Here is a 56,006-nt window from a genome sequence, read left to right on the forward strand (position 1 = left end):
ACGTCGACCGGCGCGCCGCCTGCGAGGTCGAGGATTATTGGGAGCCGCTGGTGACGCGCGGCCGGCGCGAACTGGTGCTCGACCCCGACGCCTTCTACATCCTCGCCTCCAAGGAGGCCGTGCATGTGCCGCCCGGCCATGCGGCAGAAATGGTGCCGTTCGATCCGCTGGTCGGCGAGTTCCGGGTGCATTACGCCGGCTTCTTCGATCCCGGCTTTGGCCATGACGCCGCCGGCGGCACCGGCGCCCGCGCCGTTTTGGAAGTGCGCTCGCGCGAGGTGCCGTTCATCCTGGAAGACGGCCAGATCGTCGGCCGCTTGGTCTATGAGCGCATGCTGGAGCGCCCGACGATGCTCTATGGCGAGGGCCTCGGCTCCAACTACCAGGCGCAGGGCCTGAAGCTCTCCAAGCATTTCAAGCCGTGGACGCGGGAGTGAGGCGGCCGGCTTGAGCCGTCATCCCGGACAGCCGGAGGTCGATCCGGGATTGCTGCCCGGAAAGGCAACGAACGCGCGATCCCGGCTCTTGCTACGCTCGGCCGGGATGACGGCTCGTTCGCCGCGGACCTCCGTCCTCCCGAGAGAGGGGGGCTCGTCAGGCGTTACGCCCCCCTCACCCCACCGGCGGGTCTTTGCCTTCGACGAACGCACGTAGCAGATGATGCGCGATGGCCATGCGCGGCGGCGCGATCAGGCCGTCCGGATGCGTGCGGGTGAGGAGAAGACGCGCCTCGTCGCGGGAAAACCAGCGCGCGCCCTCCAGCTCGTTCGGGTCGAGGGTGATGGCGCGCGAGGTGGCCAGCGCGTGAAAGCCGATCATCACCGACATCGGGAACGGCCAGGGCTGCGAGCACAGATAGCGCACCGCGCCGGTGGCGACGCCCGCCTCCTCCATGGTCTCGCGCCGGACGGCATCCTCGAAGGTTTCGCCCGGCTCGACGAAGCCGGCGAGGCACGACCACATGCCCGGCGCGAAGCGGGCGGAACGGCCGAGCAGGCAGTCGTCGCCGTCGACGGTGAGCATGATGACGACGGGGTCGGTACGCGGAAAATGCTGCGCGCCGCAGTGCGGGCATTCGCGCCGCCAGCCGGCCTCGGCCATGGCGAGCGTGCCGCCGCAATTGGAGCAGAAGGACCGCCGCGCATGCCAGGCGAGCATCGCCTTGGCGGTGGCGAGCTGGCCGATCTCTTCCGCGCTCACCAGTTCGCGCACGGCGATGGCGCGCAGGTCGATGACGAGGAGGTCGGGCCGTGCATCCGGCCGCTCGGTGATCACCCCCAGCGCAGCGACGGGAAGCGGCAGCACGAGATGCGGCACGTCGCCGTTGAGCCCCAGCAGGCACGCCTCGCCCGCGCGTCCGCCGAGCGCGACGGCTTCCTCGAGCGGAAACAGCGCCCCGCAGGAATCCGAGCCGTCTTCCAGTCCCGCGACAACGCCTCGCTTGCGGCGCAAAACGATGCTCTCCCCGGCGATCAGGCAGGCCTGCGCCCGCGGATCGCGCAGGAAATACTCCATCTCGCCGCGCCGCAGGCTGGCGCGGTCGAGGCGCGAGCCGGTGTAGCCGAGATGCGGCCACAACCCCAGCGTGGCGTCGGTCGATGCGTCGCTCATGCCGTGCCCAGCGCCTCGCGCAGCCGCGCCACCAGCAGCATCGCCTGTGGCGCCGCATAGGTCCTGCGCTCGCCCACCCCCCACACGGGGCCGGGCCAGGCGGCGTCGCCGGCAAAGCGGGCGATGACGTGGATGTGGAGCTGGCGCACCATGTTGCCGAGCGCGGCGACGTTCAGCTTGTCGCATCCGGTCAACGTCTTCAGTGCCCGGCTCGCCGTGTCGATCTCGGCGGTCAGCCTCGCGCGCGCCTCGCCGTCGAGGTCGATCAGCTCGGCCAGGCCCGGCCGGCGCGGCACCAGTATCAGCCAGGGAAAGCGGGAATCGTCCATCAGCCGCACGCTGGCGAGCGGCAGGTCGAGCACCGGGAAGGTGTCGGCTTCGAGACGTGGATCGAGCAGGAAGGCAGAGGCGTCGCTCATCGTCGCGGTCGGGCTCCCCATGCCCGGCCGAGCTGCGGGCGCACCCTAGCTATAGCCCCGCCGCGCGCCTCCCGCCATCGCCTCCGCCACGATGTGCGGTCGGGGCGGATTCTCGTCGGCGGCATTTGTCCGCTCCCGCGCTTTGCCGTAGTGATGGCATCGGTGCGAGGGTGGCCAAGTGCCGCCCCACGCCGATGCGACGCGTGTCCGAAGCGAAGTGCCATGACCCTGAACATCCCCGCCGACACCGTGCGCCGCACCGCCATGCCGGTGCTGGTCGCGCTCAGCGCGGCGCATCTGCTCAACGACATGATGCAGTCGCTGATCCCGGCGATCTACCCGATCATCAAGACCGCCTATGCGCTGGATTTCGGCCAGATCGGCGTCATCACGCTGACCTTCCAGATTTCCGCCTCGCTGCTGCAGCCGCTGATCGGCCTTTATACCGACCGCCACCCCCTGCCCTATTCCACCGTCGCCGGGATGGGCTTCACGCTGGTCGGGCTCATAGGCCTCGCCTATGCCGGCAGCTATCCGCTGCTGCTGCTGGCGGCCGCCTGCGTCGGCATCGGCTCGTCGATCTTCCACCCCGAGGCGACCCGCATGGCCCGCAAGGCGTCGGGCGGGCGGCACGGTTTCGCACAGGGGCTGTTCCAGGTCGGCGGGCAGACCGGCGGCGCCATCGGCCCGCTGCTCGCCGCCTTCATCATCGTGCCGAACGGCCAGACCAGCCTCGCCTGGTTCTGCGCCGCCGCGCTGCTCGCCATGCCGCTGCTGGCCTGGACCGCCAGCCACCAGGCGCTCGCCGTGCCAGCCCGCCGGCCGGGCCATCAGGGCGAGGCGGAGGTGCCGCACAAGGCATTCCGCGAGGTCGCCTTCCCGCTGGCGATCCTCATCCTGCTGCTGTGCTCGAAGACCGCCTATACGGCGAGCTTCACCTCCTTCTACACCTTCTACCTGATCGAGCGTTTCGACGTGTCGGTGCAGACCTCGCAGCTCATGCTGTTCCTGTTCCTCGCCTCCTCGGCGGCGGGCGTGCTGTTCGGCGGCATGCTGGGCGACCGCATCGGCCGCAACAAGATCATCTGGTTCTCGATCCTCGGCGCGCTGCCCTTCACCGTGATGCTGCCTTATGCCGGCCTGCTCTGGACCGGCGTGCTGACGATCATCATCAACCTCATCATGTCGAGCGCCTTCGCCGCCATCCTCGTCTACGCGATCGAGCTGATGCCGCACCGCATCGGCCTCATCGGCGGCTTCTTCTACGGGCTGGTGTTCGGTCTCGGCGGGCTGGCGGCGGCGGCGCTGGGCCTGTTCGCCGACCGCCACGGCATCGACGCGGTGTATCAGGTCTGCGCCTTCCTGCCGGCCTTCGGCCTGCTCGCCTGGTTTCTGCCAAGCCTGCGCGGCGCGCGGGTGTCGTGACGGCGCCGTCCGGATCGCCGCCTAAGGGATTGTCCTCTTGAACACGACGGCACGGCGCGGCCTGATGGCGGCATCGCCGTCCGTTGAGGGGAGGCGCCAGAGGAACCGCCCATGACCTCCCGCCTCGTCCGCCTGTTCTCCCTCTCCCTTGCCGGCATCCTGGCGGCGAGCCCTGCCCTCGCCTGCACGAGGCTGGTCTATCTCGGGCCGGACCAGAACATCGTCACCGCCCGGTCGATGGACTGGAAGACCGACATCCTCACCAATCTCTGGATCTTCCCGCGCGGTGTCACGCGCAGCGGCGAGGCAGGGCCGAACTCGGTGTCGTGGACGTCGAAATATGGCAGCGTCATCGCCTCCGGCTTCGACATCTCCACCGCCGACGGGGTGAACGAGGCCGGGCTGGCGGCGAACGTGCTGTGGCTCACCGAAGCCGCCTATCCAGCCTATGACGGCAAGACGCCCGCGCTCTCCATCGCGCTGTGGGCGCAGTACATGCTCGACAATTTCGCCACCGTCGCCGAGGCAGTGGCGGCGCTGGAGAAGCAGCCCTTCGTGGTGCGCACCGCGAACCTGCCGGACGGCGAGACGCTGGCGACGCTGCATCTCTCGCTCTCCGATCCCACCGGCGACAGCGCCGTGGTCGAATATCTCGACGGCAAGCAGGTGATCCACCACGGCCGCCAGTACCAGGTGATGACCAACTCGCCGAGCTTCGACCAGCAGCTTGCCCTTGCGAGCTACTGGAAGGAGATCGGCGGCGCCATGCTGCCCGGCACCAACCGCGCCGCCGACCGCTTCGTACGCGCCTCCTATTACGTCGCAGCGGTGGCGCAGCAGCCCGAGCCGGACAAGGCGGTGGCCGCCGCCATCAGCGTCATCCGCAACGTCTCCGTGCCCTACGGGCTCGCCTCGCCGGACGCACCCTATGTCTCCTCCACGCGCTGGCGCTCGGCGGTGGACCACAAGCGGCGCATCTATTTCTTCGAATCCGCGCTGACGCCGAACACCTTCTGGGTCGACCTCAGACAGATCGACTTCTCGGCCGAGACCGGCAAGGTGAAGAAGCTGGAGCTTGGCCCCAGCCAGGACATCACCTATGACGGCGACGCCACCGTCGATTTCAAGGAAGCAGCGCCGCTGCGCTTCATGGGGGTAGACTAGCGGGTGAGTCGGCCCCGGCTGGCGCCCCGCCCCCTGACGCACGGCCCCTTTCATGAGCGAACTGCGCACCCTCTACCCGCCGATCGAACCTTTCGAGAGCGGGATGCTCGAGGTCGGCAACGGCCACTCCATCTATTGGGAACGCGCCGGCACGAAAGGCGGCAAGCCCGCCGTGTTCCTGCATGGCGGGCCGGGCGGCGGCATTTCACCCGCGCATCGCTCGCTGTTCGATCCCGCCCGCTACGAGGTGATCCTGTTCGACCAGCGCGGCTGCGGGCGCTCGACGCCCCACGCGGAGCTGGAGCACAACACCACCTGGGACCTCGTCGCCGACATAGAGCGGCTGCGCGAGACCTTCGGCTTCGACCGATGGCAGGTATTCGGCGGCTCCTGGGGCTCGACGCTGGCGCTGGCCTATACGCAGACCCATCCCGAGCGGGTGAGCGAGCTCATCCTGCGCGGCGTCTACACGCTGACCAAGGCCGAGCTCGACTGGTACTACCGCTTCGGCGTCAGCGAGATGTTCCCCGACAAATGGGAGCGCTTCCTCGGACCGCTGAAGACCGCGGCCGAGCGCGCCGACCCGATCCGCGCCTATCGCGCCCTGCTCACCGGCGATGATGAGGCTGCAAAGCTGGAGGCGGCCAAGGCCTGGGCGATCTGGGAGGGCGAGACGATCACCCTGCTGCCCGACCCGGCCTTCACAGCGGCGTTCAGCGATGGGCATTTCGCCCTCGCCTTCGCCCGCATCGAGAACCATTATTTCGTCCACAATGCCTGGCTGCGCGAGCGTCAGCTGCTCGACGACGCCCACAAGCTCAAGGGCATTCCCGGTGTCATCGTGCATGGGCGCTACGACATGCCGTGCCCGGCGCGCTATGCCTGGGAGCTGTCGAAGATTTGGACCGACGCCGAGTTTCACCTCGTCGAGGGTGCCGGCCACGCCTATTCCGAGCCCGGCATTCTCGACCACCTCATCCGCGCGACGGACACATTCGCCCGCTAAAGCCGGAGCGATCCGGACAGGGAGCCCGCCATGACCGCTCTTTCCCGCCGCGCTCTTCTCGCCTCCGCCCTGTTGCCGCTCGGCGCGGCGGTGCTGCCGGCACGAGCGCGGGAGATGCCCGATTTCGGCAAGGTGGCGCCGCCCATCTTCGCCGCGCTGGCCAAGGCCAACGACATTCCCGGCCTCGTGGTCGGCATCACCCGCAACGGCCAGCACGAGATCCTCGCCATCGGCACCACCGCGCGCAAGGGCGGAAAGCCGGTGGATGGCGACACGCTGTTCGAGCTCGGCTCGGTCAGCAAGACCTTCAACGTCACCCTCGCCGCGCTGGCGGCCGAACGCGGCCAGCTCGACCTCGACGCCCCTCTGGCCACCGACGCGCCCCGGCTTGAGGGCACCCCCTTCGGCGCCCTCACCCCCCTTGACCTCGCCACCCATGCGACGGGCGGACTGCCGCTGCAGCTTCCCGACGGCATCCGCAACGAGAAGGAACTGGTCGAGTGGCTCGCCGGGTGGAAGCCGGCCGCGCCGCCCGCCACGCGCCGCGCCTATTCCAATGTCAGCATCGGCGTGCTCGGGCTGATCACCGCCAACGCGCTCGGCATGGACTTCCCCCGCGCCGCCCAGGAGGACCTCTTCCCGCGTCTGGGCCTGACGAGCACCTTTATCGACGTGCCGGCCGCCGCCATGGACCGCTATGCCATGGGATACACCAAGGCGAACAAGCCGGCCCGCGTCACTCCGGCGCTGCTGGCGCCGGAGGCCTATGGCGTGAAGTCCACCGCGCTCGACATGCTCGCCTTCCTCGACGCCAATATGGGCGTGGGCAAGCTGGCGCCGGAGATGACCCGAGCCCTCGCGCGCACCCATACCGGCTATTTCGAGACGGCCTCCTATGTGCAGGAGATGGTCTGGGAGCGCTATCCCTGGCCGGTCGGTCTCGACCGGCTGCTCAAGGGCAATTCGCTCGACATGGCGATGAAGCCGCAGGCCATCACCAAGCTCGCCCCGCCCTCGCCGCCGGCGCCGAACGCGTTCATCAACAAGACCGGCTCCACCAACGGCTTCGGCGCCTATGTCGTGATGCTGCCGGCGGCAAAGCTCGGCGTCGTCGTGCTGGCCAACCGCAACTACCCCAATGAGGAGCGGGTGAAGGCGGTCTACGCGCTGGTGGCGGGGCTGCTGGACCGCTAGGCCCCGCCCCGCCGCCTCACGCGCCCTTCGCCGCCCGGCCGGATGAACCGGAGGCCGCTCCGCGCGCCCCAACGTTCGGGCGTGGTCTTCGGGCCGCGCGAAAGGCTGCCGACATTGACAGCCCGTTTCGGCCCGTATCCACTCCCCCCATGAGCGACACGACGACCCGGGGCCCCGCCTCCTATTTTCCGTCCATCGAGAAGACATACGGCCGGCCGATTGCCGAATGGAAGGCGCTGGTGCGCGCGGCGCGCCCCGCCAAACATATGGAACTCGTCGCCCTGCTGAAGGAACAGCATGGCATGGGACACGGCCACGCCAGTGCGGTTATCGCCCATACACTTGCCGAGGACGGCGCCGAGGGTGGCGCCTAGCACGAGCCCGCGCGCGAGGTCGGCCTGCGCGCTGGTGCCCACGCCCTTCTCATCCTCTTGCATCCCCGGCCCATCTGTCCGATATAGTCAGTGGGAGGTTGGCGGTGGACGAGCCACTCGCCAACCGGGTCAGGTCCGGAAGGAAGCAGCCCCAACGAGCCCGGATCGGGTCTCTGTCCAGCCTCCCACCCTTTCCCCCGCATTTCCGCGTGCGCCGCGCTGTTCCGCCGCAAGGCCGCAGGCGAGGCGCCGCACGCGTGCCGGCCATGCCGGCCGCCGCATGGGGCGCGCGCCGTGCTGTTCCGCCCCAGCTTCCCCGGATTTTTCCCCCCGCGCGTCATCGCGGCGTTGCCTCAGCGTCCCCTCGCGATGCTATGAAGGGGGCATGAGCGCGGACACCCCCGACACGCCCGACCTGACGCACACGCCGGACGACGGGCCGGGCTTCGACCTCGGCCCGGCTCCCGGCCTCGGCGCCGTGCCGGCCGCCGCCCCGGCGCCCGACGCGCCCTATCGCGTGCTCGCCCGCAAATACCGGCCGCAGACCTTCGCCGACCTGATCGGCCAGGAGGCGATGGTCCGCACGCTGAAGAACGCCTTCGCCTCCGGCCGCATCGCGCAGGCCTACATCCTCACCGGCGTGCGCGGCGTCGGCAAGACCACCACCGCCCGCATCCTCGCCCGCGCGCTCAATTACGAGCCGGCCGACGGACCAGCCGGCGGCGGCGCGCCGACCCTCGATATGCCCGTTCTGGGCCGCCATTGCCGCGACATCATCGAGAGCCGGCATGTCGACGTGCAGGAGATGGACGCCGCCTCCAACACCGGCATCGGCGACATCCGCGAGATCATCGAGGCGGCGCGCTACAAGCCGGTGCTGGCGCGCTACAAGGTCTTCATCATCGACGAAGTGCACATGCTCTCCACGGCGGCCTTCAACGGGCTGCTGAAGACGCTGGAAGAGCCGCCCGAGCATGTGAAGTTCATCTTCGCCACCACCGAGATCCGCAAGGTGCCGGTCACGGTGCTCTCGCGCACCCAGCGTTTCGACCTGCGCCGGGTCGAGGCCGGCACGCTGGCGCGCCACCTCAGCTCCATCTGCGCGGCCGAAGGCGTGGGCATCGACGCCGAGGCGCTCAGCCTGGTCGCCCGCGCGGCGGAGGGCTCGGTGCGCGACGCGCTGTCCCTGCTCGATCAGGCCATCGCCCATTCCGGCGCGCAGTCGGCGGGCGGGATGGTGCATGGCGAGCAGGTGCGCGCGCTGCTCGGCCTCGCCGACCGCGGCCGCGTCATCGACCTGTTCGAGGCGCTGATGAAGGGCGACATCGGCCAGGCGCTGACCGAATTGCGCGAGCAGTACGATTCCGGCGCCGACCCGGCGGTGGTGATCGCCGACCTCGCCGAGTTCACCCATCTCGTCACCCGCATGAAGATCCTGCCCGAAACGGCGGAGGATGCCGCGCTGGTCGAGGCTGAGCGCACGCGTGGGCGCGATTTCGCCCGCGGCCTGTCCATGCGGGTGCTGGCCCGTGCCTGGCAGATGCTGACCCGCGGCCTCGCCGAGGTGCAGCAGGCGGCCAAGCCGATGCAGGCGGCGGAGATGGTGCTGGTGCGCCTCGCCTATGCCAGCGACCTGCCGACGCCGGACGAGGCGCTGCGGCGCCTGCGCGACGGCGCCCCGGACGCGCCGGCCGGTCGGCCCTCCGGCGGTGGCGGCGGCTCCCCGGGCGGAGCCACGATGTCCGGCGGCACGATGGCGAGCAGCGGTGGAGGCGGCGGCGCCTCGGCGATGGCGGCCACCGCGCCGCGCGCCTTCGCCGCGCCGGCGACCGCCCCGTCTTCCGTCCCTAGCGCGGCCAGCCACCTTTCGGTCGCCGCGCGCAGCGATCCCCGCCCCGCGGCCGCGCCCGCCGCCCAGCCGGAGACGGCGCCGGGCGCGCAGATCGCCAGTTTCGAGGACCTCGTGGCGCTCGCCGCCGCCCGACGCGACCTCAAGCTGAAATTCGCGCTGGAACACCATATCCGCCTCGTCGCCTTCGAGGACGGCAAGATAGAGGTGGCGCTCGCCCCCGGCGGCTCGCCCAACCTGATCCAGGAACTGCAGTCCAAGCTCTCGGAATGGACCGGCCGGCGCTGGCTGGTGGCGCTGTCGCGCGAGGAGGGCGAGCCGACGCTGGCCGAGAAGGTCGCCGCCCAGCGCCATGCGATGATGACCGGCGTGCGCGCCGATCCGCTCGTCGCCGCCGCATTGGCGCGCTTTCCCGGCGCCTCCATCGTCGACGTGCGCACCCTCGCCAGCGACGAGCCGGACGACGCGCTCATGAACGACGCCGAGCTAATGGCCGCCCGCGACGACGGCCCCGGCCCGGACGACGAAATCGAATTCTGATGAGGAGCCCCGAATGAAAGACCTTCTCGGCATCATGTCCAAGGTGAAGGAGATGCAGTCCAAGATGGAGGAGATGCAGGCCGAGCTCGAGACCATCGAGGTCGACGGCGCCGCCGGCGGCGGCATGGTCACGGTGCGCCTCTCCGCCAAGGGCGCACTCAAGGCCATCCGCATCGATCCGAGCCTGCTCAATCCCGACGAGGCGGAGATTCTCGAGGATCTGATCGTCGCCGCCCATGCGGAAGCCCGCGCCAAGGGCGAGCGCCTGGTTCAGGAGAAGACGCAGGCCCTCACCGCCGGCCTGCCGATCCCGCCCGGCCTCAAGCTGTTCTGAGCGGGCGCCGCCCCCCCCCTCTCCTCGCGCGGAGAGGTCCGGGTGGGGGCCTGCCTCCCGCATCCCGCGTTCTTCCCCGTCATCCCGGCCGAGCGCAGCGAGAGCCGGGATAACGGGGGGGCGGGCATGAGAGCCCTCAGCCCTTCCGCGCCGTTTCCACGATCCCCAGCACCGCATCGGCGATCGATTCCGCCTGCGCGATAAGCGGCCCCTCGATCCTGCCATAGAGCGCGAACACCGCCGGCTGCACCACGCAGCCGAGCGCCATCGCCGTGGCGAGCCCGGCACGCTCGGGCGCGACGCCTGCGCCGCGCATCAGCCGCACCACCGCCTCCACCACATTGGCCTGCGGCCCCTCCGGAACATGGGTGAGATACTCATGCTGGTGGATGAGCAGATAGGCGAACAGCGCCGGCTCCGCATCGAATAGCCGGCACGCTAACGCCACCACCGCGCGCAGCTTGGCGGCGAGCTCCGCCTCGCGGTCGTCGACGGCGCAGATCTCGCTCGCCAGCACCGCGTAGCGGCTGAGGAACAGGTCGCGCGCCAGTTCGTCCTTGGAGGCGAAATGGCGGTAGAGCGCGCCCTCGCTCACCCCCACGCCCTGCGCGATGTCGCGCACCGAGGTGCCGGCCACGCCCTTCCGCGCGAAGAGGGCGAGCGCGACCGTCTCGATGCGCGCATGCGTGTCCGCGCCGTCGCGGCCCCGCCGAGCCGCGCCTGCCCGCTGTGCGGTGCGCGGCGGCGTGCTCATGCACTGTCTCCGACCGACGCGCCGCGCGCAGCGATGGCCTCCAGCGCCAGGACCCGCGCCTTGGTGAAGTCGACCTTTCCAGAGCCGAGCAGCGGCAGTTCGTCCATCCGCAGGATCTCGGCGGGGATCATCAGCTCGGTCACGGCATGCTCGCGGCCGTGCGCCTGCAGCGCCGCGCGGGTGAGGTCGGCCGCCGTGGTGAGCAGGATGATGCGCTCGCCGCGTCGCGCGTCGGGCACCGCCACCGCCACATGCTCGGCATCGGGCCGCAGCGCAGCCACCATGGTGTCGATCGCAGCGAGCGAGATCATCTCGCCGGCGATCTTGGCGAAACGCTTCACCCGGCCGCGAATGGCGACGAAGCCCTCCTCGTCGATGGCGACGATGTCGCCGGTGTCGTACCAGCCCATTTCCGGCGCCTCGATGAGCCCCGGCGCCTCGGCGCGCAGATAGCCGAGCATGACGTTCGGCCCGTGCACCTGCAGCCGCCCGCCCTCCTCGATGCCGGCCATCGGCTCCAGCCGGTGGTTGATGCCCGGCAGCATCCGCCCGACCGTGCCGACGCGGTTGAACATCGGCGTGTTCACCGCCAGCACCGGCGCGCATTCGGTCACGCCATAGCCTTCGAGGATGCGGTGGCCGAACTTCTCCATCCACACCCGCCGCGTCTCGGCCTTCACCGGTTCGGCGCCGGCCACCACGAAGCGCAGCGAGCGGAAGTCGTAGGGATTGGCGGTGCGGGCATAACCCATGAGGAAGGTATCGGTGCCGACGATGGCGGTGGCGTTGCTGGCGTAGACCAGCTCCGGGATGATCCGGTAGTGCAGCGGCGAGGGGTAGAGATAGGTCTTCAGCCCCGACACCATGGGCAGCACCAGCCCGCCGGTCAGCCCGAAGGAGTGGAACACCGGCAGCACGTTGAACATGATGTCGGCGGGCGAGAAGTCGATCCGCGCCGCCACCTGCGCGACATTGGTCAGGATGTTGCGGTGGGAGAGCACCACGCCCTTGGGCGTGCCCTCCGAGCCAGAGGTGAACAGCACGAAGGCCGGCTCGTCCGGGTCGGCCGGTGTCGGACCGGGCAAGGGCAGCATGGCCCTGATCTTGTCCGGGGTGGTGACGGAGGCGCGGATGTCCTCGCTCATCAGCACGCGCACATGCTTTTCGAGCGCAGCGACCTCCGCTTCCAGTCGGGCCTTCTCGACGAAGGCGCGCGAGGCGACGACCAGCTTCACCTCTGCCGCCTTGCAGGCGGTGACGAGGTTGGTGGCCCCGGCGGTGTAGTTGAGCATCACCGGCACGCGGCCATGGCGCGAGAGCCCCATCAGCACCACGGCGATGCCGGCGGCGTTGGGCAGCAGCACGCCGACCTTCTCGCCGGGCGCGGTCTCGGCAGCCAGCTTGGCGCCCAGGATCTTCGCGCCGACGAGCAGCTTGCGGTAGGACAGGATCGTGCCGAGCGGGTCCTCCAGCACGATGCGTCCCATGCCGAGCCGTACCGCCGCCTCCTCGACCGCCTGATAGACGGTGAGCCCGGTATGGCTGGTCTCGAAGACGAGGTCGCTCATCACGTCGTAGAGTGCCGCGCCGGCCGCGCGCCGGCGCTTGCGGCCGAGCAGTTCGCGGTCGACCTTGAGCTTGCGCGGCGGCAGGATGGTCACGCGCACCTTGGGGAACAGGCGCTTGCGCGTCTGGTGGCTGTCGAGCCGCGAGAAATAGGTCTGCTCCAGCCCCTCGATGCGCACCGGCACGACGGACGCGTCCGCCTTGTCGGCGATCAGCGCCGAGCCGTCATAGATCTTCATGATCGAGCCGGTGACGGTGATGCGGCCCTCGGGGAAGATCACCAATTGCTCGCCCTGCTGCACCTGGCGGATCAGGTCGCGCGTCGCCATCGGCCGGGTGGGATCGAGCGGGAAGGCCCGCACCAGCTTGAGGAAGGGCTTCACCCACCAGGCCTCGGCGATGGCGCGGTCGACGGCGAACACCGGGTCGTTGTCGAGCAGCGCCATGATCAGCGGCGCATCGAGGAAGCTCACATGGTTGATGGCGATGACCGAGCCAGGCCCCGCCGCCTTCAGATGCTCGGCCCCCGTCACCTCGACGCGGAACAGCACCCGGAACACCAGCTTGATCAGGTCGCGCAGCACCTGCCCCTGGAAGGCACGGCCGGCGAGGAGCGCTGCAAAGAGGCTCGCCACGCCGATCACCCCCAGCAGCGCCGGAGCGCCGAAGCCGGCGAACTGGAGCCCGGCGACGACCACCGCGCCGGCGACCATGAAGGCGGCGTTCAGCACATTGTTGCTGGCGATCACCCGGGCGCGCCGATCCTCGTCGGCCGCCGCCTGGATGAAGGCGAAGGTCGGCACCACGAAGGCGCCGCCCGCGGCGGCAAGGCCGACCAGCCCGATGGCTGCGTGAATGCCGGCGCTCGAGGTCACGAAGGCGTACCAGCCGAGCGGCTGCGCCGATGGCGTCAGCGAGCTGGTCAGCAAGGCAAGGTCGATCGCGAAGACGCCCATCAGCAGCCCGGCGGCGGGCACCAGCGCCAGCAGGATCCGCCCTTCCGACAGCTTGGCCGCCAGCGTCGAGCCGATGGCGACACCGATGGTGAAGAGCACGAGGAACAGCGTCACCACGCTCTCCAGCCCGCCGATATTCTCCTTCACCAGCGTCGGCAGCAGCGAGAGCACCACTGCGCCGACGAGCCAGAACCACGAGACGATCAGCGCACCGCGCCAGATCGGCCGCTCGGCGCGAATGTCGGACAGCAGCGTCATCGTGCTGCGCCAGATGTTACGGTCGATGACGAGGTCCGGCGCCCCCGGCAGGGTGCGCGGGATCGCCCGCGCGGACAGCCACGCGATCACCGCCAGCACGAAGGTGAAGCCGGCCACCGCCCATTCGCCGGTATGGGTGAAGGCCAGCGCCCCGCCCACCGTGCCGCCGAGGATGGCGGCGAAGGTCGCCATCTCGATCAGCGCATTGCCGGAGACCAGTTCGTCCTTGGCCAGATGATCCGGCAGGATGCCGTATTTGACCGGCCCGAACAGCGCGCTCAGCGTGCCCATCAGGAACAGGCCGATGAACAGCACGGGAATGGATTGCATCACGAAGCCGGCGCTGGCGATCAGCACGATCCAGATCTCGGCGAACTTCACCCGCCGGGCGATCAGCGACTTGTCGTAGCGGTCGGCGAGCTGCCCGCCCAGGCTGGAGAACAGGAAGAAGGGCAGGATGAACACGCCGCCGGCCAGCGTCACCAGCGCGCCGCCATTCACATGGGCGATGCCGTAGAGGATCAGCAGCGCCATCGCGTTCTTCACGAAATTGTCGTTGAACGCGGCGAAGAACTGGCACCAGAACAGCGGCGCGAAGCGCCGCGCCGTCATCAGCCGCGTGAACATCGCCGGTCCTCCCTCTTGCGCCCCCGCCGGGCGCCTCTTTGTCAGTGAACGATCACTTACATAAAAGCAGCAGAGCGTCAACCGAGGCTCCGCAAGGTCAGGCGGTCAGAGCAATGTGCCGAGCAGCGCCGCCGTCAGCAAGAGGCCGTCATGCAGGGCGAGCTGCAGGCGCGACGGTGCGCCCCCGGTGTGCAGCATGAGCGTCGTACCGAGGCTGGTCAGCGCCCAGCCGGCGCCGACGGCGAGGAAGGCGAGCGCGATCGCCGTGGCGTCCTGCGCCAGCCCCGTCACGACCGCGGCGCCGACGCCCAGCACCAGCGCGGCGAGGGCGAGCGGCGCGGCGCCGATCCGCCGCGCCAGCGCTCCGCCGGCGAGCGCGGGGGCGTACATCGCCACCACATGCCAGGCGACCACGCCGGAGATCAGCGGTACGCCGACGCCGCAGCCGGCCAGCGACAGCGGCGCCCCCGCCATGGCGGAGGTCATCGCGGCCCAGGCCAGAGCGCCGATCAGGGTGGGCGCCAGCAGGGCCTTCCAGGCCAGCGGCGCAGTCTCCGCCGACACCTGCCGCATCGCCTCGACGGTGAGGTCGGCATGGGAGAAGCGCGCTTCCGGCAGCGACACGGCGAAGGCCAGCGCGCCGAGCTGGGCGATGGCCGCCAGGATCAGCGTGCCGGCGAAGGTGTAGGGCGCGAAGGCCGCCTCCGCCGCCCCCGCGAGCAGCGGCCCGGCGAGCCCCGCCAGTGCGCCGGCGCCGATGAGCCGCGCCAGCGCGGCGCCACGCCCGCCCGCGCCCGTGCCGAAGGCCGCGGCATGGCGGTAGAACATGCCGAATCCCTGCGCTGCGCCGAGCCAGACCGCGCCGAGCACCAGCATGGGGAACAGCGCCAGCATCACGCCATAGGCCGCGACCAGCCCGCCGGCGACGCCGAGGCTGGCGCCGAGGGCGAAGCCCGCCCGCCGGCCGAAGCTGTCGAGCAGGAAGCTCGCCGGCAGGCTGGCCAGCGCCGCGCCAAGCAGGAAGGCGGCGAGCGGCAGGCTGGCGAGCGGGATCGGCCCGTAGCTCGCCTGCGGCGCCAGCATGGCGCCGGCCAGCGGCAGCGCTCCCAAGGTCAGCGCCTGCGCCAGCACCACCAGCGCGAAGCCGCAGGCCAGCCGCCCGGCGCCGAGCGAGCGGCGCAGCGCCCGCGAGGCGTCCTCCGGGCAGGCGCAGCCGAGCCGGCCCGCCCGCGTCGCCTCGATCTCGGCGTTGAGGAACTCGCTCACACTCATCGGCGAACATCCCCGGCGCGCGCCACCCCGACGGGCGCGGCTCGGACGGGCGCGGCCCTGCCATGCACATCACCGTCGCGCAGGTCGTCATCGGCCAGCACGCGCACGGCGGCCCCCTCCATGTCGTCATACTGGCCGGCCTTGAGCGACCACATGAAGGCAACGAGCCCGAGAAGGCCGAGGGTCAGCGCCGCCGGCACGAGATAAAGCAGCACGGTCATGCGGTCTCCTTTCCGGCGCCTGCGGACTCGCCAGCGCCGCCGGCCGCTCCCTGCCGCGCGCGCAACGCGTTGAGGGTGACGATCACCGACGAGCCGGACATGGCCAGCGCCGCCACCAGCGGCGTGACATAGCCGGCGATGGCCAGCGGCACGGCGATGACATTGTAGACCACGGCGATCATCAGGTTCTGCCGCATCAGATGGCGCGCCCTGACGGCGACGCGCAGCGCAATGGCGACCGGCGCCAGCCGCTCGCCGAGGAACACCGCGTCGGCCTGCGCGCGGGTCACGTCCGCCGCCGTGATCGGCGAGAGCGAGACATGGGCGGCGGCCAGCGAGGGCGCGTCGTTCAGCCCGTCGCCGACCATCAGCACGCCGCGCCGATTGGCGCCGAGGCTCTCCAGCACGGCGATCTTGTCGCCCGGCCGCGCCTCGGCCCACCAGTCGGTGACGCCGAGCCGGGCCGCCACCGGCGCCACCGCCGCTCGGCGGTCGCCGGAAAGCAGCACGACGTGGCGTCCCGCATGGCGCAGCTCGTCCACCACGGCGCGCGCGTCGACGCGCAGCGCCTGACGCACCTCCAGCACCGCGCAGCGCTCGCCTAGCCGCACCGCGACCAGCGAGGCGTCGGGCGCCTCGGCCGCGCGGGTGGCGGCCAGCGTCTCGCACGCGCAGAAGACCGGGCTGCCGAGCCGAGCCTTGACGCCGTCGATCTCCGCCTCGACGCCGGCACCGGGCACCTCGCGTGCATCGGCCAGCGGCAGCGCTTCGGGATGGGCGGCGGCGATCGCCCGCGCCAGCGGATGGGTGCTGGCGAGCGCCAGCCGGGCGGCGGCTGCCACCAGCGCCGGCGGCACGCCGGTGTCATCCGCGAGGCTCGGCTCCGGCAAGGTGAGCGTGCCGGTCTTGTCGAACGCCACGGTGTCGATTTCGGCCAGGCGCTCGAAAGTGTCGCCGGAATTGATCAGGATGCCGTGCCGCATCAGCGTGCCGGCCGCCACCACCTGCACCGCCGGGACGGCGAGCGCCAACGCGCAAGGGCAGGTGATGATGAGCACCGCCACCGCGATCAGCACCGCATGGTGCAGCGAGGCCCCGGCGATCAGCCAGCCGATGAGCGAGAGCAGCGCGGTCGTGTGCACCATCGGCGCGTAGAGCCGCGCCGCGCGGTCGGCGAGACGGACATAGCGGCCGCGCGCGGTCGACGCCTTGTCGAGCAGGCGCTCGATCTCGTCGAGGAATGTATCCTCGCCCGCCGCCGTGGTGCGTAGCCGCAGCACACCGTCATGGATGAGGCTGCCGGCATGCACCGTGCCGCCGGCGCAAACCGTGCGCGGCAGCGTCTCGCCCGTCACCAGGCTCTCGTCCACGGACGCGGTGCCGGAGAGAACGAGGCCGTCCACCGGCGCGCGCTCGCCGGCCCGCAGCATCACCTCGTCGCCCGGCCTCACCGCCGCGGCCGGCACGGTGACGAGCCGCCCGTCCGCCTCGATGCGGTTGGCCGAGACCGCCTTCAGAGCCGCGAGATTGCCGGCCTCCTTGCGCGTCTTGCGGCGCATCGCATGGTCGAGATAGCGCCCGCCGAGCAGGAAGAAGAGCAGCATCACCGCCGAATCGAAATAGGCGTGCTCGGCATGGTTCAGCGTTTCGAACACCGAGACGCCGAGCGCCAGCAGCACGCCGAGCGTGATCGGCACGTCCATGTTGAGCGAGCGCGCCTTCAGCGCCCGCAGCGCGCTCTGGAAGAAGGGCTGGCCGGCATAGGCTGCGGCTGGCAGCGCGATCAGCGCCGACAGCCAGTGGAAGAAGTCGCGCGTCTCCGGCGTGATGTCGGTGACGTTGCCCGACCACACCGACACCGACAGCAGCATGATGTTCATCGCCGCGAAGCCGGCGACGGCGAGGCAGCGCAGCAGATGGCGGGAGGTCGCGTTGTCGATCTCCTCCATCCGGTCGGCTTCGAAGGGATAGGCGCGATAGCCGGTCCTCGCCAGCGCCTCCAGCACGGCGGCCGGGCGCGGCTCGGCGCGCGCGTCCCAGCCGACGGTGAGTCGGTGCGTGGTGTAGTTCAGCCGTGCCCGCGCGATCCCCGGCAGGGCCTCGCAGGCGTCCTCGATCTCGTCGATGCAGGCGGCGCAGTCGACGCCCTGGACGGCGAAGGCCATCTCCGGCTGGCCGGCCGGGTCGCGGCGCAGGAACAGCGAGAAGTCCTGGACCGCCTCGCCATCGGCCGCGGCCGGCCCCGCCGCCGCGGAGAAGGGTATGACCTGCGCGCCCATGGGCTGCTTCCCCTCGGCCCGCTAGCGGATGACGACGCGGTTGGTCGAGCGGAACAGCCGCTCGCCCTCGCGGCTGAACTCGATCACCAGTTCCCATTGGCCGGCGGTGACGGCGTCATCCGCCCGCCACTGGCCGGCGCCAACGGCAACAGGTTCGAGCGCCACGTCGAGCCGCCGGTCGGTTGGGTGCTGCAGCGTGGCGGCCAGCGTCACGTCGGCGAGCGGGCGCCCCGCCGCGTCGCGCGCGGAGACGTCGACCCGGCCCGGCCCGACATGGGCGTCGACGCTCCAGTGCCGGGCGTCCTGCGCCGCCGCCGCCTCGCTCTCCTTGCGAAAGGCGAGGCCGGCCTTGTAGGCGCTCTCGGTCTCCACCCCGCCGAAGCTCGTCACCGCCGCACGCACGAGGAAGAAGTTAGCGGTGAAGATCACCCCGAAGAAGGCGACGAAGCAGAGCAGCACCGTCCGGCCGGTGAGCGGCCGGCCGGCGGGAGGCAGGGAGGTCGCGCGCGTCGCCATAGTCATTCTCCGGTTGGGTTCAGGGGCCCTTGAAGTGGTCGGGAGCGGTGCTGGTCTCGCCGCCGGCCACGTCGGTGATGGAGAAGGTCACCGGCAGCGAGGCGCTCGCCGGCAGCTTGGCATGGGTCGAGACGAGGGCGCGCAGCTCATAGGTCTGGTCCGGCCCGACCTCGACCACCGGGTGGCCGCCCTCGACGATGGCGGTGCCGCCGACGACCTCCAGCCGCGCCTCTGGCACGCCGTCCACCGCGATGGCAAAGCGGCGCGGCATCGGTTGCTTGTTGACGATGCGCAGCGTGTAGGCGTTGCGGATCGAGCCGTCCGAGAGTTGTACGAAGAGCGGGTTGCGGTCATGGATGACGGACACTCCCTCCGAGCCGCGCGTCGCCAGCGTTGCCACCATGATGCCGCCGACGATGAGGATCAGCGCGGAATAGAGCACAGTGCGGGCACGCAGGATCCGTGACACCGGCGGCAGGCCCTTGGCCCGGCGCTCGACGTTCATCTCGGTGTCGTAGGCGATGAGACCGGTCGGGCGACCGACCTTCATCATCACCGTGTCGCAAGCGTCGATGCACAGGCCGCACTGCACGCAGGCAAGCTGGCTGCCGATGCGGATGTCCACCCCGGTCGGGCAGGCGGCGACGCATTGCCGGCAGTCCACGCAGTCGCCGGCAGGCAGGCCCTCCAGCCGCATCGCCTCGGTCTTCTTGAGCGAGCCGCGCGGCTCGCCGCGATCGTAGCGATAGGTGACGTTGTAGGCGTACTCGTCGGTCAGCGCCGCCTGGATGCGCGGCCAGGGGCACATATAGGTGCACACCTGCTCGCGCATGTGGCCAGCGAGCACATAGGTGGTAAAGGTCAGGATGCCGATCCAGACATAGGCGATGAGCGGCGCGGTCCCGGTGAAGAGCTGCCAGACCAGCGTCGGCGCGTCGGAGAAGTAGAGCACCCAAGCGCCGCCGGTCCACCAGGCGACCATGAGCCAGAGGAAATGCTTGGCCGCAGCCTCGAAGGCGCGTTGCGTCCGGGAGGCGTTCTTCAGCTTCTCGCGGCGCTGGCGCGGGTCGCCCTCGACCATGCGCTCGATCGCCTGGAACAGGTCGGTCCAGACGGTCTGCGGGCACAGATAGCCGCACCAGACGCGCCCGGCGACGGCGTTCATCAGGAACAGCACCAGCGCGGCGAGGATGAGCAGACCGGTGACGTAATAAATCTCCTGCGGCCAGATCTCGATGAAGAAAAAGTAGAAGCGGCCATTGGCGAGATCGACCAGCACCGCCTGCGAGGGCGCGTTCGGCCCGCGGTCCCAGCGCACGAAGGGCAGCAGGTAGTAAATGCCGAGGGTGATGACCAACAGCGTCCACTTGATGCGCCGGAAAGTGCCGTGCACGGCGATCGGATAGATCTTGCGACGGGCCTCGTAGAGCGGACCATCGTCGTCGTAGCCGTGCTCCTCGAGCTTCTCCATCTTGGTGGCCATATTCATGTCAGTCCCCGAAACCTGCATGGAGGTTTTCTAAACCCGCCCCCGGGGACCGTTCATCCGGGCCTTGCCGGGCGGGGAAATGCTTATGCGGCGGGACGTCGCGGGGTGAATTTCCCCGGACGCCCCGCCGCATGGTCTCGACCGCTCCCCGGTGCCCTCGCTACTTGCCGCCGCCGAGCGAATGCACGTAGACGGTGAGCGCCTTGATCGTCGTCGGGTCGAGGCGGCTCGACCAGGCGGGCATGATGCCGCCGCGCCCGTTGGTGACGGTCGCGATCACGCTGTCGCGGTCCGAACCGTAGAGCCAGATGCCATCGGTGAGGTTCGGCGCGCCGAGCTCGGGATTGCCCTTGCCGTCCGGACCGTGGCAGGTGGCGCAGTTGGCCTCGAACACCTCCTTGCCCTTGGCGAGGTCGCTCTTGGCCTCGGCCGGCGCCGGCAGGTCCGACAGCGAGCGCACATAGTCCGCCACCGCCACGATCTCCGGCTTCTGGAGCATGCCGTCGCGGCCGAAGGCGAGCATGTCGCCGACATGCGCGTCGGGATCGTTGGAACGGATGCCGTGCAGGATGGTCTGCTGAATCTGCTCGAGCGAACCGCCCCACATCCAGTCGTCGTCATTGAGGTTCGGATAGCCCTTGGAGCCGGCGGCGCCGGCGCCGTGGCAGGGCGCGCAATTGTCGCCGAAGGCGGCGCGGCCCTGGGCGCGGGCGAAGGACAGCAGCTCGGGGCTGGCCTCGATCTGTTCCAGCGACGCGGCCTGCAGCTTGTCGGCGAAGGTCGCACGCTGCGCCCGCAGGTCGGCGAGTTGCACCTGCACCGCGTCGCGCGACTTCCAGCCGAGCACGCCATAGGTGTAGCTGGAGACGAGCGGCCAGGCCGGGTAGGCAATCCAGTACAGCACCGCCCAGACGATGCAGCCGTAGAAGGTCCACAGCCACCAGCGCGGCAGCGGATTGTTCAGCTCGCGGATGCCGTCCCACTCGTGGCCGGTCGTCGAGACGCCCGTGACGGCGTCGACCTCGTTCTTGTGATGCTCGGCCATGTTCAATCCTCACGCAACGGCATGCGGGCGGCATCTTCGAACTGCTTCTTGCGCCGCGGCGAGAGCGCATAGGCAAGCACGCAGAGGAAGAGCCCGAAGAAGTAGAGAAGCCCCCAGGTCTGGGCGAATTCGGCGAGGGCGCGATAGGTCTCGTTCATCCCGGCCTCCTCAGCGGATGTTTGCCTTGTCGTCGTAGAGCTTGAAGTCGACCATGGTGCCGAGCGCCTGCAGATAGGCGATCAGCGCATCCGCCTCGGAGAGCAGCTTCGGATTGCCGTCGAAGTCGCGCTGCTGCGCGCCCGGATAGCGTTCCGCCAGCCCGTCGGCATCGGCATTGGGGTCGGCCTGGGCGTGCAGGTCGGCGAGGGCGTCGGCGATCATCGCCTCGCTGTAGGGCACGCCGAGCACGGCGTTGACCTTCAGGTCGTCGGCGATCTGGTCGACCTTGAGCCGGTTCTGCGCCAGGAAGGGATAGCCTGGCATGATCGAGCCGGGCACCACCGAGCGCGGATCGGCAAGGTGCTGGCGCTGCCATTCGTCGGAATACTTGTTGCCGACGCGAGCAAGGTCCGGCCCGGTGCGCTTGGAGCCCCACTGGAACGGCCGGTCGTACATGCTCTCGGCCGCCAGCGAGTAATGGCCGTAGCGCTCGACCTCGTCGCGCAGCGGGCGGATCATCTGCGAGTGGCAGTTGTAGCAGCCCTCGCGCACATAGATGTTGCGCCCGGCCAGCTCCAGCGGCGTCCAGGGACGCACGCCGGAGACCTTCTCGATGGTGCTCTTCAGGTAGAAGAGCGGCACGATCTCGACGAGGCCGCCAATGGCGACCACGAGGAGGATGCCGATCAACAGCCAGATCGAGTTCTTCTCGAGGAAGGCATGCTTGGCCCAGATGGACTTCTTGGTGGCGGCTGCTTCAGCCATGATCTTGGTCCTCACTCAGCCGGCACGAGGGAAGGGTTGCGCACGCTGGTGTCGGCTTCCGCCGTCTCCGGCAGGCGGATCGTCATGATGACGTTGAACGCCATGATCAGACCGCCGATCAGGAACAGGACGCCGCCCACCGCGCGGATGATGTAGAAGGGGTGCATCGCCTCGACCGTCTCGATGAACGAGTATTCGAGGAAGCCGAGCGAGGTGTAGGCGCGCCACATCAGGCCCTGCAGGATGCCCGCCACCCACATCGCCGAGATGTAGAAGACGATACCGATGGTCGAGATCCAGAAGTGCCAGTTGACGAGGCGCAGCGAGTACAGCTCGCGCTTCTGCCAGAGCCACGGCACCAGGCAGTAAATGGCGCCGAAGGAGATGTAGGCGACCCAGCCCAGCGCGCCGGAATGCACATGGCCGATGGTCCAGTCGGTGTAGTGGCTGAGCGAGTTCACCGACTTCACCGACATCAGCGGCCCCTCGAAGGTCGACATGCCGTAGAAGGCGACCGAGACCACCATCATGCGGATGATCGGATCGGTCCGCAGCTTGTCCCACGCGCCCGACAGCGTCATCAGGCCGTTGATCATGCCGCCCCAGGAGGGCATCCACAGGATGATCGAGAAGGTCATGCCCAGCGTCTGCGCCCAGTCCGGCAGCGCCGTGTAGTGCAGGTGATGCGGGCCGGCCCAGATGTAGATGAAGATCAGCGCCCAGAAGTGGATGATCGACAGCCGGTAGGAGTAGACCGGCCGGTCGGCCCGCTTCGGGATGAAGTAGTACATGATGGCGAGGAAGCCGGCGGTCAGGAAGAAGCCGACCGCGTTATGGCCGTACCACCACTGCACCATGGCGTCCTGCACGCCCGCCCACACGATGTAGGACTTGGGCGAGAACACCGACACCGGGATGCTGGCATTGTTGCCGAGATGCAGCATCGCGATGGTGACGATGAAGGCAAGGTAGAACCAGTTCGCCACATAGATGTGCGGCTCCTTGCGGCGCCAGAGCGTGGCGAGGAAGACCAGCAGATAGGCCACCCACACCACGGTCAGCCACAGGTCGGCATACCATTCCGGCTCGGCGTATTCCTTCGACTGGGTGATGCCCAGCAGATAGCCCGTGCCGGCGATGACGATGAAGAAATTGTAGCCGAGCACGACGAACCACGGTGCCAGGTAGCCGGCCAGCCGCGCCCGCGAGGTGCGCTGCACCACATAAAAGGAGGTGCCGATCAGCACGTTGCCGCCGAAGGCGAAGATCACCGCCGAGGTGTGCAGCGGGCGCAGGCGGCCGAAGGCAGTCCAGGGCAGGTCCAGATTGAGCCAGGGGAAGGCGAGCTGGAAGGCGATGATGACGCCGACCAGGAAGCCGGCGATGCCCCAGAACACCGCCGCCAGGGTGGCGAACTTCACCGGGCCGAAATTGTAGTTCGGCTTGCCGTCGATCTCGAGCGACGGCAGGGCGGCGGGCCGATCCATGTAGCGGTTCAGGATGACGAACACGGCCGCCACGCTGGCCAGCGCCGACAGATAGGCGTGGAAGGCATAGGCCGTGTCGTGCGTCTTCGCCGCCACGGTGATGCAGGACAGCGCCAGAATCCCAAAGACGATGGCCAGGCCGCCCTCGCCGAATGTCATCCTCTTCCGTCCGGACTGATCGACGCCCGGCTCGGTGGCGCCCGAACCGCTGATCTCTTGCCCGGCGGAGCTGTTTAGCTGCGTCATGCGACCCTCCACGCTCCGATCGAATTGATCTGGAACGACTCCACAGTGTGGATCGAGCTTTCGCGCCGCGCGCCGCCAACAACCTTGATACAAGTCAAGGCTAAGGGTCTTCACGGACGCGCGAGGCGGCGGCCGAATGCCGCGCCTGTAGCCGGTTCCGGATTTCGACCCCCGTCGCACGCTCGCCGCGCGCTCGCCCTTGCCTACCCCGCTCCGGCCGCCTAGAGACGGACAGTGTCGCGAGCGAGGACATCGCGAGCGAGGGCCGGGACGCAGGACATGATCCGTTTTCTCTTCCGCTTCGTCGGCTTGTGGGTTTTCGCCGGCGCCTTCGTCGCCCTGGTACTGGACGGCGTGCGCTCGATAGCCTCCTCGGAGATCGTCACCACACCGCTGGGCGTCACCTGGCTCGCCACCAGCGCGGACTCGCTGGCGCGCTTCCAGGCCTTCGTCGAGGCCAACCTCTCGGCTGCCGTCTGGGAGAACCTCGTCGTGCCGGTGCTCGGCGCGCCGCTCTTCGCCGTGCTGGGCGTCGCCGGCATCGCGCTGCTGCTCATCGGACGCCGTCCCGGGGCGTGACGCCCAACAAGGCGTGATCGCGCCGCGCCCCGCCGCCTCTCGCAAGCCGGGCCGGCGCTCCCCATATTGGCGGCATCCAATCGAGGGATTCCCCCATGTTCTTCTTCAAGAAGAGTCACGACCTTCCCACGCGGGAGCAGGCGCTGCCCGGGCGCGCGCGCGCGCTCCCGACCGCCGAGCGCCATTTCGTCAATGGAAACCCGCTCAAGGGCCCCTACCCCGAGGGCTATGAGACCGCGATCTTCGGGCTCGGCTGCTTCTGGGGCGCGGAACGCAAGTTCTGGCAGACGCCGGGCGTCTTCGTGACGGCGGTGGGCTACATCAACGGCATCACCCCGAACCCGACCTATGAGGAGACCTGCACCGGCCTCACCGGTCATGCCGAGGCGGTGCTGGTGGTCTTCGACCCCGCGACGGTCAGCTACGAGCAGATGCTGAAGCTGTTCTGGGAGAGCCACGACCCGACGCAGGGCATGCGACAGGGCAATGATGTCGGCACCACCTACCGCTCCGGCATCTATGTCACCTCGCCCGAGCAGCGGGCGCAGGCGCAGGCGAGCCGCGCCGCCTATGACGTGGCCTTGAAGGCCAAGGGGTTCCCGGCCATCACCACCGAGATCGTCGACGCCCCGACCTTCTACTTCGCCGAGGACTACCACCAGCAGTACCTCGCCAAGAATCCGAACGGCTATTGCGGCCTTGGCGGCACGGGCGTCTCGTGCCCCATCGGAACGGGCGTGGCGGCCTGACGACCCCGGGCGCGGCGGGCTCCCTCGCCGCCCCTCCCTCCGGCGCCCCGGCGCGGACGCTCCCAGTCTATCGCTCCCTGTCTATTCTTGGTCGCATCGCTCCGGCGTCTTCCGTCCGGGAAGCGCGCGGCGGTAACGTTCGAGCCTCGTAGCTTGATCGAGGAATTCCCGTGACCGCCCGGTTCCCGAAGAAGATCCATTCCACCCTCGTTGCCCTGATGCTCCCGCTGGTCGCCGGCGCGGCGCAGGCGCAGCAGCCGGCACCGACGCCGCATCTGCCGACGGTGCTACGCGACGCGCGCTATTGCGAGATCGTGCCGATCCACGTCACGCTGGAGGGGCTAAAAGCCTCCGTCTACAACACGCTCGGCTTCGACGACTGCCCAGCTGACAAATGGGACGCCCTCACCCGGCGCGACCTGCTCCGGCAGTTCGACACGCTCGCGGTGGTGATGAACGGCCCGCGTCATTTCCTCATGGACGACATCATCGCCACCGGCGACACGAAGACCGGCGACGTGATCACCCTCGGCGGCCTCGTGATGGCCAAGCGTGCGGAAATCTCGCTCTCGCTGCATCAGGCGATGGGCCCCGCCTATACCGAGCAGACCATCGACCGCGAGACGACCTACCGCTTCGACGCCGGCAAGCCGGTGTTCCAGCTCACCGGACCGGACGGCGCGGTCTATGTGATGCAATCCTACGCCCAGATCGTCGACCCCGCGCTCGCCTATGAGGCGCTGCCCGGATTAGGAGCGAAGCTGAAGCTGCCCGCCGGCTGGAACTATGGCGTGCACACGCCCGACAAGGACCTGCTCCTCGTCGCCACCGGCAAGGCGATCGTGGTTCAGGACAATCTGAAGAACACCTACCAGAAGCTGATGCCGAACTGACCGCGCATCGGGGCGGCAGCAGGCCCGGTTCCCGGCACGCCCGGCCGGGAACCCCTTCCCCCTCGTGCCCCCTTGCCGTCGACGCAGCGGCATGTCACCCATCCCGCATCCGCGAGAGGCGGGGTCAGGTCGGGACGCGCGGCGCATGGAAAAGCTCATTGAACGCTTCATCTTCATCAGCCGCTGGATCATGGCGCCGTTCTATATCGGCCTCGTCATCGCGCTCGTCGTGCTGCTGTTCAAATTCGGCGTGGAGCTCGTCCACTTCATCGCCCATGCTTGGCAGTCGGACGAGAGCGACATCATCCTCGGCATATTGTCGCTGATCGATCTCACCTTCACCGGCAGCCTGGTCATCATCGTCATCTTTTCCGGCTACGAGAACTTCGTCTCCAAGATCGACGCCGAAGGCCACGCCGACTGGCCGGAATGGATGACCAAGGTCGACTTCGCCGGCCTGAAGCAGAAGCTGCTCGCCTCCATCGTCGCCATCTCGGCCATCGCGCTGCTCAAGGCCTTCATGAATCTCGACAAGGGCGTCGACGAGAAGCAGCTCACCTGGCTGGTCATCATCCACGTCGTGTTCGTCGTCTCCGGCGTGTTTCTTGCTTGGACCGACCGGCTGTCGGAGAAAGCACACTGATCTATCTCCATATGATCGCCGTTTATTGACTTAAATGGACGCGTAATTCATGTGATAAAGAGAAGATGACGCAGACCGAAGAGCCCTCATGAGCGACGACGCGCCCACGCCCGGCAACGCCACCAACCGCTCCGTCGCGCGCGCGCCCGCGCGCATGTCGGCGCTGGCGCGCCTGCCGGTGTTCTTCGCGCTGCAGGGCCGCCGCGTGGTGCTGGCCGGTGGCTCGGAAGCCGCCGCGTGGAAGGCCGAGCTGCTTTCCGCCGCCGGCGCGCGCGTCGAGGTGTTCGCGCCCGAATTCTGCGAGGATCTCGCGAGCCTTGCCGCCGCGCCGCCGGAAGGGCCGGTCACGCTCATCGCCCGCGACTGGACGGCGCCCGACCTTGCCGGCGCAGCGCTCGCCATCGGCGCCATCGAGGACGACGCGGACGGCGCCCGCTTCGCGGCAGCCGCGCGTGCCGCCGGCGTGCCGGTCAACGTGGTCGACAAGCCGGCCTTCTGCGACTTCGCCTTCGGGGCCATCGTCAACCGCTCGCCGCTGGTCGTCGGCATCTCCACCGACGGTGCCGCGCCGGTGTTCGGGCAGGCGGTGCGGGCCAAGATCGAGGCGGTGATCCCGCAGGGTTTCAAACGCTGGGCCGAGGCCGCGCGCGGCTGGCGCCCCGCCGTCGCGGCGCTCGCGCTTTCCTATCAGGGCCGCCGCCGCTTCTGGGAACGCTTCACCGAAGCCGCGCTGGAGACGCCGGAGGCCGAGCCTTCGGCCGCCCTGCGCGAGAGCCTTCTCGCCCGCGCCGAGGTCGAGCGCGCGGAGGCGCCGCGCGGCTCGGTGGCGCTTGTGGGCGCGGGGCCGGGCGACCCGGAACTGCTCACGCTGAAGGCCGTGCGCGTGCTGCAATCGGCCGATGTGGTGCTCTATGACGATCTCGTCGCCCCGGCGGTGCTCGACGTCGCGCGCCGCGAGGCGAGGAAGATGCTGGTCGGCAAGACCGGCTATCGCCCCTCCTGCAAGCAGGACGACATCAACGCGCTGATGGTCTCGCTGGCGAAGCAGGGCAAGCGTGTCGTCCGCCTCAAGGGCGGCGACCCGATGGTGTTCGGCCGCGCCGGCGAGGAGATCGCCGCCGCCCGCGCCGCCGGCCTGCCCGTCGAGGTGGTGCCGGGCATCAGCGCGGCGCAGGGCGCGTCGAGCCGGCTGGCCGTCTCGCTCACCCATCGCGATCATGCGCGGCGCCTACAGTTCATCACCGCCCATGCGCGCGACGGCAAGCTGCCGCGCGACCTCGACTGGCAGGCGCTGGCCGACCCGGCGGCGACCACGGTGGTCTACATGCCCCAGCGCACCTGGGGCGAACTGGCGGGCAAGGCGATGGCGGCCGGGCTCGACCCGGCGACGCCGGCCATCGCGGTGTTCGCCGCCACCCGCCCGGAGGAGCGGCAGGTGCCGGCCACCGTCGCCACGCTTTCGGCCGCGCTGGAGCGGGCGGTGGCGGACGGCGCCACCGGCCCGTGCCTCATCCTGTTCGGCCACGCCATGGGCGAAGCGGCGGCGTTCGCGAACGAGGCGGACGACGCGGCGCGGACAGCGCGGGGCTAGTGCGCCATCCGTCATCCCGGCCAAGCGAAGCGCGAGCCGGGATCGTCATCAGGATGGAGAGCGATCCCGGATCGGCCTGCGGCCGTCCGGGATGACGACTTCCTGAGAAGCCTCTCAGCCGATCCGCTGTTCCAGCTTCGCGTAGAGCGGGTTCTCGGCCGCGAACACATAGTCCAGCGGCCCCACCGACACCGTCGCCGCGCCCTGTTCGCGCAGGAAAACGGCCAGCGCGTGCAGTGTGTCGGGCGGGCAGTGCAGCGTCACCATGCCGGACGAGGTCGGCGCGCCGAACGGCGCCACGGCGCGGAAGCGGCGCACCGCCTCCTGCACCACGCCGGCGTCGCAGGCGGAAAAGCGCGTCTTCACCTCGCGCATGGTGGCCGCGCGCTTGGCCGCCGTCACCCGGTCGAGCAGCGCCCGCGCCGAGGCCCGCGCCTGCGCGTTCCAGTCCGCGTGGAGGGAGGCGACGAGATTGGCCTCCGAGCGCAGGATGATGCCGTCGTCGACCACCTTCAGCGCGTTCGCCGCCAGCGTCGAGCCGGTGGTGGTGATGTCGACGATCAGCTCCGCCGTCCCCGCCGCCGGCGTGCCCTCGGTGGCCCCTAAGCTCTCGACGATGCGGTAGTCGACGATGCCGTGGCGGGCGAAGAAGCTCCGCGTCAGGTTGAGATACTTGGTCGCCACCCGCACCCGCCGGCCGCGCGTGGCGTGGAAATGCGTCGCCACGTCGTCGAGGTCGCGCATGGTGCGCACGTCGATCCAGGCCTGCGGCACCGCGACCACGACATTGGCGAAGCCGAAGCCCAGCCCCTCGACCAGCAGCACCTTGGAATCGGCCTCAGTGATGCTCTCGCGCACCAGATCCTCGCCGGTGACGCCGAGATGCACCGCGCCCGCCGCGAGCTGGCTGGCGATCTCGGAAGCGGAGAGATAGGCCACCTCCACCCCCTCGACCCCGGTCAGCGTGCCGCGATAGTCCCGCACGCCGCGCGACTGCGTCAGCGCCATGCCGGCGCGGGCGAAGAAGGCGGTGGCGTTCTCCTGCAGCCGGCCCTTGGAGGGCACGGCGACGATGAGGGGGGAATGCGTGCTCATAGACGGGCCTCCACCGCATCGAGCCGGTCGAGCCAGACGGCGAAGCCGACCGCCGGTATCGGCTCGCTCGCGCCGAGCCGCGACAGCAGCGCGTCATAGCGCCCGCCCGCCACCAGCGGCGCGGAAAGCCCGCCTTCTCCCGCACCGTTCTCGTGCAGCTCGAACACCATGCCGCTGTAATAGTCGAGCGGCCGGCCGAAGGCGGCGGCGAAGCACAGCCGCTCCGGCTCGATGCCCTGCGCGGCGATGAAATTGGTGCGGCTCTCGAAGGCGTCGAGCGCCTGGGCGAGGTCGAGCCCGGCCTCGTCGGCCAGCGCCCGCAAGCCCGCCGCCACCTGATCGGGATTGCCCTGGATGGCGAGATAGCGCTCGATCACCGCGATCTTCTCGGCCGACAGCCCCTCGGCGTCGCCGGGCGCCGCCTGTTCGAGGAAGCGCTCGGCGATTTCCGACACGCTGCGCCCGCCCACCGTCGAGATGCCGGCGATGGAGAGCAGGTCGGTCACCAGCGCCCGCGCCGCCGCCGGATCGGAGCCGGCCAGCGCCGAGAGCACGCCGGCATGGGCGGTGACGCCGCCGGCCGCCGGGCGCTGCTTCAGCGTCGCGAGGTCGGCGCCGAGATCGCCGGAGCGGGCGAAATCCTTGATCAGCCGCCGCCGCCAGAGCGGGGGCAGGTCGAGCGCCTCGAGCAGCGTGGCGAACAGCCCGGCATCGCCGACGCGGATGGTCGGGTCGATCACCCCCCACAGCGCCGCCGTCTCCAGCCCCAGCGCCAGCACCTCGGCATCGGCCGCCTCGCGGTCGGCCCGGCCGAAGGATTCGACGCCGGCCTGCAGCAATTCGCCACCGGCGACATCGGAGCGGAACACCGGGCCGAGATAGGCGAAGTCGCGCGGCTGCGCGGCGCCGTCGTCGATGAAGTGCCGGCACACCGGCAGCGTGAGGTCCGGCCGCAGGCACAGCTCGCGCCCGTCGGGATCGGTGGTGATGAACATGGTGCGCCGCATCTCCTCTCCCGACAGGTCGAGGAAGGCGTCGGCCGGCTGGAGCACCGGCGGCTCGACGCGCGCGAATCCGGCGCGCGCATAGAGCGCGAGCAGTTCCTCGGCGTGGCTTTGGTCGGCGGGCATGCGTCGGGTCCGGTCTGCTGTCACGGGGCGCGGCTGCGCGCTTCTAGCAAAGGGGGCGGGCGCGGTCCATGCGCGGACCATGACATGGTTTCCGAACGGGAGGACGCGCGGGGGCCCGCCGGGCGGGCAACACGAAAAGCTCCGGCGCCCGGGAGCGACGGAGGCACGAGCGGTTCGCCCCCCGCAATGGGGCGCGCGGGGCGCCGGGGCTCACGCTCCGGCGGTCGCCTGCACCTTTGTGGAAGAGTGGTGCAAGCTTTTCGTCAACCAACCGACGCGCCGCTGCCGGCGCCCCGCACGCGGTGTTTGAGGCTTGCTCCCTGCGGCCCCCGGAGGACGAACCGTTGCTATCCTCCGCTGCGAGGCACCGCGTGCCGGCGAACCGGCGCGCGCCGCCCCAGTGATCCGCGGCAGGCGGACCGGGAACGCACGGCTTGGGCCGCCGCGCGCCGGGGTGCGTTATCCCCTCCGCGCGGCCACCGCCCCATCCCGCGCGAGCCGGCCGCTCCGGTTGCGCCCCCTCATCGGGACAGGTGGCGCCATTATCGCGCCGGCCGGCAGGGGTGCGGATAGATTTGGCGGCAACGATGGCGGCCGCCGCCCTCCAGGGCCGTCCTCCCGGCCGAGCGCAGCGAGAGCGGGGATCGTGCTCACGGGGCGAGCGATCCCGGATCGGCCGTGCCGGCCGTCCGGGATGACGCGGTGCCGCTGGTGCCGGGCTGCGCCCGTGCCGCTCAGCCGAGGGCGGCGCCGTGCGGCACGCCGTGATGGTCGAGCAGCTCGCGCACCTTCGCGACGAGTTCCTCATCACCGCAGGCGAACTGCGCCGGGCGGCTCTCGCGCCACTCGGCATTGTCGGTGATGGCGGCGGCGGCCTTGGCGCCCTCGATCAGATCCTTGATCTGGACAGTGCCGGCGGCGCGCTCGTCCGAGCCCTGGATGACCACGCAGGGGGAGTTGCGGCGGTCGGCGTATTTGAACTGGTTACCGAGATTCTTCGGATTGCCGAGATACATCTCGGCGCGGATGCCCGCCTGCCGGAGCCGCGCCACCAGGCCCATGTAATGGGCGGTCTGGTCGCGGTCCATGACGACGACCACCACCGGGCCGAATTCCGGTTTGGCGTCTGTCTTGAGGTAAGACAACGCCGAAGCCAGCCGCGAGACGCCGATGGAAAAACCCGTAGCCGGCACAGCTTCCCCCCGGAAGCGCCCGACCAGCCCGTCATAACGCCCGCCGCCGCCGACCGAGCCGAAGCGCACCGGGCGGTTCTTCTCGTCCTTCACTTCGAAGGTCAGCTCGGCCTCGAAGACCGGGCCGGTATAGTATTCGAGGCCACGGACGACGGAGGGGTCGATGCGGATGCGATCCTCGCCATAGCCGGAGGCACGACACAAATTAGCAATTTGGTGTAGCTCCGAAACCCCAGCCGAGGCGACCTCATTCCCAGCGTAGTCACGCGCGAGCTGCTGGAGGTAGGTCTGCTCGTCAATCGTCACCGGATCTTCATTCATGGGCTTGGCCGTTCCCACGAGCATTGTTTTAATAAGCGCTCGAACCTGATGGTTCGACAACTGCGCCCCCCGTGTGAAGTCTCCGCTATCGTCAAGGCGGCCTTCGCCCAACAGTTCTTGGACGCCGGAGACACCAAATTTATCGAACTTGTCGATGGCCCGCAGCACGGTGAGCCGCCGCCCGGCATTGTCGTCGCCGCCAAGGCCGATGGCCTCCAGCACGCCGTCGAGCACCTTGCGGTTGTTGACCTTGATCACATAGTCGCCGCGCGCGATGCCCAGCGCCTCCAGCGTGTCGGCCATCATCATGCAGATCTCGGCGTCGGCGGCGACGGTGGGGGCGCCCACCGTGTCGGCGTCGAACTGCATGAACTGGCGGAAGCGGCCCGGGCCGGGCTTCTCGTTGCGGAAAACCCAGCCGGCGCGGTAGCTGCGGAAGGGTTTCGGCAGCTTGTCGAAATTCTCCGCCACATGGCGGGCGAGCGGGGCGGTCAGGTCGTAGCGCAGCGACAGCCACTGCTCGTCATCGTCCTGGAAGGAGAACACGCCCTCGTTCGGCCGGTCCTGATCGGGCAGGAATTTTCCCAGCGCGTCGGTATATTCGATGAACGGCGTCTCCAGCGCCTCGAAGCCGTAGAGCTCGTAGACCTTGCGGATGGTCTCCAGCATGGCCCGCGTCGAGGCGAGCTCGCCCGGGCCGCGATCGGCAAAGCCGCGCGGCATGCGGGCTCTGAGCTTGGAGGGTTTGTCCTTGGCCATCGGCGCCGTCCTTCACGAAGTACGGCGCGGGTTTAGAGGACAGGCGGGAGGCGGGCAAGGGAGAGACCGCCCGGACAACCGAAACAGGCAAGAAAGCGAAGGAAACCCATTCCTGGTTGGTGTATAAGAAAATAGCAACCTTGGAGGGTAGACGGTGCCGCATTCGCCTTCCGCTTTCATGGCGGCGTTGGTCGCGCTCTCGACGCTCCTGCCGGCCTCGCGGGCAACGGCGCAGATGTTCCTGCCACCCCCGCCGCCGCCGCCCATCGCCCCCTATGGCTTTCCGCAGCAGGGATATCCGCAGCAGGCGATGAGCAATCGCTGCGCCAGCCGCGCGGGCGTGTGCCTCCTGCCCGGCTTCGGGCCGGCCGGCGCGCCCTGCGCCTGCCAGACGCCCTATGGCGCCGCGCCGGGCCAGATCCTCCCCTGAGGCCGCCCCGTCAGACGGGCCGGCCGGTCCTGGCTCAGCCGGCGCCGGCATCGGCCGCGGCGCCGGCCGCCGCGCCGCCCGGCGGCTTCTGCCTCTTCGGGTCGATGTCGGTGAACAGCTCGTAGCGCGGCACGCCCAGCACGAGCGAGACCTTCTCCTGCATCACCCCGTCGACCGGCGCCGTTCCGTCCACCCAGTCGGCGACCTGCTCCGGCTCCACCCCCTCGATGCGCGCGGCCAGATCCTCGGCGCTCATGATGCGCGCCGGCCCGGCGAGCCGGGCGGCAAGCCCGACCGCCCAGCGCGGCGGCTCCTGGAACGCCGCGCTGCCGATCAGGGCTCCCGCCGAGCGCCGGGCCGCATAGATCACCTGCTCGGACAGGAGCCCCGCGCCGATGGCGACGAAGGCGACGAAGAACGGGCTGAGGGTCGAGGAATCGAGCGACTGGCCGCCGCCGGAAATCACCACGAGGCCGGAGCGGAACAGGATGAACAGGATCACCGCGCAGACCATGCCGCGGGCTGGGTCCACCATCAGGTCCGACCATTTCAGCTCGCGGGCCGGCAGGATGTGCCAGAACAGGATCTTCAGCATCGCGCCCATCGCCCCGCCGAACACCAGCAGCCACGAGGCGAGATAGTCGGGCGAACTGAGCAGCAGATGCTGGGCGAGGCCAAGCGAGACATTGTTGTAGTAGCGGAACTGGTTGACCAGATCGAAACGCCGCTGCGTCTCCATCTGCGCCGGGCTGGTGCCGCCCGAGGCGCCCGCATCGCCTTTGTCCGGGAGTGAGGTCGAGGTGGTATCCGATGCGGTGGACGACGACGCCTGCCCGGCGCTCGGCAGGGACGCCAGCGCGGACGGCGCACCGCCCACCAACACGTCCCTCGGTAAGCAGGGAATATCGTTGTAGCGCGCATCATCCAGTTGGCCGGCCAGCCACCCCGCCCGCGAACACACCCTATCGGCGCGCTGCGACTGGATTTCGAGCTGTGCGTTGAGCCGGGTGAAGATGCTGTGGTTCTTCTTCGCGATCTCGACGATGTCGTACATGTAATAGGCGTTGAACCCCCTGTCGCCGGTGTCCTGCGTCGCCGCGCTGCGGCAGACCTGACATGTGTCCGGCTTCATGTGGGCCCAGAATTGCCGGGCCACGATCTCGGCAAATTTGGGCGACGCCAGATGGCTGCTCCTGGCCCACACGGCGCCCCGTGGCATGCTGTTCGGGTTCATCCCGGCAAGCGTGCCCTCGAAGGGAATGCCGTGCAGAAAATCGCGGCATCTGGCGTAGTGGTTGGGCTTGGCATCCGGCAGCGGCGGGGGGCGGAGTTGGGGCCAGCGATGGCTGCCGGAACTGCGCGCAGACTCGCTCGATTCGGTTCTGCACCTCCACCTTCTCGCCCTCGATTTCGGCGGAAAGAGCGACCATCTCGCTGTGAATCGACTGCAGCAGGACGAGTTGCACGTCGAGCAGGTCGCGTATTGTCGCCTCGTAGAGCACGTCGCGGGACTGGATTTCCGGCTGGAACCGCGCCAAGCGCCCCTGATATTCGATGAAGGCCATGAGTTGGGCGACGATGAGGACGAAGACACCGCTCAGCAGCGCCGCGATGATGGCGATCCATTCCTGGCTGCCGCCGGTCGACGGCGCCATTCCCGGCGCATCGCCACGCGCGCCGACCGCATGGCCCGTCGCGTCGACATCGGCCATGCGCCCCTCCCGTGCCCCACGACACCCAGCGGTTCAGATCAGCCGCGATAGCAAATCATAAGTTGTATAATCTGTTGTTGCAATCATTCGGTGCGACGCCACCGCGACGTCCGCCGCGGTGGCGGCATCGGAAAACGAGCGTGATCGGAAAAGGGCTTGATCGGGCTGCGGGCTGGGCCGCCGCGCCTCAGGGGCGCAGCCCGGCCGCCAGCCGCGCCTCGATCGCGTCGAGGACCGGCAGCAGGTCGGCGACGGTGTCGATGACGAAATGCGCGCCGGCGGCGAACAGCTTGTCGCCGGCGCGCTTGCGCAGCGCCGCGCGCTCGTCGGGCGCCAGCCGGTCGAGCTCGGCCTTGGACAGCCCCGCCGCATTGCCCGACAGCGCGAGCCCCACCGTCCAGGTGCCGGCCGCCAGCCCCTCGGCGATGCCGGGCTCGGTGTCGTCGAGCTTCACGCAGGAGGAGGGCGGCCACACGCCAATATCGGCGAAGGTGCGGTACATCATGAGCGGCGAGGGCCGACCGGCGGCGAGGTCGCCGGCGCAGACCACGTTGTCGGGCGCATAGCCGGCGCTCGCGGCGAGCGGCATCAGCTTTTCCATGATCGGGCGGGTATAGCCCGTGGTGGAGCCGATCCTCATGCCGCGCCGGCGCGCCTCCGCCACCACTTCCAGCAGGCCGGGGATGATGTCGGCGTGGCGCGGGATCACCTCGACATTGAGCGGCTCGAAGATGGCGAGCACCCGGTCGACATCGCCCTCCGTCGGCGCGGCGCCGTGGGCGGCCTGCCAGCGGGCGGAAATCGCCGGGCTGTAGATCAGCGCCGCGACATGGTCGCGCTTGGGCAGGCCCATCGGCCCGCGCGCCTCCTCGATCGAGATCGTGATCCCGACCTGGCCGAAGGCCTCGACGAAAGCGCCCATCGGCGCGCGCGAACCGAAATCGACCGCCGTTCCGGCCCAGTCGAGGATGAGCGCCTTGAGGGCCATATGCGTCGTTCTCCGTTTGCTGTCGTGGGCGGTCAGTCGAACAGCTCGGCCACCGCCTCCTCGGCGATGGCGAAGCCGGTGGAGGCGCCGGTACCGCTCGTCACCACCACCAGCCTGATGGAATCGTGTGGCCGGTCGATGAAGGCCAGCCGGTCGGAGGCGGAGGCATAGGTGCCGATCCAGCGCTCGGCCACCGGCGGCCGGCGGCCGAACAGGGCGGCGTATTCGTCGAGGATCAGCTCGTCCACGAAATCCGGGGCGAAGGGGTCGGGCGTGGCGCCGTAATGATGGCTGTCGCCCACCACCAGCGAACCATCCGCCGACTGCACCACGATGAGGTGCACGCCGTGCGCCAAATGTTCGGCCTGCTCGGCTTCCAGCACGCGCTTCAGCGGCGCGGCCTCGGGAAGCTCGGCATAGCCGAGATAGCGGCCGAGCGAGAGGTCGGTCATCACCGAACCGGGCAGCGTGCCGACCGCCGGATCGCTGACGCGCAGCATGTGCAGCTTGCAGCGGGTGACGCCGTAGAGCGCGAAGCGGTCCTCGAACAGCGTGTGGAAATCGTCGCCCGGCGCCACCACGATGCGCGCCGCCGCGACCGTGCCGCCGGAGGTGTGGACCTTGCCCGGCTCGACCCCGGTCACCGCCGTCTCGCGGCGGAACGCGATGCCCTCCGAGGCCAGCCAGGCGGCGAGCCTGGGGATCGCGTCGCGCGATTCCACCCGCATGTCGTGCGGGCTCCACAGCCCGCCGGAAAGTTCGCCGGCAAGCGCCGGCAGACGCGCGCGCGCCTGATCGGGCGTGAGCAGGTCGCAGCCCTCGCCCATCTCGGTCGCCCGGAAGGCTTCGAGCACCGGCATCGCCTCCGGCCTGCGCACGGCGACGAGCAGGCCGCGATGCACCACCGCGATGCCGGCCCGCGGGGCCACCTCGGCCCAGATGTCGCGCGAGCGCATGGCCCGGCGCCAGCATTCGCCGCGCTGCTGGCCGGTGACGGTGACGAAGCCGAAATTGCGGATCGAGGCGCCGTTGGCGCGCGCGTCGCGGTCGATGACCACGGCCTTCAGGCCGCGCCGCCGCGCCGCGATGGCATGGCCGAGGCCGACGACGCCCGCACCGACGATGGCGAGATCGAAATTGTCCGACATGGGAAGGGTCCGGTTGGCGACGGTCCAGGCGGGAAGGAGCCCGAGAGCCTATAGCCGGTTCGCGGGCGCCGCGCCACGCGACCTTGGTCCGGCCGCTCGCGACCGGACGTCTCAGTTCGCGGCGGCGGCGGAACCGCGGGCCGGCAGGCCGATGGCGGCGAGGTCCGCCCGCACCCGCCGGGCGATGGCCGGGTCGGGGAAGAAGCGGCCGATCATCGTGTCGGGCTCGCTGGCCCAGGCCGGCGCCAGGGCGAGGAGCTTGCGCAGATCCGCGCGCGCCGACTCGTCCTCGCCGGCGAGATGGCTGGCAAGCGCACGGGCGAGCAGCCCCGGTGCGTAGCCCTCGCCCATGAGCTGGTCCGCCGCCGCCGCCGCCGCCGGGGCGTCGCCCCTCAGATAGGCGGCGATGACGCGGTGATAATCCACCCAGGGCGGCATGCCCGGAGCCGAATGCGCGGCCTTGGCCAGCATCGCCTCGCCGCGCGCGCCTTCGCCCAGCGCCACCAGCCGCCCGCCAAAATCGGCCAGCACGTCGACGTCGTAGGGATTGAGCTCCAGCGCCGCCTCGCCGGCCGCGAGGGTGGCGCCGCGCTCGCCACGGAAGAACTGCACGTCCATCAGCACCCTCTGCGCATAGGCGCTGGTCGGCGCCAGCTCGACGGCCTGCTCGGCAGCGGCGAGGGCGCGGTCGAGAGCCCGCGTGCCGGCGCGCGGATTGGCGCCCATGCGCACCTCGTCGAGATAGAGCTCGGCCAGCAGCGCGTAGCCCAGCTCGAAGGTGCGGTCGGCCTCCACGGCCTTCTCAAGGCAGGCGCGCGCCTGATCGTGTTCGGCCGGCACGTAGGAGCGCCAGTAGGAATAGGCCATCAGCACGCAGCCATAGGGACCGGCCGTCGCCGGCCCGCCGGCCGCCGTGACGCGGGCACGGGCGCGGGTCTGGATGACGCCATAGGGCTCGGCGATGGCGGCCATGATGTCACGCACCAGCGCGACCTCGGAGGCGCTCGCATCCCCCCCGCGCCTGAGGCTGTCGAACTCGCGCGACCAGACGATGGTGCCGTCGCACAGGTCGGAAAGACGCAGCAGCACCGAGATGGTGCCGTCGTCATGGTTCTCGACGAGGCCGCCCAGCGCGAAGGCGGAGTTGGGCGAGGCTCCCCCGCTGGCGCAGCTCAACGCCGGGCGCGCATCGGGACTGGCCAGCACGTCGAGCAGATCGAAGCGCGCCAGCGCGTCGCGCACGCGCACCTCGATGGCGCGCGCCGTGAAATCGCCACTGGTCACCACCCCGGCAATGCCGGTGATCTCGCTCGGCGGCAGGGGCGTGCCGCCGGTGGAGTCGAAATCGCGCACCTCCACCATGGGAATGCCGAGGCGGTTGGTGCGCTCGATCGGATGCCAGGCCGCCCCCGACACCAGGGCCCGCAACCCGAACGGATCGACGCTTTCCACCACCGCGCCGGAGGCGATCACCAGCGCCGCGAGCAGGAGAAGCCCCAGCGCCAGCACCCGGACGCGGCTGCGCCGTCGCCCGCCCGGTGCCGGTGGCGGCAGGGCAGTGCCGACAGGCTCGCCGTCGCCGGAAGCCGCTGCGCCGGCATCCGCGTCCGCCTCGTCCACCAGCGCCGCGATGGCCGGCGCGCCCGCGCCGTGCGGCAGGAACTGCGGCACGTAGCTGCCGCGTGGCACCGCGATCTCGATCGGGTCGTTGGCGCCGGCGCCGGCATAGTAACGCTCCAGCGCACGGCGCAGCCGCGTCGCCTCGACGCGCACGATGGGGTCGGCCTGCGGATCGAAGGACGCGTCGCGCCCCAGCGCCTCGACGGCGATGGTGTAGCCCTTGATCGCCTCGCGCCGGCCGTCGAGCGTCGCCTCGACCACGAAACGCAGTATGTTGGAGAGCTGCGGCGAGGAGCGCAGCTCCTCGGATTCGAGCACGAGCGCCAGCGCCCGCCGCACCGCTTCCGGCGTAATGCGGGCCGAACCGGGCGCCGCATCCACGTCGGCTCCGGGCGTTTCAGCAGTCGTGCTTTCGGGCACTGCGCAGTCCTATCGTGGTGCCGCTCCCGGTTGCTCCCCCTAAGCCGGGCGCGGGCAATGACACCCCATGGGGCGGAAACGCATGACGCAACGTGACACTATCACGCCATGAGCCGAGTTGATGGCCGCGATGAGGCCGCACGGTCAAGTCGACGGGCGCGGCAGAAAGGAAAGTGATCACATCATGATTATTTCTCGTGAGCGTCTCCTGCCCACGCATTATACATGACTAAAAAAGCGCGGCCCCACCCTCACGCCGTTTCAGCCGGAGTTCTCCATGTCTGTCGCTTATGATGTCGACTCCACCGCCGGAGCCAACCCGAACGACCTCGAAGCCTTCTTCATGCCCTTCACGCCGAACCGGGCGTTCAAGGCGCGGCCGCGGCTCATCTCGCGCGCGAAGGACATGCACTACTACACGCCGGAGGGCCGGCCGATCCTCGACGCCACCGCCGGCCTGTGGTGCGCCAATGCCGGCCACAGCCGCGAGCCGATCGTCGAGGCGATCCAGAAGCAGGCGGCGGAGATGGATTTCGCCCCGCCCTTCCAGTACGGCCACCCCAAGGCGTTCGCCGTCTCCGCCCGCATCGCCGCGCTGGCGCCGGGCGACCTCGACCACGTCTTCCTGTGCAATTCCGGCTCGGAAGCCGGCGACACCGCGCTGAAGATCGCGCTCGCCTATCACGCCACCCGCGGCAACGCGACGCGCACCCGGCTGATCGGCCGCGAGCGCGGCTATCACGGCGTCGGCTTCGGCGGCATCTCGGTCGGCGGCATCTCGCCGAACCGCAAGATGTTCGGCTCGCTGCTGCCGGGCGTCGACCACCTGCCGCACACCTATAACCGCGAGAAGCAGGCCTTCTCCAAGGGCGAGCCGGCGTGGGGCGCCGAGCGCGCCGACGCGCTGGAGAGCCTGGTCGCCCTGCACGACGCCTCGACCATCGCCGCGGTCATCGTCGAGCCGATGGCCGGCTCGACCGGCGCCATTCCCGCGCCGGTGGGCTACCTCAAGCGCCTGCGCGAGATCTGCGACAAATACGGCATCCTGCTGATCTTCGACGAGGTCATCACCGGCTTCGGACGCCTCGGCTACGCCTTCGCCGCCGAGCGCTACGGCGTCGTGCCGGACATGATCACCTTCGCCAAGGGCGTCACCTCGGGCACGGTGCCGATGGGCGGCGTGCTGGTGCGCAAGCACATCTACGACACCTTCGTGAAGAGCGACGACCCGGTCATCGACCTGTTCCACGGCTACACCTACTCGGCGCACCCGCTGGCCTGCGCCGCCTCGCTCGCCACGCTCGACCTCTACCGCGAGGAAGGCCTGTTCGAGCGCGCCCGCGCGATGGAGCCGATCTGGGCGGACGCCTTCCACACGCTGCGCGCCAAGAAGGGCGTGCTCGACATCCGCACCGTCGGCCTGGTCGGCGCGGTGGACTTCGAGTCGCGCGAGGACGGCGTCGGCCGGCGCGCCTATGAGGGCATGGAGCGGCTGTTCCACGAGGAAGGCATGATGGTGCGCACCGCCGGCGACACCTTCGCCGTCAGCCCGCCGCTCGTCATCAGCGAGAGCCAGATCGGCGAGGTCGTCGACAAGCTCGGCAGCGTGCTCGACAAGATCTTCTGAGCGCGTCGGACAGATCACAAATTCTTCCCTCTCCCCGTCGGGGAGAGGTGGCCCGCGCAGCGGGTCGGTGAGGGGCGACGCGGCTTGCCGATGGCGCCCCCTCACCCCAGCCCTCTCCCCCACGGGGAGAGGGGGCAAGCGCCCTTCGCTCTGGCGACAGTTCCGGGATCGGGCAACCGGCTGTATAGCCATGGCCCGATGCCCTCGCCCTTCGCCACGTCACTGCCCATCGACGACGCCCTGCCGGCGCTCACCGCCGCGCTGCGCGCGGGCACGAACGCCGTGCTGGTCGCCCCGCCCGGCGCCGGCAAGACCACGCGGGTGCCGCTCGCGCTCGTCGGCGAGCCGTGGGTCGCCGGGCGGAAAATCCTCGTTCTGGAGCCGCGCCGCCTCGCCGCGCGCGCCGCCGCCACCCGCATGGCGCGGACGCTGGGCGAGGAAGCGGGGCAGACGGTGGGCTACCGCGCCCGCTTCGGCTCGAAGATCGGCCGCGACACCCGCATCGAGGTGATCACCGAGGGCATCTTCACCCGCATGATGCTCGACGACCCGGAGCTTTCCGGCGTCGCCGCCGTGCTGTTCGACGAGTTCCACGAGCGCAGCCTCGACGCCGATCTCGGCCTGGCGCTGGCGCTCGACGCGCAAGGCGCGCTGCGCGAGGATCTGCGCCTGCTGGTCATGTCCGCCACGCTCGACGGCGCCCGCGTCGCCCGCCTGCTCGGCGAGGCGCCCGTCATCGAGAGCCTCGGGCGCGCCTATCCCGTCGAGACCCGTTATGCCGGCCGCGATCCGCGCAGCCCGATCGAGCGGCAGATGGCCGAGGCCATCCAGCGCGCGCTGGCGGGCGAGACCGGCTCCGTCCTCGCCTTCCTGCCCGGCGTCGCCGAGATCCGCCGCACCGAGCGCCTGCTGCGCGAGGCGATCCGCGATCCCGCCATCGACATCGACCCGCTCTACGGCGCGCTCCCACCCGCCGAGCAGGACCGTGCGATCTCCCCCGCCCCGGCGGGCCGGCGCAAGGTGGTGCTGGCCACCTCCATCGCAGAGACCAGCCTGACCATCGAGGGCGTGCGCATCGTCGTCGACAGCGGTCTCGCCCGCGTGCCGCGCTTCGAGCCGGGCGTCGGACTGACCCGGCTGGAGACGGTGCGCGTCTCGCGCGCCGCCGCCGACCAGCGGCGCGGGCGCGCCGGCCGCACCGCGCCGGGCATCTGCATCCGGCTGTGGAACGAGCCGGAGACGGCGAGCCTGCCGGCCTACGCCACCCCGGAAATCCTCGCCGCCGACCTCGCCCGCCTCGTGCTCGATCTGGCGGTCTGGGGCGTGCGCGAGCCCTCGACGCTCGCCTTCCTCGATCCGCCGCCCGCGCCGGCGGTGAGCGAGGCAAAGGCGCTGCTCGCCGCGCTCGGCGCGCTCGATGCCGACGGGCAGGTGAGCGAGCTGGGGCGCGCCATGTCCCGGCTGCCGCTGGAGCCGCGCCTCGCCCGCATGGTGATCGAGGGCGCCCGGCGCGGCGCCGGTACGGAAGCCGCGCGCATCGCCGCCGTGGTCTCCGAGCGTGGGCTCGGCGGCGACGCGCCCGACCTCGCTCACCGCCTGATGGATTTTTCCCGCGACCGCTCCGGCCGCACTGACGAAGCCCGCCGGCTCGCGGAACGCTGGGCGCGCGAGGCGGACGCGCTGGTGTCGCGGGAGCGGATTTCCGGCCCGCCGCCGGGGCCGGCCGTGCTGCTGGCGCTGGCCTTCCCCGACCGCATCGCGCGCGGGCGCGGCGACGGGCGGCGCTTCGTGCTGGCCAACGGGCGCGGCGCGGCGCTGGATCCCGCTTCCTCCCTCGCCCGCGCGCGATTCCTCGCCATCGCCGAGCTGACCGGCACCGCCGACGAGGCGCGCATCCTGCTCGCCGCCGAGCTGAGCGAGGCCGAGATCGAGGCCGAATTCGGCGGCGCGATCACCGAGGGCGTCGAGACCGCCTTCGATCCCGCCTCCGGCGCGCTGCGCGCCCGCCATCTGCGCCGGCTCGGCGCGCTGGTGCTGGCCGAGCGCACCGCGCCGCTGAAACCGGGGGCGGAGACCGCCCGTGCCCTCGCCCGTGCCGCCGCCGCGCGCGGGCTGGAGCGGCTTGGCTGGTCCGATGCGCAGCGGCAATGGCTCGACCGCGCCCGCTTTCTCCATGCCAGCCTGCCGGAGACCTGGCCGGACCTGTCCTGGGCACGGATGGCCGACACCGTCGAGGAGTGGCTGGCGCCGCAGATCGAGGATGTGACGGCGCTCGGCGCGATCGACGCCGACCGGCTCGGCCGCGCGCTCTCCGGCCTGCTGCCCTGGGAGCTGGCGCGCCGGATGGACCAGGAGGCGCCGAGCCATTTCGAGGTGCCGACCGGCTCGCGCCTGCCCATCGACTACGCCGCCGAGGGCGGCCCGGCACTGAGCGTGCGGGTGCAGGAACTGTTCGGCCTCACCACCCACCCATCCATCGCCGGCGGGCGGGTGCCGCTCACCCTCGCGCTGCTCTCCCCGGCGCACCGGCCGATCCAGCTCACCCGCGACCTGCCGGCCTTCTGGTCGGGATCGTGGCGCGACGTGCGCGCCGACATGCGCGGGCGCTACCCCCGCCATCCCTGGCCGGAAGACCCGGCCCATGCCGAGCCGACCCGCCGCGCCAAGCCGCGCGGCTGAACCGTTCACAGAGCCTCGTCATCCCGAGGTGCGAGCGCCGCGAGCCTCGAAGGATGGAAGGCGCGCGCTCGGATTGCCATCCTTCGAGGCCGCCCATGGCGGCGCCTCAGGATGACGTTCCTCCTCTGTCCACGGCATCGAAGTATTAACCATCTTGCGGCGGCAAACATTAACCACGGAGCAAGAGTACGCGCGCCCGGCGGCCGTTTTAACGCGTGGTCAAGGTGTGAGGCGCAAGGTGTCCTCACAATAAAATCTGTTCCAAGACAGATATCACGCGGATGAGTTCAAGCAGAGAAGCGGCCATGCGAGAGATGGTGGAACGGGAACTGGTCGGCCAGCACATGGCGTCGCGCCGTCGCGCCGCCGTCGCCCGCCGGCCGCACGGCACGGGCCTCGAATACGGCCTCATCGCCGCCGCCCTCGCGGTCGCCATCGTTACCGTGGTGGTCGGCGTCGGCACCCGCTATGGCGGGGTGCCGACGTCCGCCCCGGTCGTCGCGACGGACGCGATGCTGCGCTGATCAGCCCATCAGCGGCGCACGGCGCCGCGGCGCCACGGCACGCGACACCAGCAGCTTGTCGACGCGCCGCCCGTCCATGTCCACCACCTCGAACCGCCAGCCCATCGACTCGAAGGCCGCGCCTTCCTGCGGCAGCGCCTTGAGCTCGTGCAGCACCAGCCCGGCGGCGGTGTGGAAGCCGGCATCCTGCGGCACGCGGATGCCGAGAATGTCGGCCAGTTCGTCGACCGGCGTCGAGCCGGCGACGAGATAGCTGCCGTCGGCCCGCTCCACCATGTCGGGCTTGGCGTGGCCGGCGGACTCGTCGAACACCACCGAGCCGGCGATGGCGTCGAGCAGGTCGGCCGGGGTGAGGATGCCGACCATCGAGCCATATTCGTCGACGACCAGCGCCAGCGGCGACTGCGCGTGGCGCAGCACCTTCATGGCGTCGAGCGCGCCGGCGGTCTCCACCAGAACCGCGGCCGGCTTCACGAAGCGGCGGGGATCGGGCGTCTCGCCGTTGAGATAGGCTTCCAGCAGGTCGCGAATGTCGATGACGCCGACGCTCTCCTCCGGCGTGCCCTCGCAGGCCGGCATGCGCGTGTGGCGGGTCTCGCGAATGGTCTGGCGCACCGCGTCGGGATCGTCGGTCAGGTCGATCCAGTCGACATCGGTGCGCGGCGTCATCACCGCGCGCACCGGCCGGTCGGCGAGGCGCATCACGCCGGCGATCATCTGCCGCTCGTCCGGGTCGATCACGCCGGCGCTCTCCGCCTCGGCGACGATGGCGCGGATCTCGTCGTCGGTGACGTTGCTGTCCTCGCCCTTGCCGTGCTCGCCGAGCAGGCGCAGCACCACGCGCGAGGAGATGTCGAGCAGGAACACCGCCGGCGCGCCGATGCGCGCGAGCAGCACCATGCCCGGCGCGACGAAGCTCGCCAGCTTCTCCGGGCTCTGCAGCGCCAGCCGCTTGGGGATCAGTTCGCCGAGGATCAGCGAGACATAGGTGATGGCCGCCACGACCAGCGAATAGCCGAGGCCGTCGGCAAGGCGCGGCGCCATGCCCTGCGCGCGCAGCCACTCGCCGAGCATGGCGCCCAGCGTGGCGCCCGAGAAGGCGCCGGCCAGAATGCCGATCAGCGTGATGCCGATCTGCACGGTCGACAGGAAGCGGCCCGGATCGGCCGCCAGGGCGAGGGCCATGCCGGCGCCGCGCGAACCGTTGTCGGCCATGGCGCGCAGGCGCGCCGGACGGGCCGAGACGACGGAAAGCTCGGCCATGGCAAGGACGCCGTTGATCAGCACGAGCAGGAGGACGACGGCGATTTCAAACAGTGGCATGGGTGATGGGGGGAAAGCCTCTTGTCCGCCATTATGTAGCACGGATGCCGCCATTCTCCATGCCGGCATCCGCGTCGGCGGCGGCAGGCGGCCGCCGGCGGCGGTTTGACGCCCGTCGCGCGGACGCCTAGAAGCGCCGCAAACAGTCCCTGCCGCTGGCGGAGCCGCAATGTCCTTCAACACTTTCGGCCATCTCTTCCGCGTCACCACCTTCGGCGAGAGCCATGGGCCGGCCATCGGCGGCGTGATCGACGGCTGCCCGCCCGGCCTGCGCTTCCGGCTCGACGAGGTGCAGGCGGCGCTCGACCGCCGCCGGCCCGGCCAGTCGCGCTTCACCACGCAGCGGCGCGAGCCGGACGAGGTGCGCATCCTCTCCGGCACGCTGGAGGAAGAGGACGGCACGCTGGTCTCCACCGGCACGCCGATCGCCTTCCTCATCGAGAATGTCGACCAGCGCTCGAAGGACTATTCGGCGATTTCCGAGAGCTACCGCCCCGGCCATGCCGACTATGCCTATGACGTGAAATACGGCCTGCGCGACCATCGCGGCGGCGGGCGCTCCTCGGCGCGCGAGACTGCGGTGCGCGTCGCCGCCGGCGCCATCGCGGCGAAGGTGCTGCCGGGCGTCACCATCACCGGCGCGCTGGTGCAGATGGGCGAGATCGGCATCGACCGGGCGAACTGGGACGACGCCGAGATCGGCCGCAACCCGTTCTTCTGCCCGGACGCGCAGGCGGCCGCGCGCATGGCCGACTATCTCGACGACATCCGCAAGGCCGGCTCCTCGGTCGGCGCGGTGATCGAGGTGGTGGCCGAGGGCGTGCCGCCGGGCCTCGGCGCGCCGCTCTACGGCAAGCTCGACGCCGACCTCGCCAGCGCGCTGATGAGCATCAACGCGGTCAAGGGCGTGGAGATCGGCGAGGGCTTCGCCAGCGCCACGCTGACCGGCGTCGACAATGCCGACGAGATGCGCATGGGCAATGACGGCCGCCCGGTCTTCCTCGCCAACCATGCCGGCGGCGTGCTCGGCGGCATCTCCACCGGCCAGCCCGTGGTCGCCCGCTTCGCGGTGAAGCCGACCTCCTCGATCCTCACCCCGCGCCGCACGGTGACGCGGCACGGCGAGGACGCCGAGATCGTCACCAAGGGTCGTCACGACCCCTGCGTCGGCATTCGCGCCGTGCCGGTGGGCGAAGCCATGGTCGCCTGCGTGCTGGCGGACCATCTGCTGCGCCATCGCGGGCAGGTCGGCACGCCGCCCGTCTGGCCGTTCCCGCGCTGAGCGTCCCTGCCGCCGTCATCCCCGCCGGAGCCGGAAGGGCAGAGAGCCGGGATCGCCCGGTGATTGGCAAACGATCCCGGAGCGGCCTTCAGCCGTCCGGGATGACGTCGGCGAAGAGAGATTTCAGTATTACTGAAGTTCCCCATAATTTTCATTGCCAGTGAATAAGCGCGCCTCTATCCTTCGCCCATGAAACTCGCGGACTGGCTCGTCATGACCGGCACGACGCGCAGCGCCTTTGCGCGCGCGGCCGGCCTGTCGCCCGCCAGCATCACCGCGCTGTGCAAGGACGAACAGGCCTGGATCTCCCGGGAAGCGGGCGCGCGCATCGCGGCCGCCACCGGCGGCGCGGTGACGCCGAACGATTTCCTCGGGCTCGATAGCGTGGAGGTGGCATTCATGACCGACAATCTTCAGTCCCGCGTCGAAGAAGCGATCGAGGCGTTCGCGCGTGGCGAGATGCTCGTCGTCACCGACGACGACGACCGCGAGAACGAGGGCGACCTCATCGTCGCCGCCAGTCACGCGACGCCCGAGAAGCTCGCCTTCATCGTCCGCCACACCTCGGGCATCGTCTGCGCGCCGCTCACCGCCGAGCACGCCAAGCGGCTGCGGCTCAACCCGATGGTGACGGACAACGACGCCCCCCACGCCACCGCCTTCACCATCTCGGTCGACTACCGCCATGGCACCACCACCGGCATCTCGGCCGAGGACCGCACCGCCACGGTGCGCGCGCTGGCCAATCCCAATGCCGGCGCCGTCGACTTCGTCCGCCCCGGCCACATCTTCCCGCTGATCGCCCGGGAAGGTGGCGTGCTCATGCGCTCGGGCCACACCGAGGCGGCGGTCGACCTGTGCCGGCTAGCCAACATGGACCCCGTCGGCGTCATCTGCGAACTGGTCAATGACGACGGCACGGTGATGCGCGGCCCGAAGGTCGCCGAGTTCGCCGCCACCCACAAGCTCACCCGCATCTCGGTGGCGGATCTCATCGCCTATCGCCAACTGCGCGAGAAGCTGGTCAGCCGCACCGCCGAATTCGCCGCGCCGACCGTGGTCGGCGAGATGCATGCGATCTCCTACGTCACGCCCTTCGAGCCGGTGAACCACATCGCCCTCGTGCACGGCAAGATCGGCGACGGCCGCGACGTGCTGGTGCGCCTGCACCGCGCCGACCCGATCGGCGACGTGTTCACCGGCGGCAAGGCGATCCGCGCCTCGCTGGAGCGCATCAAGGCGGAGGGCCGCGGCGTCCTCGTCTATCTGCGCGACGGCACCACCGGCGTGCCGGTCTCGACCATGGGCGACGAGGAAAAGGTCGAGAGCGCCAAGATGCGCGACCAGAACTGGCGCGAGGTCGGCCTCGGCGCGCAGATCCTGCGCGATCTCGGCATCTCCTCGATCCGCCTGCTGGCGTCGCGCGCGCGCACCTATGTCGGCGTCGCCGGCTTCGGCATCGAGATCACCGGCACCGAGACGCTGGACGTCTGAGCCGGCGGCGTCCGCTACTCCGGTAGCGAACGCTCACGCGAACGGCATCGGGCCTCCGATGCTGCCTGCACTTTCGGCTTCTGGCCTCCCGCCCCTCGTGTCACCATGAGGATGACGGTTCTCTGACACGTCGAGGTCCCGTCACCGACGGAGGTCGCGATGTCGCGCGTGCGTGCCGCTCTCGCCCTGCTCGCCGTCCTGTGCAGCCTGACGGCAGCGGGCAGAGCCCGGGCCGACGATATCGTCGATGTCGAGCTGGTGCTGGCGGTCGACGTCTCCTACTCCATGGATCTCGACGAGCTCGCGCTGCAGCGCGAGGGCTACATGAAGGCCGTCACCTCGCCGGAATTCCTCAACGCCCTCAAGCTCGGCCCGAATGGCCGCGTCGCCATCGCCTATGTCGAATGGGCGGGGATCGAGGAACAGAAGCTGGTGGTCGACTGGACGCTGATCGGCGGCCCCGCCGACGCCCGCGCCTTCGCCGCGGCGATCGGCAGCGCCCCGCTGCGGCGCGTCTACCGCACCTCGATCTCGGGCGCGATGGAGTTCAGCGCCGGCCTCATCGAGCGGAACGCGATCCGCGGCCTGCGGCGCGTCATCGACATTTCCGGCGACGGCACCAACAATCAGGGACCGCTCGTCGACCTGACGCGCGATGGCGTGACCGCGCGCGGCATCACCGTCAACGGCCTGCCGCTGATGCTCAAAGAGGCGACCGGCTCCATGCTCGATATCGACCAGCTCGACATCTATTACGAGGACTGCGTGATCGGCGGCCCCGGCGCCTTCGTCATCCCGGTGCGCGGCACGCATGAATTCGCCGACGCCATCAAGACCAAGCTGGTGCTGGAGATCGCCGGCGTGGTGCCGCCCCGGCGGCAACTCGTCCACCGCGCCGCCGCCACCGAGCCGCGCATTTCCTGCTCGATCGGCGAGCGCATGTGGATGGAACGCTGGGGCAACTGAGGCGGCCTCCCGGCCGAACCATCATCGCCGCATCATTGCCGTCCTCCCGGCCAGAGCGCAGCGAAGGGCCGGGATCGCTCTCCCCCCGGCACCCGATCCCGGATCGGCCTGCGGCCGTCCGGGATGACGGGAAAGCGCGCCGTCCGCGATGACGGGTGAGTCCGTCCTCAGCGCCGGAACACGCCCACCATCTCGACATGGGCGGAATAGAGGAACTGGTCGACCGGCGTCACCCATTCCAGCCGGAAGCCGCCCTGCGTCAGGATCTGCGCGTCGCGGGCGAAGCTCACGGGATCGCAGGACACGCCCACCACGAGCGGAACGCCGCTCGCGGCAAGCTGGCGCGCCTGCGCCTCCGCGCCCTGCCGCGGCGGATCGAACACCGCGGCGTCGATGCCCTTCAGCTCCTGCGCCAGCAGGGGGCGGCGGAACAGGTCGCGCGCCTCGCCCGTCACCGGCTTGAGGCCCGACGCGCCGCGCGTCGCCTTGAGCAGCGCCTCGATCGCCGGCGCGGCGCTTTCATAAGCGCCTACGCGGGCGCGTTCGGCCATCCTCAGCGCGAAGGTGCCGACGCCCGAGAACAGGTCGACCGTCCGGGTCGCCCCTTTCACCGCCTCCATGACGAGGCCGGCCAGCGCCGCCTCGCCGGCCACCGTCGCCTGCAGGAAGGAGCCGGGCGGCAGCGCGACGCGCACGCCCCCCATGGTGACGACCGGCGGCTCGCGCTGCAGCACCAGCTCGCCATGCCGGGTGAGGCGGGCGAGGCGATGGGTGCCGGCGATCTCCGCCAGGGCGACGACGCGATCGGGCCTCAGCGGCCCGCTGCCGCGCACATCCATGTCGAGCCCGCTCTCGGTCGCGGTGACCTGGATGTCGAGCGGCTTGGCGAGCGGCGCCAGTTCCTGCGCCACCGCCCAGGCGGCCTTGAGCGCACCGTCGAGGCTGGGCGCGAGGATCGGACAGGCGTCGATGGCGACGATCGCGTGGCTGCGGCGGCCGGCGAAGCCGACGGACAGCATGTCACGGCCCGGCCGGGCGTTGCCGCCGGTACCGCGCGCATGGAACACGGCGCGGCGCCGGCCCTCGCCATGGGCGGCGACGAGCGGAGCGACTTCCGGCGTCAGCCCGACGCGCGCCAGCGCCTCCACCACCAGCGAACGCTTCCATGCCTGATAGGGTCCGGCGGCCCAGTGCTGCAGGGCGCAGCCGCCACACACGCCGAAATGACGGCAGATCGGCTCGATGCGCTCCGGGCTCGGCTCGACCACGGACGCCAGCCGGCCGCGATCATGCTCGCGCTCGATCTCCACGCTTTCGCCGGGCAGGGTCAGCGGCACATAGACCGGCCCCGCCGGAGTCTCGCCGACGCCATCGCCGCGATGGCCTACATGGTCGATCCTGAGCAGCGTCGCGCTCATCGGCCCCATCTCCCTGCCATAAGCCATGCAATATTATGCATCAGCGTAATAATGATCCGCGTCAATTCATCACCTGACCTTCGACGACCTGCCATAGGGTTCATTTTTATGTATTGTACGAAATGCTGATTCCTATTTTTCAAATGGACAGCCATGTTTACTTAGCAAGCGCACATAATAATAAAAGTCTAAGCGCGCAAAACGGGGGAAATAATGTCGCTTATCTCGGCACTTGCAATCAGTATCGGCGTACTCGGGGGCGTCGCCACCTGGCTGTTCCTCGGACCTCTTGCCGGCGGCCTGCAGATCTGGGTCGCCTTCATCGCCTGGGCCTGCTTCTTCCATTGCGGAGGCAAGGAGGCCGGACTCAAGGCCACCATAATGGCCAACATCGCCGGCGCCGTCATGGCGTGGCTGACGCTGCTCGCGGTCAGCCGCGGCGGCCTCGGCGAAAGCCTCGGCCTGCCGCTGTGGGCCGGCATCTGCGTCGGCGTCGGCGTGCTGGTGATGATCCTGCTCGCCAACATACCGGCCTTCGCCGCCATTCCGGCGATGGTCTACGGCTTCGCCGCCATGGCCGGCTATTCGCTGCTGGCCACGGACGGCCTTGCCAACCTGACCGCCCCGAGCCTTGCCAACCCGCTGGTGACCATCGTTCTGTCGCTGATCGCCGGCGCGGCCCTCGGCTATATCTCGGAGAAGGTCGCCGGGGCGCTGGTGGCCAGCGACAGCAGCGCGCGCCGCGCCGCCTGAGCCGCCTGCATCCGACATCGGCGCGGGCGGCACTATTCCGCCCGCGCCGCCACGAGCAGCCTTTCCTCATTGCCGTCGCCGCCGAGGATCGGCGACACCAGCCGGTGCGTCACCCGCCAGCCGAGCCCGACGAGCACTCCCTCGATCCGCGCCGCCGCCTCGGCCCGCGCGGCGGCATCCTTGACGATGCCGCCCTTGGAGAGCTTGTCGCGCCCCACCTCGAATTGCGGTTTCACCAGCGCCACCAGATGCGCGCCCGGCGCCGCCAGCGCCAGCGCGGCGGGCAGCACCTGCTCCAGCGAGATGAACGAGACGTCGATGGTGACGATGCCAGCCGGCGGAATCCGGTCGCAAGCGAGGCCGCGAATGTCGGTCTCCTCCAGCGAAACCACGCGCGGATCGCCGCGCAGCCGCTCGTGCAGTTGCCCCCGCCCGACATCGACGGCGTGAACGCGCGCGGCGCCGCGCGCCAGCAGCACCTGGGTGAAGCCGCCGGTCGAGGCGCCTACATCCAGCGCCTCCAGCCCGTCGACGGCGAGACCGGCGGCATCGAGCGCCGCCTCCAGCTTGAGGCCCGCGCGCGAGACCCATTCATAGGCCTCGCGCGCCTCGATCACGGCGTCCGCGGAAATCGTCTCGGAGGGTTTGCCGACCGTGCGCCCGTCCGCCGTGACGAGGCCGGCGGCGATGGCCGCCTGCGCCCGCGCGCGGCTGTCGAACAGCCCGCGCTCGACCAGCACGCGGTCGGCGCGCGCGCGGCCAGCACGCGTGGAGGCGGCAGGATCGAGGGCGGCAGGCTGAGGATCTACCGGCTTCATCGCCGCGCCTGGCGGGGCTCAGCCGCGCCGCAGGGCGACGGCGGCTTCTTCCTCGCGGCCGAGCGCCCCGAACACGCCGCGCAGGATGCCATCCACGTCGAGACCCGCCTCGTGCATCTGGCTGGCGGGGGAATCCTGCTCGATGAAACGGTCGGGGAGCGCGAGCGTGCGCACCTTCAGGCCGCGATCCAGCGCGCCGGCCTCGGCCAGCAGGGTCAGCACATGGCTGCCGAAGCCGCCGACCGCGCCTTCCTCGACGACGACCAGAACCTCGTGCTCGCGGGCGAGCCGCAGCACCAGCTCGCGGTCGATCGGCTTGGCGAAGCGCGCATCCGCCACCGTGGTCGACAGGCCGAACCCGGCGAGTTGGTCGGCGGCCGCGAGACAGGCGGAAAGCCGCGTGCCGAGCGAGAGAAGGGCGATCTTCGAGCCCTCGCGCACGACGCGCCCACGGCCGATCTCCAGCGGCACGCCATGCGCCGGCCGCTCGACGCCGACGCCCTCGCCGCGCGGATAGCGGAAGGCGATGGGCCCCTCGTCATAGGCGGCGGCGGTCGCCACCATATGCACCAGCTCGGCCTCGTCGGCGGCGGCCATCACCACCATGCCCGGCAGGGTGGCGAGCATCGGCACGTCGAAGGCGCCGACATGGGTGGCGCCGTCCGCGCCCACCAGGCCGGCACGGTCGATGGCGAAGCGCACCGGCAGGCGCTGGATCGCCACGTCGTGGACGATCTGGTCATAGGCGCGCTGCAGGAAGGTCGAGTAGATGGCGCAGAACGGCTTGAAGCCCTCGGTCGCCAGCCCCGCCGCGAAGGTCACCGCGTGCTGCTCGGCGATGCCGACATCGAAGCTGCGCTCGGGGAAGACCTGCCCGAACAAATCGAGGCCGGTGCCGGCCGGCATGGCGGCATTGATGGCGACGATCCGCTCATCGCGCCGCGCCTCGTCGATAAGGCTCTCGGCGAACACGCTGGTATAGGTCGGCGCGTTGGAGGCCGCCTTCTTCTGCGTTCCGGTGGCGACGTCGAAGCGCTGCACGCCGTGATACTTGTCGGCCGAGGCCTCGGCGGGCGGATAGCCCTTGCCCTTCTGGGTGACGACGTGGACCAGCACCGGCCCGGTCTCGGCGTCGCGCACATTGCGCAGCACGGGCAGCAGATGCGCCAGATTGTGGCCGTCGATCGGCCCGACATAGTAGAAGCCGAGCTCCTCGAACAGCGTGCCGCCGGTCCAGAAGCCGCGCGCGAACTCCTCCGCCCGCGCCGCCTGCCGGCCGAAGAACTTCGGCAGGCCGCCGGCGAGCTGCTTGGCGGTCTCGCGCAGCGAGCGATAGGTGCGCCCGGAGAGCAGCCGCGCCAGATAGGCCGACATGGCGCCGACCGGCGGGGCGATCGACATGTCGTTGTCGTTGAGGATGACGATGAGGCGCGAATCCATCGCGCCGGCATTGTTCATCGCCTCATAGGCCATGCCGGCGGACATCGCGCCGTCGCCGATCACGCACACGACGTTGCGCTGGACGCCGGAAAGGTCGCGCGCCACCGCCATGCCGAGCCCGGCCGAGATCGAGGTCGAGGAATGGCCGGCGCCGAAGGGGTCGTATTCGCTCTCGGTCCGGTTGGTGAAGCCGGAGAGCCCGCCGCCCTGGCGCAGCGTGCGGATGCGCTCGCGCCGGCCGGTGAGGATCTTGTGCGGGTAGCACTGGTGCCCGACATCCCAGATCAGGCGGTCATTCGGCGTGTCGAAGACATGGTGCAGCGCGACGGTCAGCTCGACCACGCCGAGGCCGGCGCCGAGATGCCCGCCGGTGACGGAGACCGCGTCGATCATCTCCTCGCGCAGCTCGGCTGCGAGCTGGGAGAGCTGGTCCTCCGGCAGGCGACGCAGATCGGCAGGCTCGCGGATCGTGTCGAGTAGCGGCGTCGAGGGACGGGTCAAGAACGGCTCCGAGAAACTCAATCGCCGGGGGAGAATGCACAAGGGCAATGAACATGTCCGGGCGAAGTTCAACGGCATACACAATGGGCGCAGGCGGTGCAACGCACGGTCATGGTACTGCCGGTATTCAGATAGGCGGCGCAACAGAATGTGGAGACCGGGCGTCGCGCTCGAACGAGCATTGGCCTCGCGCCACGGCTTCCTTTAGAAACACGTCATGGAAGCAGAGGCCAGCATCGCGACCGAGGATAGACGCTCCGAGCCGACGGACCCACGCCCGACGTGGCGCCGTCTGGTGCTGTTCCTGCCGGGTCATGACCCGACCGACATGGACTACCATCACGGCCGCTTCGCCAACCAGGCGGAACGCTTCGGCAAGCTGTGGTCGGTCGACGTCTCGGTGACGCCGCGGCTCGACGCCGGCACGGAGCCCTTCGCCCGCTGGGATGCCGACAGCCACGCCGGCAACTGGGACACCCATACCGACTACCGCGTGCTGCGCTGGGAGGACATCGTCGCGGCGCTCGACCGCCGGCCGGACCCGGTGCGCTTCTGGCGTGGCTTCGGCGGGTTGTGGGATTTCCTGCGCGGCGGCGCGGCGCGCGGCTATTTCCGGGCGAGCCCGCGCTACGGCTTCTTTTTCTTCTTCCCCTATGTCATCGCCGCCCTGTTCGCCGTCGCGGCGGTCATCGCCGGCGTGGGCGCCGCCTGGTTCGCGGACTGGGCGTCGGGTCACGCCATACCGCAACCGCTCAGCTGGGCCATCGGCCTTGTCGCCGCGATAGGCGTGTTCTTCGGCCTGTTCCGTCGCCCGGGCCGCGACTGGCGCCTGCATCAGGCGCTCGACGACTGGGACCTCGCGCGCGACTACCTGCACGACCGGACGCCGGAACTCGACGCCAGGCTCGACCGCTTCGCCGACGTGCTGGTGGAGGAGGTGCGCTCGGGCGCGCATGACGAGATCGTCCTCGTGGGCCACAGCCTCGGGGCGACGCTGATGCTCGGCATCATCAACCGGGCGCTCGACCGCGAGCCGGGGCTGGCGAGCGGGCCGACGCAGGTCAGCCTGCTCACCTGCGGCGCCACCATTCCCAAGCTCGCCCTGCACCGGCGGGGCCACAAGGTCCGCCGGCAGGCCGAGCGCATCGCGGCGACGCCGTCCTTCATCTGGGTCGAGTACCAGGCGCGGCACGACGTCATCAATTTCTACAAGTTCCACCCGGTCACGCTGCGCCGCACCACCTTCGAGAACCCGGACCTGTGTCCGCCGATGCTGCGCAATGCCAACGTCAAGGAAATGCTGACGCCGCAGAAGATGCGACGCCTGCGCTGGCACATCATGCGCATCCATTACCAGTTCCTGCTGGCGAACGAGCAGCGGGCCCCCTACGACTACTACATGTTCGTGCTCGGCCCGCTCGCCTTCCCCGACATCGCCTCCCGCCCGGAAGGACCGCTCGGTCGCTTCGCGCCGGACGGCTCCCTGATCGACTGAACCAACGGACGCTTCATGAATCTCCTCGTCGCCGCCAAGATCGTCTGGGCCGCCGGTGTCATTGGCTGGTACGTCATCCGCCTGCCGTTCGAGCGCAAGGTGAAGCGCGAGCGTGTGGTCGACGCGCGCGACCGGCTGCGCGAACTGGTTCTGCTCTCCTGCTCGACCCTCGGCCTCGGCATCACGCCGCTGCTCTGGGCGACCTCTAAGGCACTGAATTTCGCCAATTATCCCTATTCGCCGGTGCAGTTCGCCCTCGGCACCCTCACCTTCATCGCCTCGCTCTGGCTGTTCCGCCGCACCCACAAGGATCTCGGCAAGAACTGGTCGGTGACGCTGGAGATCAAGGACAAGCACAAGCTCATCACCGCAGGCGTCTACCGCCATGTGCGCCACCCGATGTACTCGGCGTTCTTCCTGTGGGCGCTGGCGCAGTTCATCCTGATCCCGAACTGGATCGCCGGCCCGGCCGGACTGATCGGCTTCGGCATCCTCTACGCCTTCCGCGTCGGCCGCGAGGAGAAGATGATGCTCGACACGTTCGGCCAGGAGTACCGCGACTACAGCGCCCGCACCGCGCGGCTCATACCGCACGTCTACTGACACGACGCAGGCGCCTATCCCCGCCCGCACGACCGGAGGCGACGATGCTGGAACTCAGGCCGAACTGCGAGTGCTGCGACCGCGACCTGCCGCCGGACGCGCGCGAGGCGGTGATCTGCACCTTCGAGTGCACCTTCTGCACGGATTGCAGCGACGGTCTGCTGAACGGCATCTGCCCCAACTGCAAGGGCGAGCTGCTGCGACGTCCGATCCGTCCGCCGGCGGCGCTCGCCCGCAACCCGGCCTCGACGGTGCG

The 56,006-nt window shown here is 70.0% G+C and carries 49 protein-coding genes and 1 other RNA gene (2 of these 50 only partly in view); 25 read left to right on the top strand and 25 right to left on the bottom strand.

Annotated elements, in window-relative coordinates; genetic code table 11:
* On the top strand, nt 1-437 hold the end of the coding sequence (locus tag AC1PZ7_RS00525; protein WP_482357570.1) for a 2'-deoxycytidine 5'-triphosphate deaminase. 682 nt of this gene lie to the left of the window's left edge; 437 of the gene's 1,119 nt are visible here — the last part of the coding sequence; its start codon lies beyond the left edge, outside the window; it ends in the stop codon at nt 435-437.
* Between the two features lie 175 nt (nt 438-612).
* Here the strand turns inward: AC1PZ7_RS00525 and nudC are convergent, their stop codons facing one another.
* On the bottom strand, nt 613-1,611 hold the full coding sequence (gene nudC / locus AC1PZ7_RS00530; protein WP_482357571.1) for an NAD(+) diphosphatase: 999 nt from the start codon (nt 1,609-1,611) through the stop codon (nt 613-615).
* Entirely contained in the window at nt 1,608-2,030 is a 423-nt protein-coding gene (locus AC1PZ7_RS00535; protein ID WP_482357572.1) for an HIT domain-containing protein, read from the bottom strand. Before AC1PZ7_RS00535 ends, nudC begins: the two co-directional genes overlap by 4 nt.
* 222 nt (nt 2,031-2,252) lie before the next feature.
* On the opposite strand from AC1PZ7_RS00535, the gene AC1PZ7_RS00540 reads away from it, so the two are divergent.
* The 8 genes from AC1PZ7_RS00540 to AC1PZ7_RS00575 all read left to right on the top strand — a co-directional run bounded on the left by AC1PZ7_RS00540 (nt 2,253) and on the right by AC1PZ7_RS00575 (nt 9,916).
* The gene (locus AC1PZ7_RS00540; RefSeq protein ID WP_482357573.1) at nt 2,253-3,455 is read left to right on the top strand and encodes an MFS transporter; all 1,203 of its coding nucleotides are present in this window, start codon (nt 2,253-2,255) and stop codon (nt 3,453-3,455) included.
* A gap of 111 nt (nt 3,456-3,566) precedes the next feature.
* Nucleotides 3,567-4,619, top strand: coding sequence for a linear amide C-N hydrolase (locus tag AC1PZ7_RS00545; protein WP_482357574.1), 1,053 nt, complete (start codon nt 3,567-3,569; stop codon nt 4,617-4,619).
* 52 nt (nt 4,620-4,671) lie between these two features.
* Nucleotides 4,672-5,625 (top strand): prolyl aminopeptidase, encoded by a 954-nt coding sequence (pip, locus tag AC1PZ7_RS00550; RefSeq protein ID WP_482357575.1) that lies wholly within the window; start codon nt 4,672-4,674, stop codon nt 5,623-5,625.
* 30 nt (nt 5,626-5,655) lie between these two features.
* Complete coding sequence (gene ampC / locus AC1PZ7_RS00555) at nt 5,656-6,819, top strand: class C beta-lactamase (protein ID WP_482357576.1); 1,164 nt, start codon at nt 5,656-5,658, stop codon at nt 6,817-6,819.
* 149 nt (nt 6,820-6,968) lie between these two features.
* Nucleotides 6,969-7,193 carry a DUF4287 domain-containing protein gene (locus AC1PZ7_RS00560; RefSeq protein WP_482357577.1) on the top strand — a complete coding sequence of 75 codons (225 nt, stop codon included), beginning with the start codon at nt 6,969-6,971 and terminating at the stop codon, nt 7,191-7,193.
* 92 nt (nt 7,194-7,285) lie between these two features.
* Nucleotides 7,286-7,383: signal recognition particle sRNA small type (gene ffs, locus AC1PZ7_RS00565), an RNA gene on the top strand.
* A gap of 195 nt (nt 7,384-7,578) precedes the next feature.
* The gene (locus tag AC1PZ7_RS00570) at nt 7,579-9,582 is read left to right on the top strand and encodes a DNA polymerase III subunit gamma/tau (RefSeq protein ID WP_482357578.1); all 2,004 of its coding nucleotides are present in this window, start codon (nt 7,579-7,581) and stop codon (nt 9,580-9,582) included.
* 13 nt (nt 9,583-9,595) lie between these two features.
* The gene (locus AC1PZ7_RS00575; protein WP_482357579.1) at nt 9,596-9,916 is read left to right on the top strand and encodes a YbaB/EbfC family nucleoid-associated protein; all 321 of its coding nucleotides are present in this window, start codon (nt 9,596-9,598) and stop codon (nt 9,914-9,916) included.
* Between the two features lie 136 nt (nt 9,917-10,052).
* Here AC1PZ7_RS00575 and AC1PZ7_RS00580 read toward each other — a convergent pair whose 3' ends face one another.
* The 11 genes from AC1PZ7_RS00580 to ccoN all read right to left on the bottom strand — a co-directional run bounded on the left by AC1PZ7_RS00580 (nt 10,053) and on the right by ccoN (nt 23,469).
* A complete protein-coding gene (locus tag AC1PZ7_RS00580; protein WP_482357580.1) occupies nt 10,053-10,670 on the bottom strand; it encodes a TetR/AcrR family transcriptional regulator in 618 nt (205 codons plus the stop codon).
* On the bottom strand, nt 10,667-14,077 hold the full coding sequence (locus AC1PZ7_RS00585) for an acyl-[ACP]--phospholipid O-acyltransferase (protein WP_482357581.1): 3,411 nt from the start codon (nt 14,075-14,077) through the stop codon (nt 10,667-10,669). Before AC1PZ7_RS00585 ends, AC1PZ7_RS00580 begins: the two co-directional genes overlap by 4 nt.
* Nucleotides 14,078-14,182: 105 nt before the next feature.
* The gene (locus tag AC1PZ7_RS00590) at nt 14,183-15,349 is read right to left on the bottom strand and encodes an MFS transporter (protein ID WP_482357582.1); all 1,167 of its coding nucleotides are present in this window, start codon (nt 15,347-15,349) and stop codon (nt 14,183-14,185) included.
* Nucleotides 15,346-15,570 (bottom strand): cbb3-type cytochrome oxidase assembly protein CcoS, encoded by a 225-nt coding sequence (gene ccoS, locus AC1PZ7_RS00595; protein ID WP_482357583.1) that lies wholly within the window; start codon nt 15,568-15,570, stop codon nt 15,346-15,348. The genes AC1PZ7_RS00590 and ccoS overlap by 4 nt, the downstream gene beginning before the upstream one ends.
* Complete coding sequence (locus tag AC1PZ7_RS00600) at nt 15,567-17,849, bottom strand: heavy metal translocating P-type ATPase (RefSeq protein WP_482357584.1); 2,283 nt, start codon at nt 17,847-17,849, stop codon at nt 15,567-15,569. Before AC1PZ7_RS00600 ends, ccoS begins: the two co-directional genes overlap by 4 nt.
* A gap of 21 nt (nt 17,850-17,870) precedes the next feature.
* Nucleotides 17,871-18,365 (bottom strand): FixH family protein, encoded by a 495-nt coding sequence (locus tag AC1PZ7_RS00605; protein ID WP_482357585.1) that lies wholly within the window; start codon nt 18,363-18,365, stop codon nt 17,871-17,873.
* 19 nt (nt 18,366-18,384) lie between these two features.
* Complete coding sequence (ccoG, locus tag AC1PZ7_RS00610) at nt 18,385-19,854, bottom strand: cytochrome c oxidase accessory protein CcoG (RefSeq protein ID WP_482357586.1); 1,470 nt, start codon at nt 19,852-19,854, stop codon at nt 18,385-18,387.
* A 160-nt stretch (nt 19,855-20,014) separates the two neighbouring features.
* Entirely contained in the window at nt 20,015-20,899 is an 885-nt protein-coding gene (gene ccoP, locus AC1PZ7_RS00615; protein WP_482357587.1) for a cytochrome-c oxidase, cbb3-type subunit III, read from the bottom strand.
* Between the two features lie 2 nt (nt 20,900-20,901).
* The gene (locus tag AC1PZ7_RS00620) at nt 20,902-21,057 is read right to left on the bottom strand and encodes a cbb3-type cytochrome c oxidase subunit 3 (RefSeq protein ID WP_482357588.1); all 156 of its coding nucleotides are present in this window, start codon (nt 21,055-21,057) and stop codon (nt 20,902-20,904) included.
* Nucleotides 21,058-21,067: 10 nt separating this feature from the next.
* On the bottom strand, nt 21,068-21,823 hold the full coding sequence (gene ccoO, locus AC1PZ7_RS00625) for a cytochrome-c oxidase, cbb3-type subunit II (protein WP_482357589.1): 756 nt from the start codon (nt 21,821-21,823) through the stop codon (nt 21,068-21,070).
* A gap of 11 nt (nt 21,824-21,834) precedes the next feature.
* Nucleotides 21,835-23,469 carry a cytochrome-c oxidase, cbb3-type subunit I gene (gene ccoN / locus AC1PZ7_RS00630; protein ID WP_482359534.1) on the bottom strand — a complete coding sequence of 545 codons (1,635 nt, stop codon included), beginning with the start codon at nt 23,467-23,469 and terminating at the stop codon, nt 21,835-21,837.
* 366 nt (nt 23,470-23,835) lie between these two features.
* Here ccoN and AC1PZ7_RS00635 point away from each other — a divergent pair, with 366 nt between their 5' ends.
* The 5 genes from AC1PZ7_RS00635 (at nt 23,836) to cysG (ending at nt 28,011) form a co-directional block, all read left to right on the top strand.
* Nucleotides 23,836-24,135, top strand: coding sequence for a hypothetical protein (locus AC1PZ7_RS00635; protein ID WP_482357590.1), 300 nt, complete (start codon nt 23,836-23,838; stop codon nt 24,133-24,135).
* 95 nt (nt 24,136-24,230) lie between these two features.
* Complete coding sequence (gene msrA / locus AC1PZ7_RS00640; protein WP_482357591.1) at nt 24,231-24,884, top strand: peptide-methionine (S)-S-oxide reductase MsrA; 654 nt, start codon at nt 24,231-24,233, stop codon at nt 24,882-24,884.
* Between the two features lie 170 nt (nt 24,885-25,054).
* Nucleotides 25,055-25,777: a hypothetical protein gene (locus AC1PZ7_RS00645; protein WP_482357592.1), complete on the top strand. Its 723-nt coding sequence runs from the start codon at nt 25,055-25,057 to the stop codon at nt 25,775-25,777.
* A gap of 145 nt (nt 25,778-25,922) precedes the next feature.
* A complete protein-coding gene (locus AC1PZ7_RS00650) occupies nt 25,923-26,420 on the top strand; it encodes a TIGR00645 family protein (protein ID WP_482357593.1) in 498 nt (165 codons plus the stop codon).
* A gap of 88 nt (nt 26,421-26,508) precedes the next feature.
* Nucleotides 26,509-28,011 (top strand): siroheme synthase CysG, encoded by a 1,503-nt coding sequence (gene cysG, locus AC1PZ7_RS00655; protein WP_482357594.1) that lies wholly within the window; start codon nt 26,509-26,511, stop codon nt 28,009-28,011.
* Nucleotides 28,012-28,125: 114 nt separating this feature from the next.
* Here the strand turns inward: cysG and hisG are convergent, their stop codons facing one another.
* The 3 genes from hisG to hisS all read right to left on the bottom strand — a co-directional run bounded on the left by hisG (nt 28,126) and on the right by hisS (nt 32,509).
* A complete protein-coding gene (hisG, locus tag AC1PZ7_RS00660; RefSeq protein ID WP_482357595.1) occupies nt 28,126-29,106 on the bottom strand; it encodes an ATP phosphoribosyltransferase in 981 nt (326 codons plus the stop codon).
* Complete coding sequence (locus AC1PZ7_RS00665) at nt 29,103-30,236, bottom strand: ATP phosphoribosyltransferase regulatory subunit (RefSeq protein ID WP_482357596.1); 1,134 nt, start codon at nt 30,234-30,236, stop codon at nt 29,103-29,105. The genes hisG and AC1PZ7_RS00665 overlap by 4 nt, the downstream gene beginning before the upstream one ends.
* A gap of 734 nt (nt 30,237-30,970) precedes the next feature.
* Entirely contained in the window at nt 30,971-32,509 is a 1,539-nt protein-coding gene (gene hisS, locus AC1PZ7_RS00670) for a histidine--tRNA ligase (protein WP_482357597.1), read from the bottom strand.
* Nucleotides 32,510-32,663: 154 nt separating this feature from the next.
* Here hisS and AC1PZ7_RS00675 point away from each other — a divergent pair, with 154 nt between their 5' ends.
* Complete coding sequence (locus AC1PZ7_RS00675; protein ID WP_482357598.1) at nt 32,664-32,939, top strand: hypothetical protein; 276 nt, start codon at nt 32,664-32,666, stop codon at nt 32,937-32,939.
* A gap of 34 nt (nt 32,940-32,973) precedes the next feature.
* Here the strand turns inward: AC1PZ7_RS00675 and AC1PZ7_RS00680 are convergent, their stop codons facing one another.
* From AC1PZ7_RS00680 to AC1PZ7_RS00700, 5 genes are all read right to left on the bottom strand, one after another.
* Entirely contained in the window at nt 32,974-33,993 is a 1,020-nt protein-coding gene (locus AC1PZ7_RS00680; protein WP_482357599.1) for a hypothetical protein, read from the bottom strand.
* Entirely contained in the window at nt 33,902-34,651 is a 750-nt protein-coding gene (locus tag AC1PZ7_RS00685) for a hypothetical protein (RefSeq protein WP_482357600.1), read from the bottom strand. Before AC1PZ7_RS00685 ends, AC1PZ7_RS00680 begins: the two co-directional genes overlap by 92 nt.
* A 187-nt stretch (nt 34,652-34,838) precedes the next feature.
* Nucleotides 34,839-35,639, bottom strand: coding sequence for a phosphonoacetaldehyde hydrolase (phnX, locus tag AC1PZ7_RS00690; RefSeq protein WP_482357601.1), 801 nt, complete (start codon nt 35,637-35,639; stop codon nt 34,839-34,841).
* Nucleotides 35,640-35,671: 32 nt separating this feature from the next.
* A complete protein-coding gene (locus AC1PZ7_RS00695; protein ID WP_482357602.1) occupies nt 35,672-36,787 on the bottom strand; it encodes a TIGR03364 family FAD-dependent oxidoreductase in 1,116 nt (371 codons plus the stop codon).
* Nucleotides 36,788-36,898: 111 nt separating this feature from the next.
* Nucleotides 36,899-38,788 carry a tetratricopeptide repeat protein gene (locus tag AC1PZ7_RS00700; RefSeq protein ID WP_482357603.1) on the bottom strand — a complete coding sequence of 630 codons (1,890 nt, stop codon included), beginning with the start codon at nt 38,786-38,788 and terminating at the stop codon, nt 36,899-36,901.
* A 316-nt stretch (nt 38,789-39,104) separates the two neighbouring features.
* On the opposite strand from AC1PZ7_RS00700, the gene aptA reads away from it, so the two are divergent.
* From aptA to AC1PZ7_RS00715, 3 genes are all read left to right on the top strand, one after another.
* Entirely contained in the window at nt 39,105-40,454 is a 1,350-nt protein-coding gene (aptA, locus tag AC1PZ7_RS00705; protein ID WP_482357604.1) for an omega-aminotransferase AptA, read from the top strand.
* 198 nt (nt 40,455-40,652) lie between these two features.
* The gene (gene hrpB, locus AC1PZ7_RS00710; protein WP_482357605.1) at nt 40,653-43,133 is read left to right on the top strand and encodes an ATP-dependent helicase HrpB; all 2,481 of its coding nucleotides are present in this window, start codon (nt 40,653-40,655) and stop codon (nt 43,131-43,133) included.
* Between the two features lie 305 nt (nt 43,134-43,438).
* Entirely contained in the window at nt 43,439-43,657 is a 219-nt protein-coding gene (locus AC1PZ7_RS00715) for a hypothetical protein (protein WP_482357606.1), read from the top strand.
* Here AC1PZ7_RS00715 and AC1PZ7_RS00720 read toward each other — a convergent pair whose 3' ends face one another.
* Complete coding sequence (locus tag AC1PZ7_RS00720; protein ID WP_482357607.1) at nt 43,658-44,980, bottom strand: hemolysin family protein; 1,323 nt, start codon at nt 44,978-44,980, stop codon at nt 43,658-43,660.
* A gap of 169 nt (nt 44,981-45,149) precedes the next feature.
* Here AC1PZ7_RS00720 and aroC point away from each other — a divergent pair, with 169 nt between their 5' ends.
* The 3 genes from aroC to AC1PZ7_RS00735 all read left to right on the top strand — a co-directional run bounded on the left by aroC (nt 45,150) and on the right by AC1PZ7_RS00735 (nt 48,722).
* Nucleotides 45,150-46,262: a chorismate synthase gene (gene aroC, locus AC1PZ7_RS00725; RefSeq protein WP_482357608.1), complete on the top strand. Its 1,113-nt coding sequence runs from the start codon at nt 45,150-45,152 to the stop codon at nt 46,260-46,262.
* Between the two features lie 189 nt (nt 46,263-46,451).
* Complete coding sequence (ribB, locus tag AC1PZ7_RS00730; protein ID WP_482357609.1) at nt 46,452-47,756, top strand: 3,4-dihydroxy-2-butanone-4-phosphate synthase; 1,305 nt, start codon at nt 46,452-46,454, stop codon at nt 47,754-47,756.
* A gap of 159 nt (nt 47,757-47,915) precedes the next feature.
* Nucleotides 47,916-48,722 (top strand): DUF1194 domain-containing protein, encoded by an 807-nt coding sequence (locus AC1PZ7_RS00735; RefSeq protein WP_482357610.1) that lies wholly within the window; start codon nt 47,916-47,918, stop codon nt 48,720-48,722.
* 167 nt (nt 48,723-48,889) lie between these two features.
* Here the strand turns inward: AC1PZ7_RS00735 and AC1PZ7_RS00740 are convergent, their stop codons facing one another.
* On the bottom strand, nt 48,890-50,140 hold the full coding sequence (locus AC1PZ7_RS00740) for a class I SAM-dependent RNA methyltransferase (protein ID WP_482357611.1): 1,251 nt from the start codon (nt 50,138-50,140) through the stop codon (nt 48,890-48,892).
* 213 nt (nt 50,141-50,353) lie between these two features.
* Between AC1PZ7_RS00740 and AC1PZ7_RS00745 the strand changes: the two genes are divergently transcribed.
* The gene (locus AC1PZ7_RS00745) at nt 50,354-50,893 is read left to right on the top strand and encodes a DUF1097 domain-containing protein (RefSeq protein ID WP_482357612.1); all 540 of its coding nucleotides are present in this window, start codon (nt 50,354-50,356) and stop codon (nt 50,891-50,893) included.
* A 32-nt stretch (nt 50,894-50,925) separates the two neighbouring features.
* Here the strand turns inward: AC1PZ7_RS00745 and AC1PZ7_RS00750 are convergent, their stop codons facing one another.
* Nucleotides 50,926-51,711: a TlyA family RNA methyltransferase gene (locus AC1PZ7_RS00750; RefSeq protein WP_482357613.1), complete on the bottom strand. Its 786-nt coding sequence runs from the start codon at nt 51,709-51,711 to the stop codon at nt 50,926-50,928.
* A gap of 18 nt (nt 51,712-51,729) precedes the next feature.
* Complete coding sequence (dxs, locus tag AC1PZ7_RS00755) at nt 51,730-53,652, bottom strand: 1-deoxy-D-xylulose-5-phosphate synthase (RefSeq protein WP_482357614.1); 1,923 nt, start codon at nt 53,650-53,652, stop codon at nt 51,730-51,732.
* Nucleotides 53,653-53,869: 217 nt separating this feature from the next.
* Here dxs and AC1PZ7_RS00760 point away from each other — a divergent pair, with 217 nt between their 5' ends.
* The 3 genes in view from AC1PZ7_RS00760 to AC1PZ7_RS00770 are tightly spaced (at most 44 nt apart) and all read left to right on the top strand, a layout consistent with a single transcriptional unit that may run on beyond the window.
* Nucleotides 53,870-55,147: a hypothetical protein gene (locus AC1PZ7_RS00760; RefSeq protein WP_482357615.1), complete on the top strand. Its 1,278-nt coding sequence runs from the start codon at nt 53,870-53,872 to the stop codon at nt 55,145-55,147.
* A 15-nt stretch (nt 55,148-55,162) separates the two neighbouring features.
* Nucleotides 55,163-55,750, top strand: a complete 588-nt coding sequence (locus AC1PZ7_RS00765; RefSeq protein WP_482357616.1) for a protein-S-isoprenylcysteine O-methyltransferase — start codon at nt 55,163-55,165, stop codon at nt 55,748-55,750.
* 44 nt (nt 55,751-55,794) lie between these two features.
* Nucleotides 55,795-56,006, top strand: partial view of a DUF1272 domain-containing protein gene (locus AC1PZ7_RS00770; protein WP_482357617.1) — the 5' portion only. It continues 40 nt past the right edge of the window; only the first 212 of its 252 coding nucleotides appear in the window; the start codon lies at nt 55,795-55,797; the stop codon falls past the right edge of the window.

This window comes from Ancylobacter sp. TW_SC_1 (assembly GCF_056836805.1).

Excerpts from the sequence above, each read along its gene's own strand:
- AC1PZ7_RS00680 (WP_482357599.1), bottom strand. The coding sequence starts at position 33,993 with ATGTACGACATCGTCGAGATCGCGAAGAAGAACCACAGCATCTTCACC.
- ccoO (WP_482357589.1), bottom strand. The coding sequence starts at position 21,823 with ATGGCTGAAGCAGCCGCCACCAAGAAGTCCATCTGGGCCAAGCATGCC.
- AC1PZ7_RS00695 (WP_482357602.1), bottom strand. The coding sequence starts at position 36,787 with ATGTCGGACAATTTCGATCTCGCCATCGTCGGTGCGGGCGTCGTCGGC.
- phnX (WP_482357601.1), bottom strand. The coding sequence starts at position 35,639 with ATGGCCCTCAAGGCGCTCATCCTCGACTGGGCCGGAACGGCGGTCGAT.
- nudC (WP_482357571.1), bottom strand. The coding sequence starts at position 1,611 with ATGAGCGACGCATCGACCGACGCCACGCTGGGGTTGTGGCCGCATCTC.
- AC1PZ7_RS00745 (WP_482357612.1), top strand. The coding sequence starts at position 50,354 with ATGTCGCTTATCTCGGCACTTGCAATCAGTATCGGCGTACTCGGGGGC.
- AC1PZ7_RS00750 (WP_482357613.1), bottom strand. The coding sequence starts at position 51,711 with ATGAAGCCGGTAGATCCTCAGCCTGCCGCCCTCGATCCTGCCGCCTCC.
- ccoN (WP_482359534.1), bottom strand. The coding sequence starts at position 23,469 with ATGACATTCGGCGAGGGCGGCCTGGCCATCGTCTTTGGGATTCTGGCG.
- AC1PZ7_RS00580 (WP_482357580.1), bottom strand. The coding sequence starts at position 10,670 with ATGAGCACGCCGCCGCGCACCGCACAGCGGGCAGGCGCGGCTCGGCGG.
- AC1PZ7_RS00740 (WP_482357611.1), bottom strand. The coding sequence starts at position 50,140 with ATGAGCGCGACGCTGCTCAGGATCGACCATGTAGGCCATCGCGGCGAT.
- msrA (WP_482357591.1), top strand. The coding sequence starts at position 24,231 with ATGTTCTTCTTCAAGAAGAGTCACGACCTTCCCACGCGGGAGCAGGCG.
- AC1PZ7_RS00665 (WP_482357596.1), bottom strand. The coding sequence starts at position 30,236 with ATGCCCGCCGACCAAAGCCACGCCGAGGAACTGCTCGCGCTCTATGCG.
- aroC (WP_482357608.1), top strand. The coding sequence starts at position 45,150 with ATGTCCTTCAACACTTTCGGCCATCTCTTCCGCGTCACCACCTTCGGC.
- AC1PZ7_RS00535 (WP_482357572.1), bottom strand. The coding sequence starts at position 2,030 with ATGAGCGACGCCTCTGCCTTCCTGCTCGATCCACGTCTCGAAGCCGAC.
- ccoG (WP_482357586.1), bottom strand. The coding sequence starts at position 19,854 with ATGAATATGGCCACCAAGATGGAGAAGCTCGAGGAGCACGGCTACGAC.
- pip (WP_482357575.1), top strand. The coding sequence starts at position 4,672 with ATGAGCGAACTGCGCACCCTCTACCCGCCGATCGAACCTTTCGAGAGC.
- AC1PZ7_RS00545 (WP_482357574.1), top strand. The coding sequence starts at position 3,567 with ATGACCTCCCGCCTCGTCCGCCTGTTCTCCCTCTCCCTTGCCGGCATC.
- AC1PZ7_RS00540 (WP_482357573.1), top strand. The coding sequence starts at position 2,253 with ATGACCCTGAACATCCCCGCCGACACCGTGCGCCGCACCGCCATGCCG.
- AC1PZ7_RS00575 (WP_482357579.1), top strand. The coding sequence starts at position 9,596 with ATGAAAGACCTTCTCGGCATCATGTCCAAGGTGAAGGAGATGCAGTCC.
- AC1PZ7_RS00560 (WP_482357577.1), top strand. The coding sequence starts at position 6,969 with ATGAGCGACACGACGACCCGGGGCCCCGCCTCCTATTTTCCGTCCATC.
- AC1PZ7_RS00635 (WP_482357590.1), top strand. The coding sequence starts at position 23,836 with ATGATCCGTTTTCTCTTCCGCTTCGTCGGCTTGTGGGTTTTCGCCGGC.
- AC1PZ7_RS00650 (WP_482357593.1), top strand. The coding sequence starts at position 25,923 with ATGGAAAAGCTCATTGAACGCTTCATCTTCATCAGCCGCTGGATCATG.
- AC1PZ7_RS00715 (WP_482357606.1), top strand. The coding sequence starts at position 43,439 with ATGCGAGAGATGGTGGAACGGGAACTGGTCGGCCAGCACATGGCGTCG.
- cysG (WP_482357594.1), top strand. The coding sequence starts at position 26,509 with ATGAGCGACGACGCGCCCACGCCCGGCAACGCCACCAACCGCTCCGTC.
- ampC (WP_482357576.1), top strand. The coding sequence starts at position 5,656 with ATGACCGCTCTTTCCCGCCGCGCTCTTCTCGCCTCCGCCCTGTTGCCG.
- AC1PZ7_RS00620 (WP_482357588.1), bottom strand. The coding sequence starts at position 21,057 with ATGAACGAGACCTATCGCGCCCTCGCCGAATTCGCCCAGACCTGGGGG.
- AC1PZ7_RS00685 (WP_482357600.1), bottom strand. The coding sequence starts at position 34,651 with ATGGCCGATGTCGACGCGACGGGCCATGCGGTCGGCGCGCGTGGCGAT.
- hrpB (WP_482357605.1), top strand. The coding sequence starts at position 40,653 with ATGCCCTCGCCCTTCGCCACGTCACTGCCCATCGACGACGCCCTGCCG.
- AC1PZ7_RS00720 (WP_482357607.1), bottom strand. The coding sequence starts at position 44,980 with ATGCCACTGTTTGAAATCGCCGTCGTCCTCCTGCTCGTGCTGATCAAC.
- hisS (WP_482357597.1), bottom strand. The coding sequence starts at position 32,509 with ATGGCCAAGGACAAACCCTCCAAGCTCAGAGCCCGCATGCCGCGCGGC.
- ribB (WP_482357609.1), top strand. The coding sequence starts at position 46,452 with ATGAAACTCGCGGACTGGCTCGTCATGACCGGCACGACGCGCAGCGCC.
- ccoS (WP_482357583.1), bottom strand. The coding sequence starts at position 15,570 with ATGACCGTGCTGCTTTATCTCGTGCCGGCGGCGCTGACCCTCGGCCTT.
- AC1PZ7_RS00760 (WP_482357615.1), top strand. The coding sequence starts at position 53,870 with ATGGAAGCAGAGGCCAGCATCGCGACCGAGGATAGACGCTCCGAGCCG.
- AC1PZ7_RS00735 (WP_482357610.1), top strand. The coding sequence starts at position 47,916 with ATGTCGCGCGTGCGTGCCGCTCTCGCCCTGCTCGCCGTCCTGTGCAGC.
- AC1PZ7_RS00600 (WP_482357584.1), bottom strand. The coding sequence starts at position 17,849 with ATGGGCGCGCAGGTCATACCCTTCTCCGCGGCGGCGGGGCCGGCCGCG.
- AC1PZ7_RS00590 (WP_482357582.1), bottom strand. The coding sequence starts at position 15,349 with ATGAGTGTGAGCGAGTTCCTCAACGCCGAGATCGAGGCGACGCGGGCG.
- AC1PZ7_RS00605 (WP_482357585.1), bottom strand. The coding sequence starts at position 18,365 with ATGGCGACGCGCGCGACCTCCCTGCCTCCCGCCGGCCGGCCGCTCACC.
- aptA (WP_482357604.1), top strand. The coding sequence starts at position 39,105 with ATGTCTGTCGCTTATGATGTCGACTCCACCGCCGGAGCCAACCCGAAC.
- AC1PZ7_RS00585 (WP_482357581.1), bottom strand. The coding sequence starts at position 14,077 with ATGTTCACGCGGCTGATGACGGCGCGGCGCTTCGCGCCGCTGTTCTGG.
- AC1PZ7_RS00570 (WP_482357578.1), top strand. The coding sequence starts at position 7,579 with ATGAGCGCGGACACCCCCGACACGCCCGACCTGACGCACACGCCGGAC.
- hisG (WP_482357595.1), bottom strand. The coding sequence starts at position 29,106 with ATGAGCACGCATTCCCCCCTCATCGTCGCCGTGCCCTCCAAGGGCCGG.
- ccoP (WP_482357587.1), bottom strand. The coding sequence starts at position 20,899 with ATGGCCGAGCATCACAAGAACGAGGTCGACGCCGTCACGGGCGTCTCG.
- AC1PZ7_RS00765 (WP_482357616.1), top strand. The coding sequence starts at position 55,163 with ATGAATCTCCTCGTCGCCGCCAAGATCGTCTGGGCCGCCGGTGTCATT.